We start from the raw sequence: 54,870 nt of genomic DNA on the forward strand, positions 1-54,870 counted from the left end.
AAAACGCTCGGCTGGGACACCCCAGCCGAGCGCCTCGCTAAGCTCCTAGCCGTCACCGACTAGCCAACGCGTTGCAACGACCCCTTGAAACCGCCGCGTTAGCAAGGGGCCCTTCCTTACACCTCAGCTGTAGGAGACGCCGATCTGGGCCCGGATGGTGTCGAGGAGCGCCATCACCTCCAGCGTGGCGGCGTGGGGGACCAGCGGGCTCTCCAGCAGTCCCTCGGCGAGGCAGCGCTGGACCTCGGCGGCCTCGTACTGGTAGCCGCCGCCGACCAGCTCACCGGTGATCGTCTCCGGGTCGGCGCCGGCCCGGTGCAGGGTCACCGAACCGGGGCGGAAGAACAGCTCGGGCAGGTCGATCCGCCCGGCGGTGCCGGTGACGGCGGCGGTCACCGGGGTCGCCCCGACCAGGCCGCAGGTCAGCGTGGCCACCGCGCCCGAGTCGTAGCCGAGGACGATCCCGGTGTTCTCGTCGACCCTCTCGGGGCTGAGCTTCGCCCAGGACCGGACGTGGTCGGGCACGCCGAGCAGCAGGTGGGCCAGGCTGACCGGATAGACGCCGAGGTCGAGCAGGGCGCCGCCGCCGAGCGTACGGGCCCGCAGCCGGTGCTCCGGAGGGAACGGCCCCGCCAACCCGAAGTCGGCCCGAACGTTCGTCACCGTGCCGATCGCCCCGGCCGCGACCAGCTCGCAGACCCGGCGGATCAGCGGATTCGTCCGCATCCACATGGCCTCCATGAGGAAGACCCCGGCCGCGCGGGCGGTGTCGACCAGCTCCACGCTGGTCGCCAGGTCGAGGGTGAACGGCTTCTCCAGCAGCACCGCGCGGCCGGCCGCGAGGCAGGTCGAGGCCGCCTGTTGGTGCGCGGCGTGCGGGGTGGCGACGTAGACGACGTCCAGGTCGTCGTCCGCGGCGAGTTCCGCCCAGGAGGCGTACGCGCGCGGCACGCCGTGCCGGGCCGCGAACCGTTGCGCGCTCTCGGCGGTACGTGAGCCGACCGCCACCAGCTCGGCGCCCGGCACCAGCCGGAGGTCCTCGGCGAAGCGGGCGGCGATCTGGCCGGTGGACAGGATGCCCCAACGAGTCATGGCGGCCACGCTAGCGAAGATCACCCGACGTCGGCGTGGTCATCCACCCGTCGGGAACTAGGCTCGGCGCATGACGACCGACGCCGACGGCTTCCCCGCACCCCCGGCGCTCGTGGCGCACGCCCGCCGGTTCCACGCCGAGGGCGGCACCCCGGCCCCGCCCCGGGTCGCGGCGACCGTCCTGCTGCTCCGGCCCGCCGGCGACGACTTCGAGGTCTACCTGATCCGACGGGTCGCCGCGATGGCCTTCGGCGGGATGTACGCCTTCCCCGGCGGCGGGGTCGACCCCTCGGACTCGCAGGCGCACCTGGACTGGGCCGGTCCGACGCCCGCCGGGTGGGGCGAGCGGCTGGGGCTGACCCCGGAGGCCGCCCAGGCGGTCGTCTGCGCCGCCGCCCGGGAGGTCTTCGAGGAGGCCGGGGTCCTGCTCGCGGGCCCCGACACGCAGACCGTGGTGGGCGACGTGAGCGGCGACGACTGGGAGGCCGACCGGGTGGCGCTGGAGCAGCGCCGCGGCGGCTTCGCGGACCTGCTCGCCCGGCGCGGGCTCACCCTCCGGTCGGACCTGCTGCTGCCGTGGAGCCGGTGGATCACGCCGGAGTTCGAGCCGCGCCGCTTCGACACGTACTTCTTCGTGGCGCTGCTGCCGGAGGGGCAGCGGACCCGGGACGTCTCCGGCGAGGCCGACCACACCCTGTGGGCCCGCCCGGCGGACGCCCTGGCCCGCGCGGAGGCCGGTGAGCTGACCATGCTTCCGCCCACCCTGGTGAATCTGGCCCAGGTGGCGGCCGGCGGCGACCTGGCCGGCGTGGCCCGCGCGGCGGCGACCCGGGACGCGTCGACCCCGGTCACCCCGCGCCTCGACGTGCCCGACGACGGCGAGCCCCGTTTCGTGCTGGCCTGACCCGTTACGGATCCTGGCAGGAAGCGGCCGGTCTCCTGCCAGGATCCTCAGCGGACCAGGGCCGGGGCGGGCGGCGACGCTAGGCCACGAAGATGCAGAACGGGTGACCGGAGGGGTCCGCGAAGACGTACAGCGGCTCGTCGGGGTCGTCGGTCCGGTCGAGCAGGAGTTTCGCGCCCAGGGCCTCCGCCCGCTCACGCTGCCTCTCCAGCTCGGCCACGTCCGGGACCGTGAAGTCGAGGTGCAACTGCATCGGCACGTCGTGCCGGGGCCAGGTGGTCCGAGGCAGGCGGTCGACGAGCTGGAAGGCGAGCTGGGCCGCCCCGTCGGAGTCTCTGAGCACCAGCCAGTCCCGGTCGTCGGCCGTCCCGTCCGTCGGCGGTTCGTCACCGGGCCGGTACCGCAGCCCGAGCAGTTGCCGGTAGAACTCGGCGAGCTCCCGTGCGTTCGTGGTGTCGAGCACGGTGTGCAGCAACCGGGGATATCCAGACATGCCCGTCCTCCGCAGCGACCGGTGGGCGTTTTCCGACCCGACCCTAGAACAGATCCTCCGGTGCTGCCGGGTCCGCCAGCGCGGGCGCGGAAAGGAAGGGTCCCCGCCGCACGGCTCAGCCGAAGCGGCCGGTGATGTAGTCCTCGGTCTTCTTCACGCCGGGGTTGCTGAAGATCTTCTGCGTGTTGTCGTACTCGATGAGGCGGCCCGGGTCGCCGGTCTTCTCGATGGAGAAGAAGGCGGTCCGGTCCGAGACACGCGCGGCCTGCTGCATGTTGTGCGTGACGATGATGATGGTGAACTTGTCCTTGAGCTGGAACATCAGGTCCTCGATGGCCAGCGTGGAGATCGGGTCGAGCGCCGAGCAGGGCTCGTCCATCAGCACCACCTGCGGCTCGACGGCGATGGTCCGGGCGATGCAGAGCCGCTGCTGCTGGCCGCCGGAGAGGCCGGCGCCGGGCTTGCCGAGCCGGTCCTTGACCTCGTCCCAGAGGTTGGCCGAGCGGAGCGCCTTCTCCGCCGCCTCCTCCAGGATCGACTTCCTGCGGACCCCGTTGAGCCGCAGCCCGGCCACCACGTTCTCGAAGATGCTCATGGTGGGGAACGGGTTCGGCCGCTGGAAGACCATGCCGATCATGCGCCGAACGGCGGTGACGTCCACGTCCCGGTCGTAGATGTCCTGGTCGTCGATGGTGAGGCTGCCCTCGACCCGGGCACCGGGCAGCACCTCGTGCATCCGGTTGATCGACCGCAGGAAGGTGGACTTGCCGCAGCCGGACGGGCCGATCAGGGCGGTCACCGTCTTCGGCTCGACCGTCAGGTTGATGTTCTCGATCGCCTTGAAGGCGCCGTAGTAGGCGGTGACGCCCGAGGCTTCGATGCGCTTGGCCATGGTGGTGGTACCTCCGGGGTTCATCGGCCGAGCCGGTTGCGACGGGCCAGCAGCTTCGCCGCGACGGTCAGGATCAGCACGAGGGCGACCAGGGTGAGTGCCGCGGTCCACGCCCGTGCCGGCGCGTACCGGGACGCGTCACCGGCCTGCTGGTAGACGAAGAGGGCCAGCGACGACTGGTTGTTCTCGAACGGGTTGAAGTTGATCGCCGCACCGCCGCCGGCGACGAGCAGCACCGGGGCGGTCTCGCCGGCCGCGCGGGCGATGGCGAGCATGACGCCGGTCACGATGCCCGGCAGGGCGGTCGGCAGGACGACCCGCAGGATGGTCTTCCACTTCGGCACGCCGAGGGCGTACGCCCCCTCGCGAAGCGGCGCCGGGACGAGACGCAGCATCTCCTCGGTGGAGCGGACCACGGTGGGCAGCATCAGCACGCTCAGCGCGAGCGCGGCGGCGAAGCCGGAGAAGCTGGGCCGCCCGTCGTTGAACCACGGCGAGACGATCAGCACCCAGAAGGCCAGCACGAACAGGCCGGCGACGATCGACGGGATGCCCGTCATCACGTCGACGAAGAACCGGATCGCGGCGGCGAACCGGCCCCGGCCGTACTCGACGATGTAGATCGCGCAGAGGATGCCGAGCGGGACGGTGATCAGGGCGGCGATGCCGACCTGCTGCAGCGTGCCGACGATCGCGTGGTAGGCGCCGCCGTTCGGGTCCCGCGCGCCGATGTTGTTCATCGAGGTGAGGAAGAAGTCGCCGTCCAGGCGCTCGGCGCCCTTGCTGACCAGCGTCCAGACCACCGAGGCGAGCGGGAGGACGGCCAGCACGAACGCGGAGTGGATCAGTGCGCTCCAGGTGCGGTTGCGGGCCGACCGCCGCCCCTCGACCCGGTTCGCGGCGGCGAACAGGCCGGCCAGGTAGAGCAGCGCGGCGACCACCACGACCAGCACCGGGCCGCCGGTGCCGGTGCCGTACACGAAGGCGGCGGCGACCAGCAGGGCGGCTGCGGCGATGGCCGGCGCGGCGTACCTCGGCAGCCGCCGGGCCTTCAGCGTGGGCGGCTGCGCGGGCGGGCGGGTGCGGTGCGACGTGAGAGTGGTCATGCGGCCACTCCGCTTCGCTCCGCGGCGCCCTGAGGCACCTGGGCACTGTGACGCTGACGCTCGCTCATGCGGCCGACTCCGTGAACTCCCGGCGGCGGTGGATGATCGCCCGCGCCGTGATGTTGACGATCAGCGTGATGGCGAAGAGCACCAGGCCGGAGGCGATCAGCGCGCCCCGCCCCGTGTCGTTCGCCTCGCCGAACGTGTTGGCGATGTTGGCGGCGATGGTGTTGCCGCCGCTCTCGATGAGGTTGAACGAGATGCCGAAGGTGATGCCGAGGGTCATCGCCAGGGCGATGGTCTCGCCGAGCGCCCGGCCCAGGCCGAGCATCACCGCGGCGACGATGCCGGGGCGGCCGTACGGCAGCACGGCGGTGCGGATCATCTCCCAGCGGGTGGCGCCGAGGGCGAGGGCCGCCTCCTCGTTGGCGGTCGGGGTCTGCAGGAACACCTCGCGGGAGAGCGAGGTGATGATCGGCAGCACCATGATCGCCAGGACCAGCGCGCCCAGCATGATGGACTTCCCGAACGGTCCGTCGCCGCCGAAGATGGGGATCCAGCCGAAGTACGTGTTCAGCCAGGCGGAGAAGTCCCGTACCGGGTTGATGAAGACGTCGCGGCCCCAGAGGCCGAAGACCACGCTCGGCACCGCGGCCAGCAGGTCGATCAGGAAGCCCAGCGTGGTGCCGAGCCGGCGCGGCGCGTAGTGGGACAGGTAGAGCGCGATGCCCAGGGCCACCGGCACCGCGATCAGCAGGGCCAGCGCGGAGCTGAACACGGTGCCGAAGGCGAGCGCCCCGATGCCGAACTTCGGCTCCGCGTCGTTCGGGAACCAGCCCTCGAAGGTCCAGAAGCTCTCGGTGTTGGCCCGTAGCGCCGGCACCGCCTTGGCGACGAGGAAGACCGCGATCGCGGCGATGACGACCAGGACGGTGGTGCCGGCGCCCAGGGTGAGGGCGCGGAAGGCCCGTTCGGCGCCGAACGCCCGGGCCCGGGGCAGCGCGCCGCCGCCGCCCAACCCGGCTCCGCCCGGCGTACGGGTGCTGACTGGTGCCTCGGCCGAACGCGCCGAGGCACCGGCGGGCCGGTCGTGACCTTCGGTCACGCTGGTCCCGCCGGTGCCGGCGTGGGCCGAGCGGTGAGGGGTTTCACCCATCTGCTCGCTCGCTTCGAGTTGAGGTGGTGGTGGCGGTGTCGGGCGGCCGGCTCAGGCGAGGTTCTTGACCGCGGCCTCGACCTTGGCGCGGACCGTCTCGGGCAGCGGGGCGTAGCCCAGCTCGGTCAGGTCGGCCTGGCCCGCCGTGCTCGCGGCGTGCCCGAGGAAGCCCTTGACCAGCGGGAGCTTGTCGGCGGCGAGGCCCTTGGAGCAGACGATCTCGTAGGTCACCAGGACGATCGGGTAGGCCCCGGCCTCCTTGGTGTTGTAGTCGATCTTCATCTTGAGATCGTCGCCCTGGCCGACCACCTCGGCGCCGGCGATGGTCTTGCCGGCCGACTCGGCGGTCAGCTCGGCGAACTCGCCCGCGCCGTTGCCGACCTTGGCGGTCTTCAGGCCGCCGTTCTCGGCGTACGACCACTCGACGTACCCGATGGTGCCGTCCTGGCCCTTGATGGCGCTGGCCATGCCGTCGGACTTCGCCGCGCCGGTGCCGCCGGGGGCCTTCCACTCCTTGGCCTTGCCGAACGTCCAGTCGGACGCGGCGGTCTTGGTCAGGAAGTCGGTGAAGTTGTCGGTGGTGCCGGAGGAGTCCGAGCGGTGCACCGCGTTGATGGCGGTCGACGGCAGCTTGGCGTCCGGGTTGTCGGCCTTGATCGCCGGGTCGTCCCACTTGGTCACCTTGCCGGCGAAGATCTTCGCCAGGGTGGCCGGCTTGAGCTGGAGGTTGTCCACGCCGCTGACGTTGTAGGCGATGGCGACCGGGCCGATGACCATCGGCAGGTTGATCGCGGCGCCGCCGACGCACTTGGCGTCGGCCTTCGGCTGCTCCTCCTCCTTGAGGGCGGAGTCCGAGCCGGCGAAGTCGGCGGTGCCGGCGATGAAGGCCTGGATGCCGGCGCCCGAGCCGGACGGCTCGTAGTTGATCTTGGCGCCGGAGCACTTCTGCTGGTAGGCCTTGATCCACTCGTCCATGGCGTTCTTCTGCGCCGACGAGCCCTGGGTGTTCAGCGTGCCGGTGGCGCAGTCGGCGGCGGCCGACCCGGAGGCGGAGGCGCTGCTCGCGGGCTCGTTGTTGTCCGAGCCGCATGCGCTGAGAGCGAGCGTCGCGGTAAGAGCGAGGCAGGCGAGGGTGCCGTGCCGCTGGAGCTTCACCTGAGGGGTTTCCCTTCACGTCTGACTTCGCCCCCGGATTTGGGGCCCGGGGTACCGGCGCTCACCGGCTGATCCAAAAGTTAGGAGCGCCAGGTAGCCGGTTCGCCGGTCGGAAGTGAACGGGGAGTGAACAGGTGCGACAGGGCAGATGACCGCTCGCTGAGGGCGGGTTGTCCGTTCTGTGAACTCGGCTGCCGTTGTCGGAAGTATGGGGATCTTCCGGGGCGGCGGCGCGCGCGGCAACGGGCCCGGGCCGTCGCGACCCGGGCCCGTGCCGGCGTCAGGCCGACTGGTAGTTGACGTGCGCCGACCAGCGGGCGAAGCCGAGCCGCTCGTAGAGCGCGACGGCGGCGGCGTTCGACTCGTCGACGTAGAGCATGACCCGGTCCAGGTCCCGCCGGTCCCGTAGGTACGCCAGGCCGGCCGCGGTCAGCGCCCGGCCGAGCCCGCCGCGGTGGGCCGACGGGTCCACGCCGAGGACGTAGACCTCGCCGATCCTGGCCGAGCCGGGTCGTTCGTGGACCTTCGTCCAGTGGAAGCCGAGCAGCCGGCCGGTGGACCCGTCGACGGCGAGCAGGAAGCCCTCCGGGTCGAACCACGGCTCGTCGAGACGTACCCGCAGGTCGGCGGGGGACCAGCGGCCCTGTTCCGGGTGCTCGGCGAAGGCCCGCGCGTTGAGCGCCAGCCACTCCTCGTCGTCGGCGCCGGGCCGGAACGCGCGCAGCGTCACCCCGTCCGGCAGCGGATGGTCGGGGATCGGGGCGGTCAGCGGCCGGCGCAACTGCCAGAGCACCCGGGCCCGGCGCAGGCCCAGGTCGACGCCGAGCGCGGCGGCGGAGGGGTGGTCGCCGTGCGCCCAGACCCGCAGCGGGCCGTCGGCCGCCGCCAGGACGCCCCGGGCCAGCGCGCGGCCCGTCCCGCGCCGCCGGTACGCCGGGTGCACCACCAGTTCCACCCCGACCCCCGCGCCCGGGTCGGTGGTGTCCAGGTGCGCGTACCCGGTCAGTGTGCCGTCGTCCGCCCGGGTGCTCAGGTGCACGGCGGGCGCGTCCGGGTCGCGCAGCCGGAGCAGGACGTGCTCGTCGAACGGGTCCGCCCCGTCCGCGTCGCCGGCGACCCGGGCGAGGGTCGTCACGTCGGCGATCTCCGTGGGGCTGAGGCGGTCGGCCCGGGTCACCCGGCCGCTGCTCGCTTCGGGGTTGCTCATGACGTCACCGTAGTCCGGTCGATGCCCGGCGCCGCCGCGCTCGGCCGGCCGCCGGGGCGGTGCGGCGGTGACCGGGCCGGACCGCCCGTGGGCGGGTCGGCTCACGTCCGCCCGTCGGGCAGCGCCGCCACCTCGAACCGGCTGGTCAGGTCGGGCAGGATGCGGTGCAGCGCGTCCACCGTGCCCTGCCGGTCGCCGCCGGCGTCGTGCAACAGCACGACCGAGCCCGGTACGACGCCCGCCAGGACCGTCGCCGCGATCCGGCCGGCTCCCGGCACCTCCCAGTCCGCCGGGTCCACGGTCCAGTGCAGCGGCGTCATGCCGAGTTCGTGGGACACCGACACCACCTGGCCCGTCCAGGCGCCACCAGGCTGCCGGTAGTACGCGATCGGCGCGTCGGGCACCGCCGCCCGGATCGCCTCGCTGGTGCGCAGCAGGTCCGCCCGGATGGCGGCCGGCGACCGGCGGCCGAGCTCGAAGTCGTGGTTCCAGCTGTGGTTGCACAGGGTGTGCCCGTCGGCCGCGATGGCCCGGATCAGGTCCGGGTGGCGCTGCGCGTTCTCGCCGACCACGCAGAAGGTGGCCCGCACCTGGTGCTCGCGGAGCAGGGCGAGCACCTGCGGCGTGTACCGCGGGTCCGGCCCGTCGTCGAAGGTCAGCGCGACCAGCGAGGTGCCGCTGGTGGTCTGCGCGCCGAACGGCCCGTCGGCCGGTCCCGGCGACGGCGTGCTGTCGGGGCTGGCGCCGCCGTCCTGCCCGGCCTCCGCCGGGCTGGTGCTCGGCTCGCCCTCGGGGGTGCGGCGCGGAGTGTCCTTCGTGGGCGGCTGGTCGGCGTAGTGCGGGCCGGTGGCGCTGGTGGTCACGCTGGACCGGGACGTCGGCGGGTCGGGGACCAGGCTGCGCCCGAGGGCGTACGCGGAACCGAGCAGCGCGGCGACCACCAGCGTGACGAGCCCGATGGTGCGCGCGGCCGAGGGGTCCCGGATCAGTGGGCCCCATCGTGTCGATCCGCCGCCGCCCCCGTGGTCGATGCGCACTCCGCCGCCCCCTTTTCGTCGCAAACCCGGCAGTCAGAATAGAACCGACTAGCTGCGCCAAAAGGGCATACGCGAAACCGGCCCTGAAAGGGGCGGGGAGGTCAGACCGGCAGGGGCGCGTGCTCGCTCTCCGGCAGGGACCGCGAGGGCGGTACGACGAACTTGTAGCCCACCTGCCGCACCGTGCCGATCATCGACTCGTACTCGGAGCCGAGCTTGGCGCGCAGCCGCCGGACGTGCACGTCGACGGTGCGCGTGCCGCCGAAGTAGTCGTAGCCCCACACCTCGCGCAGGAGCTGGTCCCGGGTGAACACCCGGCCCGGGTGCTGGGCCAGGAACTTCAGCAGCTCGAACTCCTTGTAGGTGAGGTCGAGCGGCCGGCCCTTGAGCTTCGCGGCGTAGGTGTCCGGGTCGATCGTCAGCTCGCCGGCGCGGATCGAGCCGCCGGCACCGGCGGTGGCGTTGCTCAGCCGCCCGACGGCGAGCCGCAGCCGGGCCTCCACCTCGGCCGGCCCGGCGGCGGCGAGGATGACGTCGTCGACGCCCCAGTCGGCGTTGAGCGCGATCAGGCCGGCCTCGGTGACCACCGCGACCAGGGGCACCCCGAGCCCGGTGGCGTGCAGCATCCGGCAGGTCGCCCGCGCCTCGCTCAGCTCGGAGCGGGCGTCGACCAGCACCGCGTCCGGACTGGGGCCGGCGACCAGGGTGCGGACGTCGCGTGGCGCGGTGCGGACCGAGTGCGGCAGCAGGTCGAGCGCCGGCAGCACTGCGGATGGTTCCCCTGCGCGCGCGGTCACCAGCAGCAGGATCTCCACGATCACCTCCGTCCCGGCGGCCGTCGGCCGCGCGCGACCAGCGCACTCCGCGGCGGGGCGTGACGCTGATGAACTTGCGTGGGTCCCGGCGTCGCTGACGGGCGGGTAACGGCTTGAGCGTAACCGAAGGCCCCGGTCGCGCCTCCGCGTCCTTTCCCGTTTGCCCGGCTTGCCCCTGATCGTGACCCCAGGTTTTAACGTTGCCGAAACCGTGGCCCCCGCGTCGGCCGGCGGGTCTGGCACGATCGGGGCGTGTTTCCCTCCAGTTCGCCCGAGACCGGCCGCGACCAGTGGCCCGACGGGCCCCACCCCGGGCCGTCCGGCCCGTCCCGTGGCCAGCCGCCGGCGCCGCGCACCGGGCCGGCCCCCGACGACGACGGCGAGCGCCGGGAGCGCAGCGGCCCGCGCCGCGCCCGGCGGGCCGGTGAGCCGGCCCGGCGACCCGACGACGAGCCGGACGACGAGCCGGACGAGGAGCTGGTGGAGCCGGTCGAGGTGCGCCGCCCGCTCGCGCTGACCGTCGCCGGCTTCGCCGCGCTGCTCGGGGTGGGTCTGGTCCTCGGGGCGCAGACCGCCGGTCCGGGGCACCGCCTGCCCTTCGCGTTCGTCGTCTTCGGCGTGCAGCTGCTCTTCGTGCTGGCCTGGACGATGGCCATGCGACCGCCCGCGCTGCTGCTGGTGGCCGCCGTCAGCGCCGCCGCCGCCGTGGCGGCCGACACCGCGGCCGTCCAGACGGACGTCGCCGGCCTGGCGCCGCTCGGCTACGTCGCGGCGGGCGGCTTCGCCCTCGGGGTGCTCGGCCAGCTCGTCCGGCGGGTCGACCGGGTGCGGGTGACCGACTCGCTCGGCAGCACCCTGCTGATCGTGGTCGGCGTCGTCGCCTTCGGCACCCTGATCGTGCTCAGCCGGATCCCGGCGGGCACCCAGGCCATCACGGTGTGCCTCACCGCCAGCGCGGTCGCGCTCACCGTCGCCCGGCTGACCGACGCGGTGGCGCCGTGGCCGCGGCTGGCCCCCCAGGTGCCCCGGGGCGCGGCCGGCGTGGTCGCCGGCGCGATGGTCGGCACGCTGGTCAGCGCCGTCCTCGGCAGCTACCTGGTGACGCCCTTCACCCCGACCCGGGCCGCGATCATCGGGCTGGTCGCGGCGGTCACCGCCGTGCTGGCCGACCTTGCCGTGGGCTACGCCGAGGCGGGCCGGCTGATGGCGGGGGAGCCGCCGACCATGTGGGTGGCCCGGCACATGCAGGGGCCCCTCGGTGGCTTCGCCCTGGCCGCGCCGGCCGCGTACGCCATGTGCAAGCTCGTTCTCTGACGCGGCGATTGAGCCTTTCCCCGATCGGGTACCACCGGTGGGCCGCTCCGCGGCACCCTCGGCACTGACGACAGGAGGCGGCGTGGCGCACGACGACACGTACGAGGAGCGGCCCCGGCGACGTGGGCGCAAGGTGCTCATCACCCTCGTCGTGCTGCTGCTGGTCCTGGGCGGACTGATCGTGGTGGCCGACCGGGTCGCCGTGGGGGTGGCCGAGCGCGCCATCGCCGACCAGGTCCGGCAGGAGATCGCCAAGCAGGGGGCGCAGTCCTCGCCGCCGGAGGTGGAGGTCGGCGGGGTCCCGTTCCTCACCCAGGTGCTCGACGGCCGGTACGAGCGCATCTCCATCGCGCTGCGCGACGTGCAGGGCTCGGTGCGCGGCGACGCGGTCGCGCTGCCGAAGCTCGACGTGGACGCCCGCAACGTGCGCGCCTCGCTCGACACCATCCGTTCGGGGCAGGGCGACGTGGTCGCCGAGACGGTCGACGGGACGGGCACCATCAGCTACGACAGCCTCGCCAAGCTGCTCGACCGGCCGGGGCTGACCCTCGGCGAGCAGAACGGCCGGCTGGCCGTCACCGCCCCGGTCGACATCCTCGGCCAGCGCCTCACCGTGACCGGCACCGCCGACATCACGGTCGGCAAGGAGGGGCAGGTGGCGCTGAAGTTCAACGACCTGAACGCCGACGGCCTGCCGAACCTGCCGCTGGCCCGGACGCTGCTCAGCAACTACGCCCGCAGCATCTCCATCGACGTGCCCCTGCCCGAGCTGCCGTTCCAGCTCGCCGTCCGGGAGGTCCGGCCGCTGCCCGAGGGGCTGGCCGTCACCGCGGACGCCAGGAACGTGCCGATCAACTCCGCCGCCGGCTGACCGACCCGACCGACCCACCGCCTCCGGCCCCTGCCCCGCCCGCCCCCGCGCCCGCCCCCGCGTCCGCCCGCGCCTGCCGGTTGGGAAGGGCCCCTTCCTCTACCGATTGCGATAGGAAGGTGCCCTTCCTTGCACCTCGGGCTACCAGTACGCGCGTCCCGGATGCTGGTCGGCCCCCTGGTGTGCCCGCGCCCGGCTGGTAGGCTCCCTGCTCATGGGGACGCTCCTCACCAAACGGCGCGCGGTCGACCTGTGCCGCGTGGCCACCTGCCTGTGTCGCCCCGTCATCTGACGGCGGGGCTGTCCTCGGCCGCCTAGCGGCCACCGGCACGCAGGGATTTTTTCTTCTCCCGTGCTCTCTTTCAACGCCCGGCAGCGGCGCCGTCGCACGAACCCGTGATCCGTCCATACGGTGGATCCCGCGCGTGGTGCGATCGTCACGACTTTCGATGCCCTCGTGCTGGTTCACCATCCATCCTCACCAGGGAGTGATCTGATGAGTCGCGACACCGCACTCGTCTCGGCCGAATGGGCCGAGAAGAACCTCGACGCCCCGGGCGTCGTCTTCGTCGAGGTCGACGAGGACACCTCGGCCTACGACACCGGCCACATCGCCGGCGCGATCAAGCTGGACTGGAAGACCGACCTCCAGGACCAGGTGCGCCGGGACTTCGTCAACAAGAGCCAGTTCGAGGCGCTGCTCTCCGAGCGGGGCATCAGCAACGACGACACCGTCATCCTCTACGGCGGCAACAACAACTGGTTCGCCGCGTACGCGTACTGGTACTTCAAGCTCTACGGCCACCGCGACGTGAAGCTGCTCGACGGCGGTCGCAAGAAGTGGGAGCTGGACGCCCGTCCGCTGGTCCGGGACGCGGTGACCCGCCCGGCGACGCAGTACGTGGCGCAGGAGCCGGACACCTCGATCCGGGCCTTCCGCGACGAGGTCGTGGCCGCCATCGGCACCAAGAACCTGGTCGACGTGCGCAGCCCCGACGAGTTCGCCGGCCGCCTGCTCGCCCCCGCCCACCTGCCGCAGGAGCAGGCGCAGCGGGCCGGGCACATCCCCACGGCGATCAGCGTGCCGTGGTCCAAGGCGGCCAACGAGGACGGCACCTTCAAGTCCGACGACGAGCTGCGCAAGATCTACGCCGACGCCGGGCTGGACGACAGCCGCGAGACCATCGCGTACTGCCGGATCGGCGAGCGCTCCTCGCACTCCTGGTTCGTGCTCCAGGAGCTGCTCGGCCACCGCAACGTGAAGAACTACGACGGATCCTGGACCGAGTACGGCTCGCTGGTCGGCGTGCCGGTCGCGCTCGGCGACGAGCCCGGGGAGGCCTGAGCCATGACCGCACCCACCGCTGCCGGCTGCGCCGCGCCCGACCAGGCCGCCCCACTGCCCGCGAGCCTGGACCTGGAGAAGGAAACCGTGATCACCGGCGTCGTCCGCTCCGACGCGGGCGAGGCCGTCCCGGGCGCGTACGTCCGGCTGCTCGACTCGACCGGTGAGTTCACCGCCGAGGTGGTGACCTCGCCGGCCGGCCAGTTCCGGTTCTTCGCCGCGCCGGGCGCCTGGACCCTGCGGGCGCTCTCCCGGCACGGCAACGGCGACACCGCCGTGACCGCCGCCCGGGGCATCAACGAGGTCGCCGTCACGGTCGCCTCCTGACCCTTCCACGCTCTGATCGGCCCGTGGCCCGTCGCCTTCGCAGGTGGCGGGCCGCGACCGTCTCCGGGCGCGGTCGACCGGCGTGACACGATTGCCCCCGTGAACGGCGTGGAAGCGGCGGGGCAGGCCCCGCCTACCGGTCCCGGTCGGCCGGCGGCCCCCCGACGGTGGCTGCCCTGGCTGCTCGCCGGCACGGTGGCGTGGGCGGTGCTGCTGGCGGCGCTGACCTGGCTCTCGGTGCGCAACGATCCGCCGACCGTCCGGGAGCAGCGCACCCTGACCGAGGCCGGTGGCGTCGTCGACCGCGCGGTCGGCGCACTGGTCGCGGCGGCCGGCGACACCGCCGTGCCGACCCCGCCCGTGGTCGATCGGGGCTGCCGGGTCACCCCGTTCGCCGCCGGCGCCGACCTGTCGCGCGGGGTGGACGTCTTCGTCGCGGCGGGCGGGGAGGCGACGCTGTTGGAGCAGGTCGCAGGCCGGCTGCCGGCGGACTGGCGGGCCGGGGTCCGAACCACCTCGGACGGTCCCCGGTTGCGCGGCGACGCGGGCGAGTTCGTCACCGTCTCCGGTGGGATCGCGGGGGACGGCCGGGTCCGGCTGACCGTCGACACCGGCTGTCGGCCGGTGGGCGACGGCTACGACGTACCCGCGACCGGTGCCATCGGCGCGGAGGCGGACGCCCTGGAGGAGGCCCTGCGGGCCCTCGGCGCCCCGGCCGGTCCGGCCGTCCAGGTGGTCACCGCGCCCTGCCCCGGCGGCGGCACCGCCCGCTCCGCGCGCTCCGCCGGTGTCCCGGCCCCCGCGTCCCCGGCCGCCGCACTGGCCCCCGTCACCCGCCTTCCGGTGCTGGACGACCCGCAGGCGTACGCCTACCGTCGTGGCCCGGTGACCGTCGTCGTCGACCTCTCGGGCGACCGGGCCGTCGTCTCGGCCAGCACCGGCTGCCCTGCCTGACCCTTGGGGTCAGCGGCCGCCCGGGTGGTCGTGCGGGGCGCGGCTGCGGCCCAGGGCGTCGACGTGGCCCCAGCGGCCGGGGATGTCGAGCAGCTCGATCCGCCCCATCCCCTCGGGCACGGCCGGGTTGATGATCAGGTGGTCGCCCTGCGGCTCCAGGCCCAGCATCACCCGGAGCAGCAGCAGCGGCGTGCCCGCCGACCATGCCTGCGGGCTGCACGCGGTGGGGTACTCCACCGGGTAGTCGGTGAGGTCCCGCTCGTAGCCGGCGAAGGCCTCCGGCAGCCGCCCGTCGAAGAACGGGGACGCGGCCAGCATGGCCTCGCAGATCTGCCCGGCCTCCCGGCGGAAGCCGTACCGCCACAGCCCCCAGGCGATGATCGAGTTGTCGAACGGCCACACCGTCCCGACGTGGTAGCCGACGGGGTTGTAGCGCCCCTGGTCGTCGGCGAGGGTCCGGACGCCCCAACCGGAGTAGAGCCGCGGCCCCATCAGGTGTTCGGCGATCCGGCCGGCCCGCGACTCGTCGACGATGCCGCTCCACAGCAGGTGTCCGATGTTGGAGGTGAGGGCGTCCACCTGCCGGCCGTCGGCGTCCAGGGCGAGCGCGTAGTACTCCCGTTCCGGGATCCAGAAGTCCCGGTTGAACCGGATCTTCAGCTCGGCCGCCTCCTGCTCCAGCCGGTCGGCGTACGCGGGGTCGCCCCAGAACTCCCGGGCCAGTCGGGCGCCGCGGATCTTCGCGTCGTACGCGTAGCCCTGGAGTTCGCAGGTGGCGCGGGGGAAGCCGGGGAACCGGCCGTCGCGGTACGAGATCGAGTCCCAGGAGTCCTTCCAGCACTGGTTCGCCAGCCCGGTGTCCGGGTTGCGGGTCTGGTACCAGAGGTAGCCCGTGCCGAGCAGGTCCCCGTACGTGTCGATCCAGGCGAGGGCGGCCCGGGTCTGGGCCTCCAGCCCCCGTACCAGCCTGTCGTCGCCGGTCCACCGCTCGTACTCGTCGAGCAGGATGACGAACAGCGGCGTCGAGTCCGCCGAGCCGTAGTACGGCGAGTGGGGCTGTTCCTCGAAGCCCGCCGTCTCGCCGTAGCGCAGCTCGTGCAGGATCTTGCCCGGCTCCTCGTCCCGGAAGTCGTCGATCCGGTGCCCCTGGAGGCCGGCCAGCATCATGAGGGTCGGCGGGATCAGCTCCGGCAGGAAGGGCACCACCTGGAGCGAGGTGATGATGCTGTCCCGGCCGAACAGCGTCATGAACCACGGCAGGCCGGCGGCCACCAGGCGTACGCCGAGGGTGATCGACTCGTAGCGCAGCGCCGCCAGGTCGTTGAGGCTCTGCCGGTACGCCCCGGCCAGCGGCTGGCAGTCGCAGCCGAGCTTCGGCGCCCGGGCGACGAGCTCGTCCTGCTCGGCCCGGATCGCGTCCGGGCCGCGGCTGCCCCCGTACTGCGGGAGGTTGGCCCGGATGTCCTCGCCGCGCGCGCCGTAGACGACGGTCGACACGTGCAGCCGCGTCGTCCACTCGCCGCGCGGGCCGACCCGGACCCGGTAGGTCATGCCGGAGACCTCGATGTGCGCGGGCATGCTGGTGCGGACGACCGTCTCGCGGTGGAACCTCTCCCGGCGGTAGGTCAGGCGCAGCTCGTTCTCGCCGACGGTGGCGGTGGAGTGGCCCTCCTTGCGCCGGACGTGCTTGATCTCGAACAGGTCCGCGAAGTCGGCGCCCATGTCGAGGTGGACGACGAACTCCATGTCCTCGCCGGAGTGGTTGAGCAGCGTCAGCTCCTCCTCGAAGCTGCCGCCGATGGCCCGGCTCCGGATCATCGAGACCTTCGCGTCCAGGTAGTGCGTCGGTTCGCCGGGCACGAGGAAGAAGCGGGTGCGGAAGGACTCCGCGGTGTCGACGGAGAGGGCGTGCAGCCGTTCGCCGTCGAGGGTCAGCAACCAGGTGGAGAGGTGCCGGGTGTCGAACGAGAAGAGCCCGGTCGGGAAGTCGAGGGACGGCTCGATGTCGCCGCGGCTGTCGCTGACCAGGAAGGTGTTGCCGTCCAGGATGCTGACCAGTTCCTTCACGGCAGCCGCCCGGCCTGTCTGCGGGCGACCGTGCGGGGGTCCCGGGTGCCGGGCGGGTCGGGGAAGAACCGGTGGAACAGCAGGAAGAGCACGACGTCGCCGCTGAAGCTGCTCTCGTTGCGCAGCACCGACGAGATCGCCTGGGCCCGGCCGGTGACGAGCCGGTCGAACAGGTCGGCGCTGGTGTACCAGATCGCGTCGGCAGGCCCCCGGTCGCGGCTCACCTCGATCTCGCCCGGACGAAGGCGGACCAGCCAGTGCACCGTCTGACCGCCCTGCGCGAGGTCGATCTGCATCGTCCCGCTGACCGGGCTGACCAGCACCTCGGGGGCGCGCGCCGGCAGTGATTCGAAGAATCGCTCCGTCGCCTCGGTCACACCCGAATCGTAGGCATCTGTCCGACCTGTCGGGCCGGTATCGGCGGGCGGCGGTCAGTAGACCAGGGCCTGGGCCCCCTCGGCCATCGTCTCCTCGACGAAGACCGCCGCGCCGGCGATGCGGACACCCGGCAGCACGTCGTCCGGCCCGATGTCCCGCCGGGCGGCGCACTGGGTGCAGGCGGTCACCGTGCCGGTGGTGAGGATCACGTGCAGCAGCTCGGCCAGCGGGGCCGAGTGCGGCAGCTCGAACTCCTGTGCCTTGCCCGGCAGCGCGAACCAGGTCGACTCCCCGGTCAGCCAGAGCGACACGTGCACCCCGGCGGCGGCCGCGGTGGCGGCGACGGTGAATGCCTGGGCGCACCGCTCCGGGGCGTCCGCGCCGGCGGTGGCCTTGACGACGAGAGTGCGGGCCATGGGGCCCAGCATAGGATGGTCACGATGGTTACCGAGATCGGGTTCGTCAGCCTGCTGGTCGCCGGCCTGGGCGCGCTCGCCGGTGGCCTGGTCTACCTGGCCGTACGTATATCGAGAGGTAACTGGTGAGCGACGAGAACCCCCTGCAGCCGCCGCCGTGGCTGAACGCGCCGCCGGTCGACCCGTACCCCTACGAGGAGAGCCACGACCTGCGCGTCGGCCCGAAGCTGCATCCCTCGCTGGATGGCCTGCTGCCGTACGTCGGGGTGTGGCGCGGCCGGGGGCGGGGTGGCTTCCCCACCATCGAGGACTTCGACTTCGCGCAGGAGATCCGGATCAGCCACGACGGCCGGCCGTTCCTGTTCTACGAGTCGCGCGCCTGGCTGCTCGACGAGCAGAGCCGTCCGGTCCGCCCGGCGGGTCGCGAGGTCGGCTGGTGGCGGCCGGTGATGGACGGCGACCGGGTCACCGACGAGCTGGAGGCGCTGATGACCGTGCCCACCGGCGTGATGGAACTGCACATCGGCAAGCGCAAGGGCACCCAGATCGAGTTCGTCACCGACGCGGTGGTCCGCACGGCGACCGCCAAGGATGTCACCGCCGGTCACCGCCTCTTCGGCATCGTCGAGGGCGCGCTGCTCTACGCCCAGGAGATGGCGGCCCTGGGTCATTCCCTCTCCCCGCACCTGTCCGCCCGCCTCACCCGGGTGGCCGGCTGACCCTCCCTGCGGGGGTCACGGGCGGGGAAAGCCCAGGAGCGCCTGGAGGGCGGGGGTGTGCGCGCAGCGGCGCAGCGGGACGGCGTCCAGGGTGCGGACCTCCGCGAGGCCACGGACGGACGAGCTGAGCCAGACGCCGTCGGCGGCACGCAGCTCGGCCGGGGTGACCAGGCGCTCCTCGGCGCGCAGGCCGAGCGTGTGGGCGTGCGCGAGGAGCCAGGCGGCGGTCACGCCCGGCAGGATGCCGGTCTCGGCGGCGGGCACCGTGCAGAGGGTGTCACCGGCCAGCCAGACCAGGTTGGCCGTGGGCCCCTCCAGCGCGTACCCGTCGGAGGAGACCCAGAGCGCGTCGTCCACGCCGGCGCGGGCGGCCCACCGGCGGGCGGCGGTGCTCACCGCGTACGAGATGGACTTGACCCCGGCCGGCAGCCAGTCGAGTTCGGCGCGGGCCCGCGCCGCGACGCCGAGCGGCAGGGTGGCCACGGTGACCCCGTCCCGGCGCGCCGCCCGGGTCGCCGCCGGCACCTCGCCCAGCGTGGCGTAGCCGGTGGGCGGGCCCCCGCCCTCCGGGCCCCGGGTGCAGACCAGGCGCAGCGACCCCTCCACCTCGGCGGGCCAGCCGGCGCGGACGGCGTCCAGCAGTCCGACCAGCACCTCGGCGGCGGGCAGCGTCAGGTCGACGGCCGCCGCCGCCCGGGCGAGCCGGGCCAGGTGCGCGTCGCGCAGCCACGGCCGCCCGTCCCGCAGGTGCATCGTCTCGAAGAGCCCGTCGCCGTGCAGCACGCCCCGGTCGTCGCCGCGCAGCACCGGCTCGCCGGGCGGCACCAGCCCGCGGCCCGGCACGGCGATCCTCGACGCCACCATGACCGCCGAGCCTAGCGGCGGGCCGGACGACACCGGCGGCGCGCGTGGCGGGGCGAACTATGATCGGACGGTGTCCGAATCCTCCCTCGCGGAAATGCTCCGCGCCCGTGGGCTCCGGCTGACGGCGCAACGGCAGTTGATCCTCCAGGCCGTGCTGGATCTGGGGCACGCCACCCCGGAGCAGGTGCACACCGCCGTCCGGGAGGTGGCCGCAGGGGTCAACATCACCACCATCTACCGCACGCTGGAGCTGCTGGAACGGCTCGGCCTGGTCACCCACACCCACCTCTCGCACGGCTCGCCGACCTATCACGCGGCCGGCGAGGACCAGCACGTCCACCTCGTCTGCCGGGGCTGCGGCGCGATCGACGAGATCGATCCGGAGCTGCTGCGCCCGCTGGCCGACCAGTTGGCGAGCCAGCGCGGGTTCCGGGTGGACATCGGCCACGTCTCGTTCTTCGGCCTCTGCGTCCGCTGTGAGAACGGGGACCGGAAATGATCGACATCGCGGGCGCGGTGAGCGTCGAGAGCATCGACGAGGCCAGCCGCGACCAGCCCGAGCCGGCGCACGCGGCGGCCGGCGTACGGGGCGTGGCGGCGCACTACGGCGACCCGATGCGCGAGCAGCGCACCCTCGACACGGCCGTCGGCCTGGTCGACCGGTCGCACCGGGGCGTCGTCGCGGTGCCGGGTGAGGAACGGATCGGCTGGCTGCACACCCTCACCAGCCAGCACCTGGCACAGCTCACCGCCGGCCAGGGCACCGAGCTGCTGGTGCTCTCGCCGCACGGGCACGTCGAGCAGCACGCCATGGTCGCCGAGGACGGCATCACCACCTGGCTCGACACCGAGCCGGGCGCCACCGCCGGCCTGCTGTCGTACCTGGAGCGGATGCGCTTCTTCAGCAAGGTCGAGCCGCGCGACGTGACGCCCGAGCACGCGCTGCTCTCCCTCGTCGGGCCGGAGGCCCCCGCCGCGGTGGAGACGCTCGGCGCGACCGGGCTGGCCGCGCCCGACGTGGTCGCGGTGCCGGGCCCGAAGTTCCGCTCCGGCGAGCTGCCGCCCCGGCCGACCGCGCTGTACGACGTGCGCCCGCTGCCCGTGGGCGGCTGGGCCCGCCGGGGCCCGCTCGGCGTGGACCTGCTGGTGCCCCGGGCCGCGATGGAGCAGGTGGTCACCCAGCTGCGGGGCAACGGGGTGCCGGTCGCCGGGCTGTGGGCGTACGAGGCGGTGCGGGTGGCCGCCCGGCGGGCCCGGGTCGGGGTGGACACCGACCACCGGACGATCCCGGCCGAGGTGGACCTGGTCGCCCCGGCCGTGCACCTGGACAAGGGCTGCTACCGGGGCCAGGAGACCGTCGCCCGGGTGCACAACATGGGCCGGCCGCCGCGTCGGCTCGTACTCCTGCACCTGGACGGGGTGACCACCGACCAGCCGCCGGTCGCCGGCACGCCGGTGACCCTCGACGGCCGGACGGTCGGCTTCGTCGGCACGGCCGTGCACCACCACGAGCTGGGTCAGGTCGCCCTGGCCGTGGTCAAGCGCAACGTCGCCGACGACGCCCGCCTACTCATCGGCGAGACCGCCGCAGCGATCGATCCGGCCTGATCGCCCCCCGGCGAAAGATTCTCTGTTCTCCGGCACTGAGGCCGGAAAAGTTCCGGTCGACTGGCTCGCCGGCCTCGGTCTAGGATCCGGGCATGACGACAGGGACGTTGATCACGGTTGCCCCCACCGGCGCGGAGTCGGCCAAGGCCGAGGTGCCGGCGCTGCCGGTGACGCTCGACGAGCTGCTGCTGACCGCCAAGGAGTGCGAGGCGCTCGGCGCCGCCGTGATCCACGTCCACATCCGCGACGACGAGGCCAGGCCCAGCCTGGACCAGGGACGGCTGCGGGAGACCGTGACGGCGCTGCGGGAGAGCACCGACCTCGTCGTGCAGCTCTCCTCGGGCGGCGCGGTGACCGACCCGGAGGCCGACCGGCTCGCCGTGCTCGACGCCGGGCCGGACATGGCCTCCTGCACGATGGGCACGCTCAACTTCGGCGACGACGTCTTCCTCAACCGCTGGGAGTTCATCGTCGACCTGCACACCCGGATGCAGGAGCGCGGCATCGTGCCCGAGTACGAGATCTTCGACCTCGGCCACCTGACGGCCCTGCAACGGCTGCTCGGCAAGTACGGCCTGCCGGCCGGCGGGCACGTGCACGTCGACTTCGTGATGGGCGTGCCGGGCGGCATGCCGGGCACCACCCCGGCCCTGGTCGCGGCCCACCAGGCACTGCGCGACCTGCCCGAGGGCACCACCTTCTCGGCCACCGGCATCGGCCGCAGCACCATCCCGGTCATGCTGGCCTCGCTCTCGGCCGGCGGGCACCTGCGGGTCGGCATGGAGGACACGGTGACCTACGCCAAGGGTCGCCCGGTCGAGTCCAACATGCAGCTCGTCGCCCGGGCGGTCGGCTTCGCCCAGCTCGCCCAGCGGCCGCCGCTGACCACCGCCGAGGCACGCGGGCTGCTCGGCGTGCCGACCGCCGGTAGGTAAGCGGCGACCCTGGCCGGCACTGCTGTACACCGGGTCGTCGTCGACCTGCTCACCCGCCCGCCGACCGCTGCCGGAGGTGCCGGTACCGTCCACCCTGTGGGAAAGACGTACGAGGGCGGCGCGCCGCTCGCCGAGGTGGTCCGGTCGGGGTTCGTCGAGGGCGTGCACCGGGGCTCGGTGGTGGTGCTCGACGCCTCGGGGCAGACGGTGGCCGGTGCCGGGGACGTGACCTCCCCGGTCTTCCCGCGCTCGTCCAACAAGCCGATGCAGACGGTCGGGATGCTCCGCGCCGGGCTGACGCTGGCCGACCCCGCCGACGTCGCGCTGGTCTCGGCCAGCCACGCCGGGGAGGAGTTCCACCTGGCCCGGGTCGGGGCGCTGCTCGCCCGCGCCGGGCTGGACGAGTCGGCCCTGCACTGCCCGCCGGACCTGCCCGTGGGCGACGAGGCGCGGACGGCCGTGCTGCGGGCCGGCGGCGGCCCCACCCGTACGCAGATGAACTGCTCCGGCAAGCACAGCGGGATGCTGCTGACCTGCCTGGCCGCCGGCTGGCCGCTCGACGGGTACTGGCGCCCGGAGCACCCGTTGCAGCAGCGGCTGCGGGACGCGGTGGAGGAGTTCACGGGCGAGCCGGCTGCGGCGGTCGGGGTGGACGGCTGCGGCGCCCCGGTGCTCGCCGTATCGCTGACCGGGCTCGCCGGGGCGTACCTCCGGCTCGTCTCGGCGGAGCCCGGCACCGTGGCGCGGACGGTGGCCGACGCGATGCGCGCCCACCCGGACCTGGTCGGCGGCACCCGGGCCGAGGACAGCCGGCTGATGCGGGGCGTGCCCGGGCTGCTCGCCAAGATCGGCGCCGAGGGGGTCGTCGCGGCGGCGGTGCCCGGGGTCGGCGCGGTCGCTCTCAAGATCGACGACGGGGCGGGCCGCGCCCGGATGCCGGTGCTGGTCTCCGCCCTGCGCCGCCTCGGGCTGGACGCGCCGGTGCTGACCGAGTACGCCGAACTGCCGCTCTTCGGCGGCGGCCTGCCGGTCGGCGCCGTCCGGCCCCTCTGGTAGCCGTTTCGTCCGTCGTCGGGGCGTTCAGCGGGCGGTCGAGGGGCGCGACGCGGCGTCGTCAGGGGTGGGGAGCCGGGCTCGTCACTCGTATCCCATGGCCGGAATGACCTCGCCGAGGGCTTCCTCGATGAACCTGCGGGTCTCGTCGTCGAACTGGTCGTTGCGCTGCGCCAGCTTGTGCGACTGGAACACCGAACGGGTTTCGAGGTCGTCGACGCCGAGCCGCCCGAACAGGGCGCGGCGCTGCCCGGGCCAGTCGGCTGCGAGATCCTCCGCCTTCACCTCGACGTATCGCCTGCCCGTCAGGTCGACCGTGTCCTTCCAGGTGAGCCACCGATCGTAGATCGGCTTGAGGTAGGCGAGCGCACCGTCGACCGTGGACGGCGCCCACGGCTGGGCCAGGTGGGATGCGAGCACCGACACCGGGTGACGCTTGATGTGCACGATGGTCGCCTCGGGGACCAGTTCCCAGAGGAACTCCATGCACAGCAGGTTGAACGGCGTCTTCTCGCACCAGGTCGGCTTGCCCGCGTCGGCGGCTGCTCCGCCGAAGATGGTGTCGACCAGGCCCCGCAGGATTCCGAGGAGTTCGCCCCGGTCGCTGAAGTACCTGGGAACCACCCGCCGGCGGCTCAGCGGCGCGAACGGCCCGGCCGGCCGGTCGGCGTTGCCGAAGCCTTCGGCGGGCGCAGGTTCGTCGAAGGTGTACGCGATCAACTGCGGCCAGAGCTGCTCCACCGCGTCCCGGTAGCGCCGCTCGCCGACCAGTTCGGGAACGGTCCTGCCGCGATCGTCGCGCCGGCCGGGCACTCGTACGGTGAGGAAGTCGCTGAGCCGGTGCAGGGCGTCCTCACCGACGGTGGGGTCGTATCGACCGGTGAGCGCGTCGGCCAGGTCCCGCAGGCCACCCGGGTCGACGAGGAACCTGGTCTCCATGGGGATCCGGTGGATCAGCGGATGTTCGCCGATGACGTCGGCGAGCCGTGACGTTCCCGAACGACCCGTACCCGCAACGAAGACGGGTGAGGGGGAGAGAGACATGGCGCGCAGTCAAACTCCCAGCCCGGCGCCCGGGCAATCCATTTATCCCCTGCACCCGTTGGGCGCGGGCCGAGAGGCTGGCCGGCCGATCGGCAAGGACCGCCTCCGCTCCGGGCCCGGCGGGCGTCCGGCCGGCGCGCCGCCCACCTCCGCACCTCGCGGAGGCGGACGACGGGGCGGGGGTCAGGGTAGGAAGTCGAGCAGGGCGGCGTTGACCGGGGCGGGTCGCTCCAGCGGCAGCAGGTGCCCGGCGTCGGGCACGTCGGGCAGGCGGACAGCGTCGGGCGCCTCGGCGGCGATCCGGTCGGCGAGGCGGCTGATGTCGGGCACGTCGGCCGCGCCGGCTCCGACCAGGACGGGCATCCGCAGCTCGTGGAGGCGGCCGATCGCGGGCGGGTCGAGTTCGGCGACGTCGACCGCGCTGAGCGCCAACTCGGCGGCGAGCGCCCGCTGGTCCATCTCGCGGGCGAAGGCGAGCAGCTCCGGGTCGACGTCGGCGGGCTCCCGGCCCGGGCCGACCACCCAGAAGCGCACCTCGCCGGCGGCGCTGGCGGCGAAGTCCTCCGGGTCGACCTCGCCCACCAGGCTCTCCCAGAGGTCGTTCGCCTCGTCCGACCATTCGTGGCCCGATGCGGCGGTGCCGAGGAGGGCGAGCGCGCTCACCCGCTCCGGGTGGGCCAGCGCGGTGTCGATGGCGACGGCGCCGCCGAACGAGCAGCCGACCAGGGCGGCCCGGGGGAGGTCGAGCGCGTCGAGCAGTCCGGCCACGTCGTCGTGGTGGGCGAACGGGGTCGGCGGCAGCTCGGAGTCCCCGTAGCCGCGCAGGTCGAGGGCGATCACCCGGTGCCGCGCGGCCAGCGGGCCGACCTGCTCCCGCCACATCCGCCGGTCCGCGATGCCGGCGTGCAGCAGGACGACGGGCGTGCCGCTGCCGGTGTCGTCGTACGCGAGCAGGGCGCCGTTCACCTCGATCTTGGTCACTGCGGCAAGGTACGCACCGGGGGACCGGGGCGCAACCGCCTTGTGCCGGCGCCATCCTCCGCCGAGCGGTCCCGGGCGCGACCGCCGGGTGGTGCGGGGATCCCGGTCAGCGGCCGAACATCGGCAGGCAGGCCGCCACGCCGTGGACCGTCGCCGCCGGCCGCTCCTGCCGGCGCCACTTCGCGCGGGTGAGCCGTAGGCGGTCGGACACGAGGGCCTCGTCACCGCGGGCGTCGACGGAGATGCCGTCGTGCTCGTAGCCGAGCTTGCGGGAGACCCCCTGGGACGAGTGGTTGTCCTGGAAGACCTCGGTGAGTGCGGTATCGGCGCCGAGGTGGTCGAAGGCCAGCGTGAGCAGGCCGGCGCGGGCCTCGGTCCCGTAGCCCCTGCCCTGGTGTTCGATCCCGAGCCACGACGACGTCGTGACCTGCCGGACGACCCGGAAGTCGCGTGCGCCGAGCGTGACCACGCCGAGCGGATCCCCGTGCCGGAAGACGCCGAGCCCGAGCCGCCACGCCGAGTCACTCCAGTCGCCGAGCCGGCCCCAGTGCCCCTGCAACACGGCGCGCGCCCGCTCCTCCGGCCCGCCGTCGGTCCACGGCGTCAGGAAGGGGCGTTCGTCCGGGCGGTGCACGCCCCGGCCCGCGAGATGCGCGAGTGCCGCCAGTTCCTCCTCGCGGGGCAGGTGAAGCTCAAGTCGTGGCGTGGAGATGGTGAGGCCGTACAGGGGCCACAGGTCGGCGAGCACGGGCTCGATCGTGACGATCGGGACCGCCGTGACGCCACCGGTTTACCGACGGCGACCGACCCGCCGCACCCTGCGCGGGCGTGGCCGGGGCGGCGGGATGAGACGTCGCTAACTCTGGTTAGCGTTCTGCTTGCAAGAGCTAGCAGGGCGCGTTAGCGTCGGGTCCATGGCCACTGGTAAGGACCTTCCCGACGTCGGCGGGTTCATTCGCGACCTGCGCCGCAACGCGAAGATCTCGCTGCGGCAGCTCGCCGAGCAGGCGGGGGTCAGCAACCCGTACCTCAGTCAGATCGAGCGCGGTCTGCGCAAGCCGAGCGCGGAGGTGCTCCAGCAGCTCGCCAGCGCGCTGCGCGTCTCCACCCCCGCGATGTACCTGCGGGCCGGGCTGCTCGACGACAAGGAGGGCCAGGGCGTGCTCGCGGCCATCTCCGTCGACCCCGACCTGACCATGGCGCAGAAGCAGTCGCTCACCCAGATCTACGAGACGTTCCGCCGGGAGAACGCGCGGCTCGCCGAGGCGACCGCGGCGGCCACCGGCGCGACGCCCACCGCCGGGGCCGACGCCGCCGCCGGCACGGGCACGCCGGATCCCGTCGAGGCCGCGCCCGACCTGGCCAACCTCGCCGCCACGGGCCCCACCACACCGGAGGGCACCCCGACCGAGGCCGTGCTGGAGTCGGTCGCCGTCACCGAGGCCGGCCCCGCCCCCGCACCGATCGACACCCCCGAGAAGAAGGCCGCCCGCGACGCGGCCCGGAAGGCCGCCGACGCGGCCGAAGAGGAGAAGTGATGACCCAGCCGAAGACCAGCCGCATCCCGGCCCCGATCTACGCCGCCGCGGGCGCGGGCGAGCTCGCCCTCCAGCAGCTGCGCAAGCTCCCCGCCGTGGTGACCGACCTCGGCACCAAGGTCGTCGCCGACCTGGGTGGCAAGGCCGTCGTCACCGGCGTCGAGCTGCGCCAGAAGGCCAACGACACGCTGCGCACGGCGAACCTGACCGCCGAGGGCCTGCGCGAGAAGGCCGTCCCGACCGAGCTGGACCTGAAGCGCCTGCGCGAGGCGGCAGACCTGAACAAGCTGCGCGAGGTCGCCGACCTGGAGCGGCTGCGCGAGGTCGCCGACCTCGACCGGCTCCGTGCGCTGGCCACCCGCAACGCCGCCGTGGTGGTCGCCGGCGCCCAGGCTGCGCAGGAGCGGGCGCAGGCCGCGTACGTCGCGCTGGTCGCCCGGGGTGAGCGGGTCGTCGGCGCCGGCGTGCTGGAGGCCGCCGAGACCGTGAACGCCGACATCGAGACGACCGAGGCCGTGACCGAGCCGGCCGAGGCCGTCGCGAAGCCGGCCAACGTGCGGTCCGTCGTCGCCGACGTGCCGACCCGGGCCGTGACCGACGAGGTGCCGACCCGGGCCGTGACCGACGAGGTGCCGACCCGGGCCGCGACCGACGTGGTGCCGACCCCGGCCGAGGTGGCCGAGGTGCTGGAGGCCAAGCCGGCCGCGGCGAAGAAGGCGACGACCCGGGCCACCAAGGCCGCCAAGCCGGCCGCCACCCCGTCGGCGAAGCTGCCCCGGGCCACCAAGCGGACCCGCCCGGCCGCCGAGTAGTTCGTTCCGCCGGTGACCCCGGATGCGTCCTGTCGGACGTATCCGGGGTCACCGGCATAAGCTTGCCGACATGGCCTACGCCGCGCCGCTCTTCGCCTTCGATGTTCGCTACGTGGTCGAGCTGATCCTGCTCGTCTTCGCGTTGGTCGTGCAGGGCATCGCCCTGGTGCACGCCATCACCCAGCGTTCCGACGCCTTCTCCGCCATCGGCACCCTGCCCAAGGGCGGCTGGATCGCGATCCTAGCCGTCTGCCTGGTGCTGACCCTGCTCGGCTTCGGCCCGATCAGTCTCTTCGGGCTCGTCGGCATCGCCGCCGGCCTGATCTACCTGCTCGACGTCCGGGTGGGGCTGCGCGACCTGAGCGACGGCAAAGGCTTCTGGTGAGGGGTTTCCGCTGGCCGCCCCCGCCGGACGGCGGGCCCCGCACCTGGGGGCCGGGCCCGGGCGCCCCGCGTACCGGCCGACCGGCCCTGCCGGAGCCGGACACCGAGCTGGTCGCCACGCCGCACGGCGTACACCTGGAGCAGCTCGTCACCGGCGCGGGTGACCCGGTCACGGTGTTCGCCCACGGGCTGGGCAACGGCATCGCCACCACCCGGCCGTTCGGCAGCGGGGTGACGGGCCGCAAGCTGTTCTTCCAGTTCCGTGGGCACGGCCGCTCCGACGCGCCGCCCGGCCCGTGGAGCTACCTGGACCTCGCCCGCGACCTGCGCGCGGTCGCCGACCTCGGCGGCGCCACCCGGGCCTTCGGCGCCAGCCTCGGCGCGGGCGCGCTCTGCCAGCTGCTCGCCGAGAGCCCCGAACGCTTCGAGCGGCTCGTCGTCTTCCTGCCCGCGGCGCTCGACCGGCCGCGCGGCGAGGTCGCCCGGGCCCGGCTGACCGCGCTGTTCGAGGCCGTGGAGAGCGGCGACGCCGCCGCCGTGGCGGACGTGGTCCAGGCCGAGCTGCCGCCCGCCGTACGCAACACGCCGGCCGGCTGGGCCTACCTGCGCCAGCGCCTCGACCAGCTCCTGCGCGACGGGCTCGCCCCGGGGCTGGCGAGCCTGCCCGAGCAGGCACCTCTGCGCGACGCCGGTTCGTTGGCCGCCGTCACCGCGCCGGCCCTGGTGATCGGCTGTGCCGGCGACGACCTGCACCCGGTCGAGGTCGCCGAGCAGCTCGCCGCCGCGCTGCCCCGGGCCACCCTGCACGTGTACGACCGGCCCGGCGTCCTCTGGACGGAACGCGCCGACCTGCGAAGCCGGATATCGGCCTTCCTGAACGAGTAACGTGCCCTGACATGGGCGTCACACACCACGGTCGTACGCACCGGCTGGACCTCGCCGATCCGACACTGCGGGAGTGGGAGTGCACGGTGCTGCACGCCGATCCCGAGCAGGGCATCGTGCTGGACCGGTCGGCGTTCTATCCGGGCGGCGGCGGGCAGCCGCCGGACCACGGCGTACTGCTCTGGCAGGGGGTGCAGACCCGCATCGCCGGCACCCGCAAGGGCGACGACCTCTGGCTGATCCCGGTCGAGGGCGACCCGTTGCCGCCGGCCGGCACGGCGGTCACCGGCGCGGTCGAGGACGACCGGCGCACCCGGCTGATGCGGACCCACTCCGGGCTGCACGTGCTCTGCGGGGTGGTGTTCCGCGACTTCGGCGCGCTCGTCACGGGCGGCAACATGGAACCGGGCGAGGCCAGGATGGACTTCAACCTGCCCGAGGTGCCGTCCGACTTCAAGAGCCGCATCGAGGAGCTGGTCAACGCCGAGGTCGCCGCCGACCGGGCGGTGGCCGTACGGGTGCTGCCCCGCGACGAGGCGCTCGCCCTGCCCGACATCATCCGTACCCAGTCGAACCTGATCCCGCCGGAGGAGCAGGAGGTGCGGATCGTCGACATCGTCGGGCTGGACGTCCAGGCCGACGGCGGCACGCACGTGGCCTCCACCGCGCAGATCGGCAAGGTGCAGGTGGTCAAGGTGGAGAGCAAGGGGCGGGCCAACCGCCGCGTCCGCGTACGCCTGGCGGACTGAGCCCCCGCGCGGTCGCCCGCCGCCAGCCGGTCGAGGGCAACGAGTCCGACGTGCGGTGACCCGGACCGGTGGGTCAGGGCGTGGCGGGACCTGGCGGCAGGTGGGCGGCGCGCACGTCGAGCAGCCAGCGTTCCACGGCGGCCTCGTCCGGGTGGTCCGGCAGCGGGGTACGGATCTGGTCGAAGTCGCGTTCCGCCCCGGCGATCAGGGCCCGTGCCTCGGCCAACGCGCCGCCGGCCACCCGCTCGCCGAAGCTGCGGAACCACTGCGGGTCGGCGAGCCGGATCTCCAGCACGCCGGTGGCGTAGAGCAGCCGGCCCTGGTGCACCAGCCGGGCCAGGTGCCGGGCGTGCTTGGCGGTACGCCGCCGGGTGTCGGCGGAGAACGTGCCGTCGCCCCGGGACTCCAGCTTGCGGAACTGCTGGCCGGCGTAGCCCAGGTAGGCGTCGCGGACGCGGGGCGCGCTGAGGAACGCCGAGCGGATGGCGACCAGCCGGTCGCCGAACTCCGTACGGGTCTCGTAGCAGTCCTCCGGCAACCAGGCCAGCTCGGTGGCGGTCGGGTTGCCGCTCAGCGCCAGGCGGCACCACTTCGCCGCCTCGTGCAGCGTGATGTCGGGATCGGTGGTCACCACCGACTCGCGGGGCGGGCGCAGCCCGTGGAAGGCGACGGTGGGCGCGGCGAAGACGCCGATCCGGTCGACGTCGGAGCCCGGCCCGGCCAGCCCGTACGCGACCGAGCCGACGATCCCGGAGAGCAGCAGGTGCATGCCGGCGAGCATGCCGGACGACACAGCTTCGCGAAACCGGACTTCGGCTGTCAGGTATCGCTGACAGGCTCGCCGCATGACGAAACCGCTGAGAGGAAAGATCGCGCTCGTCGCCGGGGCGACGCGGGGCGCCGGCCGGCAGATCGCGGTGCAGCTCGGCGCCGCCGGCGCCACGGTCTACGCCACCGGCCGCAGCAGCCGGGCCGGCCGCTCCGAGATGGACCGCCCGGAGACCATCGAGGAGACCGCCGAGCTGGTCACCGCAGCCGGCGGCACCGGCATCGCGGTCCGCGTCGACCACCTCGTCCCCGAGCAGGTCCGCGACCTGGTCGCCAGGATCGACGCCGAGCAGGGCCGCCTCGACGTGCTGGTCAACGACATCTGGGGCGGCGACCCCCTGACCACCTGGGAGAAGCCGGTCTGGGAGCAGCCGCTGGACGCCGGCTTCCGCAGCCTGCGCCTGGCGATCGACACGCACGTCGTCACCGCCCACTTCGCGCTGCCGCTGCTGATCCGTCGCCCCGGCGGCCTGGTCGTCGAGGTCGGCGACGGCACGAAGGCGTACAACGACGACCACTACCGGCTGTCGGTCTTCTACGACCTCGCGAAGACGTCGGTCAACCGGCTCGCGTACGTCTGGGGGCACGAGCTGAAGCCGCACGGCGGCACCGCCGTGGCGCTGACGCCGGGCTGGATCCGGTCCGAGGCGATGCTGGAGCACTTCGGGGTCACCGAGGAGAACTGGCGCGACGGCGCCGCCAAGGATCCGCACTTCCTCATCTCGGAGACCCCGGCCTTCGTCGGGCGTGCGGTCGCCGCGCTCGCCGCCGACGAGGACCGGGCCCGCTGGAACCAGGCGTCCGTCTCGGCCGGCGAGCTGTCCCAGGTGTACGGGTTCACCGACGTCGACGGCAGCCGGCCGGACGGGTTCCGCTACATCACCGAGGTGGTGGAGGCGGACAGACCGGCCGACGTGACCGGCTACCGCTGACCGGGCGCCACCCGGTAGACCACGGCGGACCGCCTGGCGGCGTCGACCATCAGCTCCCGCAGGTCCGGCGGGTCGAGCACCTCCACCTCCGGCCCCAGCGACAGCAACTGGGGGTACGCGACGTCGACGGACTCGACGGGCAGGCGGGTCACCACCCACCCCTGCCCGTCGGGCTCGCCGGCCGCGGCGAGCGCCTCGTCGTACGCGAAGGGGGCGTCGGCGACGAAGCGGAGCCGGCGCAGGCCGACGGGGCTCAGCCGCACCGTGACCTCGGCCCGGAGCATGCCGCGCAGGAACTCCTCGGCCTGCTCCCGCCAGTAGCCGGCCAGGTCGAAGCCGGCGTCCCGGTCGAAGGTGGCGGTCCGGACCCCGACGTGGGTGACCCGGTCCACCCGGTACGTGCGGTACGCGCCGCCGACCCGGCCGACCAGGTACCAGACCCCGCTCTTGAGGACCAGCCCGTACGGGTGCGCCTCGCGTTCGACCTCGCGGTCGCCGCGCCGGTAGCGCAGCTCGACGATCCGGTCCCGCCAGACCGCGCCGGCCAGCTCGGTCAGCCACGGCGGTGGCCCGGACTCCCGGAACCAGCCCGGCACGTCCAGGTGGAAGCGCTGCCCGGTGCGCGCCGGCGCGTCCCGCAGGCTCGGTGGGAGCGCGGCGAGCACCTTCAGCTCGGCCGAGGCCACCGCGTCGGCGAGCCCCATGTCGCCCGCCGGTCCCGGCAGCCCGGCCAGGAAGAGCGCCTCCGCCTCGTCCCGGGTCAGCCCGGTCAGCCGGGTCCGGTAGCCGCCGAGCAGCCGGTAGCCGCCGGCGCGGCCCCGGTCGGCGTAGACCGGCACCCCGGCGGCGGAGAGCGCCAGCACGTCCCGGTAGACGGTCCGCTCGGAGACCTCCAGCTCCCGCGCCAGCTCCGCGGCGGTCATCGTCTCCCGCGCCTGGAGCAGCAGGACCAACGAGATCAACCGGGCCGCCCGCACGTGTCCATCCTGCCGTGCCCGCTCGACCGTCCCCAGCCGGCGGTCCGCCTACCGGTGTACCCCGGCCACGACGTTGGTCGCGGCCAGCGGTAGGACCGGCACCGACGCGGCTTGACCCTCACGCTGCGTAAGGCCCCAGGGTGGGGTGCATGAGTGCCTACTACGACGCTTTCGAGATCAGTCCCGTGCCCGATCCCGGCCCGGACGCGGTCGCGCCGGAGCCGTTCCGGGGGATCTACGGGATGCCCGCGTTCGTGACGATCCCCACGAGCGACCTGGCGGCGTCGGTGGACTTCTGGACTCGTGGGCTCGGCTTCTTCGAGCTGTTCAGCATCCCCGGCACGCTCGTGCACCTGCGCCGGTGGGCGTTCCAGGACGTGCTACTGCGCTCGGCGGAGAGCGTTCCGGCGCAGCCACCCGCGATGAGCTTCAGCTTCTCGGGCGTGCTCAGCCAGATCGATCCCCTCGTCGAGGCGTGTCGTGCGTTGCGCCCGGACTCGGTCGACGGCCCCCGGGACACCCCCTGGAACACCCGCGACGTGGAGGTGATCACCCCCGAGAACGCCCGGATCGTCTTCACCGCGGCGAAGCCCTACGATCCGGCCAGCCAGGAGGCGCGCAACCTTGAAGCCATCGGGATCACCCCACCGGGCGGCGGTCGCGGCGACAATGCGGAGCATGCCTGATGCCACCGATGCCGACGGCCTGACCGTCGGCCAGGTCTCGACGCGGCTGGGCGTGACGGTGCGCGCGCTGCACCACTGGGACGACATCGGTCTGGCGCGACCGTCGCTGCGCACGGCCGCCGGATACCGGCTCTACACCGCCGGCGACCTGGAACGCCTGCACCGCATCCTCGTCTACCGGGAGATCGGGTTCGGCCTGGACGGCATCCGGGCCATCCTGGACGACTCGACCGCGGACGTGCCCGGCGCACTGCGCGCGCAGCGCGCCCAGGTCGTCCAGCGGATCGACCGTCTCCAGCAGCTCAGCGCCGGCCTGGATCGCATGATCGACGCCCACGAGCGCGGCCTGCTGCTGACCGTCGAGCAGCAGGCCGCGATCTTCGGCCCCCAGTGGGACCCGGACCGGCACGCCCAGGCCCGTCACCGCTACGGAGACACGACGCAATGGCAGCAGTACGCCGAACGCGCAGCCTCTCGCAGCCCGGAGGAATGGCAGGCCGTCGCCGACACTGTTGCCGCCCTCGACCGTGCCCTCGGCGACGCGATGGACGCCGGGGTCACCCCTGGCAGCCCGGAGGCGAATCGACTCGTCGAGCGGCACCGCGAGGTCTTTTCCTCGTACTTTCCCCTCACCAGGCAGATGCAGGTCTGTCTCGGCCGCAGGTACGAGGCCGATCCGGCATTCGCCGCCCACTACGACGGCATCCGTGCCGGCCTCACCAGGTGGTTCCGGCAGAGCATCGACGCCAGCGCACGCGCCCACGACATCGACCCCGACACCGCCACCTGGCAGTAGAGCGCGGCTCCGAGAACCCGCCAGGCGGCCGGCTGCGATCCGTCCCATGACCGGGTACAACTAGGCTCTGCGGTCGTGAACGCACCCCGCATCGCCGCGCCCGTGACCGGCGCCGCCAGTCGGTTCTTCACCGGCGTGGGCCTGCTCCTGCGTGGCCTCGGCCTCTACGTCCGCAGCCCCGGGCTGATGCTGCTCGGCGTCATCCCGGCGTTGATCTCGGGCGTGCTCTTCGTGGCCGCGTTCGCCACCCTGGCGTACTTCGTCGAGGACCTGGCCGCGCTGGTCACGCCATTCGCCGACGACTGGTCGACCACTTGGCGCAGCCTCATGCGGGTGGTCGCCGGGCTGGCCTTCCTCGGCATCGGCGGCCTGCTCGCGGTGGTCACCTTCACCGCTGTCACCCTGGTCATCGGCGACCCGTTCTACGAGAAGATCTCCGAACGGGTCGAGGAGCGCCTCGGCGGCACGCCGAACGCCGTCGACGTGCCGTTCTGGCCGTCGCTGCGGCGCAGCGTCGCCGACTCCGTACGGCTGGTGGGCCTGTCGATCCTCTTCGGCATCCCGCTCTTCGCCGCCGGTTTCATCCCGGTGGTCGGCCAGACCGTGGTGCCGGTCATCGGCGCGGCGGTCGGTGGCTGGCTGCTCGCCGTGGAGCTGGTCGGAGCCCCCTTCTACCGGCGCGGGATGCGGCTGCCGGAGCGGCGGGCGCACCTCAAGGCGGACCGGCCGACCACGCTCGGCTTCGGCGTGGCGGTCTTCGTCTGCTTCCTGATCCCGCTCGGCGCGGTGCTCGTCATGCCGGCCGCCGTCGCCGGGGCGACCCTGCTGGCCCGCCGCTCGCTCGGCCAGTCCGTCACGGAGGGCTGACGTGGAGATCACCCTGGTCGGGGGCGACATCACGACGCAGCGGGTGGACGTGATCGTCAACGCCGCCAACTCGTCGCTGCTCGGCGGCGGGGGCGTGGACGGCGCCATCCACCGGCGGGGCGGCCCGGCCATCCTCGACGAGTGCCGGGCGTTGCGTGCCTCCCGGTACGGCCGGGGCCTGCCGACCGGCCAGGCGGTGGCCACCACCGCGGGCGACCTGCCGGCGCGCTGGGTGGTGCACACGGTCGGGCCGGTCTGGTCGGCCGGCGAGGACCGCTCGGCGCTGCTGCGCGACTGCTACGCGAACAGCCTGCAGGTCGCCGACGAGCTGGGCGCGACGAGCGTGGCGTTCCCGCTGGTCTCGGCCGGCGTCTACGGCTGGCCGGTCGAGGACGCCGTCCGGCAGGCCCTGTCGGTGCTCGGCTCGGCCACCCCGGCGCACGTCACCGAGGCCCGGCTGGTGCTCTTCGGCGCCGAGACCCTGGCGGTCGCCCAGCGGGTGCGGGCCGCCGGCTGACCCCGGCCCTTTGGCGGGCCGCCGGCGGACCCCGGGCCTCGGGCGGGCCGCCGGCGGACTGTCGGTCGACCCGGACCGTCAGACGAGTTCGCGCAGGCAGGACCAGCTCGAACCGACCGGGCGGTAGCCGAGCCCGACGTTGACCGCCAGCATCGGAGCGTTCGCCTCGTCGTTCGAGGTGTAGGCGACGCGTACCCCGCCGGCTGCGGCGCGGTGCAGCGCCGCCGTCTTGACCAGGCGGGCCAGCCCGCGCCCCCGGTGCGCCGGCAGCGTGCCGGTGTAGTCCGACCACATCCGGTCGCCGTCGCGCTTGACGAGGCTGAACGACACGATCTCGCCGCCGACCTCGGCCACCGTACTGGCCGCCCGGTCCAGGCCCGGGTTGTCCCAGACCTCGGAGCGCCAGGTCTCGTAGCTGATCGAGTCGCCGGGCACGTCCTCCGGCTCGTCGGCCGCCGCCGCCACCTCGGCCAGGTGGACCCGGCGCGGGTCGAGGTCGGCAAGCGGGAGCAGCCGTACGCCCGGCGGCGGTTGCGGCATCGGCGGGGCCGGCCGCAGGTCCAGCGCCGAGTAGCGCAGCTCCCGGCTCGGCGTGAAGCCGTGCCGGCGGGCGAACGGCAGCGACTCCGGCAACGCCCAGGTACGCACCCGGCGCGCCCCGATGTCGCGCAGATGCCCCAGCGCGGCGGTCAGCAGCGCGGTGCCGGCGCCACGCCCCCGGTGCTCCGGGTGCACGTGCAGGGTGGAGACCTCCCCGACGTCGGGCTCGGAGGTCCGGTCGTTGCGGTACGCCGACACCCAGCCGACCACCGTGTCGTCCACCTCGACGACGTATGCGGTCCACTGCTCGCCGGGCGGGGGCTGGGCGATCATCTGCCGGGTCGACTCGACGCCGCGCACCAGGTAGGGGTGCACGAGTGCGCGTAGCGCCACCACGGCGGGCGCGTCGTCGGGGCGGGCGGTCCGGATCCGCATGTCAGCCCTCCCCGCGTACGGCGGCGACGGCCTCGACCTCGACGAGCTGGTCGGAGTAGCCCAGCACGGCCACCCCGAGCAGGGTGCTGGGCGGCTCGTGCTCGCCGAACGCGTCCCGGACCACCTCCCACACGGCCACCAGGTCCTCCTGGCGGGACGATGCCACGTACACGGTGGTCTTGACGACGTCGGTGAGCCGGGCGCCGGCCGCCGCGAGGGCGGTCCCCAGGTTGGCCATCACCTGCCGGGCCTGGCCCACGGGGTCGCCGGGCGCGACGGTCCGGCCCTCGGCGTCGAGCGGGCAGGCGCCGGCGGTGAACACCAGCCGGGCCGGCGGCTCGACGGTGGCCGCGTACGCGTACTCGGCGACGTCGGAGAGGGCAGGTACGCGGATCAGGTTCACGGTCACGCGCGCGACGCTACCGGCGCCCGCACCACGCCTCCACGGATTAACTCCGGCACCTGACGGGAGGCGTTAGGAAGGGGCCCTTCCTATACAGAAAACGTCAACAAGGTGCCCTTCCTTACACCTCAGGCCGATTCGCGGAGGATCAGCTCGGTGGGGAGGACCACGGATTCGATCGCCTCGCCGGCGGCCAGCCGCAGCAGCAGCCGGGTCATCTGCCGGCCCAGCTGCACGATGGGCTGCCGGACGGTGGTCAGCGGGGGCTCGGTGTACGCCGCCGTCTCGATGTCGTCGAAGCCGATCACCGCCACGTCGTCCGGCACCCGCCTTCCCGCCTCGCGCAGCGCCCGCAGGGCGGCGTGCGCCATCAGGTCGGAGGCGGCGAAGACGGCGTCGAGGTCGGGGTGCTCGGCGAGGAGCTGCCGCATCGCCGTCGCCCCGGACTCGCGGGTGAAGTCGCCGGTCGCCACCAGCTCCGGCAGGCCGGCCTCGGCGACCGTGTTCCGGTAGCCGGCGAGGCGTTCGATGCCGGCCACCATGTCCTGCGGGCCGGCGATGGTGGCGATGCGGCGACGTCCGCTGTCGAGCAGGTGCCGCACCGCCGTGGCCACCCCGCCGACGTGGTCGACGTCGACGTAGGGCACGTCGGCGCCGTCGAGGGGGCGACCGCTGCACACGACCGGGATGCCCAGCCGGGCGAGCCGGCCGGGCAGCGGGTCCTCGCCGTGCAGCGAGGCGAAGAGCACCCCGTCGACGTGTCGCCCGGTCGTGTAGCGCTCGACCCGGTCGTGCCCGGCGGGCGAGCCGGCCAGCATCAGCACGAGCTGCTTGTCGGCCGCCTCCAGCTCCTGCGCCGCGCCCCGGATGATCCCGGGGAAGACCTGGTCGTCGGAGAAGACCCGGGTGGCGGCCTCCGGCAGCACCAGGGCGATCGAGTCGGTCCGCTGGGTGACCAGGCTGCGGGCGGCCAGATTCGGCACGTACCCCAGCTCGGCCACCGCCCGGCGGACCGCGTCCCGGATGGGCTCGGCGACCGTCGTGGAGCCGTTCACCACCCGGGACACGGTGGCCCGCGAGACGCCCGCCCGCCGGGCCACCGCCTCCAGTGTCGGCCGCTGCGCCGTCGTCATCCCCGTTACCACCCTCGTCACAGCCCGTTCCGGGAGATCACCTCCTGGTACCACCGGGCGCTGGACTTCGGTGTGCGTCGCTGCGTCAGGTAGTCGACGTGGATGATGCCGAACCGTCGACGGTAGCCCTCGGCCCACTCGAAGTTGTCGAGTAACGACCATACGAGATAGCCCCGGAGGTCCACTCCCCGGGAGATCGCCTCGTGCACGGCGCGCAGGTGCCCGTCGAGGTAGGCGATGCGGTCCGCGTCCAGCACCTGCCCGGCACCGTCGGCGTCGACCTTGTCGGGGAACGCCGCGCCGTTCTCGGTGACCATCAGCGGCACGCCGGGGTAGTCCGTGGCGAGGCGTTCCAGCAGCCGGGTCAGCCCGGCCGGTTCGATCATCCACCCCATGTCGGTCAGCGGCCCGGTCGGCGGGAGGAACTCCACCGCGCCGGCGGTGCCCGGGTAGGCGCTGCCGCCCCCGCCGTCCGGCCGGCCGGCGACGTAGGTGGGGGCGTAGTAGTTGACGCCGAGCAGGTCGATCGGGGCGGCGATCAGCTTCTCGTCGCCGTCGCGGATGAACGTCGGCTCGACGATGCGGGCCACGTGCTCCAGCACGTCGTCGGGGTAGGCCGCGCGCAGCAGCGGGTCGAGGAAGATCCGGTTGTGCAGGCCGTCGACCAGGCGGACCGCCGCCGCGTCCGCGGCGCTGTCCGGGTCGGCCGCGCGTACGTCGGCCGGGTTGACCGTGATCCCGACGGTCTGCGCGCCGGCCGCGCGCAGCGCGCGGGCCGCCAGGCCGTGCCCGAGCAGCAGATGGTGTACGGCGGTGAAGGCCGCGCCCGGGTCCTGCTCGCCGGGGGCGTGGACCCCGTTGCCGTAGCCGAGGTAGGCCGAGCACCACGGCTCGTTGAGGGTCGTCCAGGTGCGGATCCGGTCGCCGAGCCGGGTGTGCACCGCCGTGGCGTACGTGGCGAAGTGCTCGGCGGTCTCGCGGTTGGTCCAACCGCCCCGGTCTTCAAGGGCCTGCGGCAGGTCCCAGTGGTAGAGGGTGACGATCGGGTCGATGCCCCGGGCGAGCAGCGTGTCGGTCAGCCGGTCGTAGAAGTCCAGGCCGCGCGGGTTGACCGGGCCGGTGCCGTCCGGCTGGATGCGGGGCCAGGCCACCGAGAAGCGGTACGCCTTCAGCCCCAGCTCGGCCATCAGCGCCACGTCGTCGGCGTACCGGTGGTAGTGGTCGCAGGCGACGTCGCCGGTGTGGCCGTGGTGGACCTTGCCCGGCGTACGGCTGAAGGTGTCCCAGATCGACGGGCCGCGACCGTCGTCGGTGGCCGCCCCCTCGATCTGGTACGCGGCGGTGGCCGCCCCCCAGACGAAGTTGTCGGGGAATCGCAGAGTGCTCACGCCTTGACCGCACCTTCCATGATGCCGCCGATGATCTGGCGGCCGAACAGGACGAAGACCAGCAACAGCGGGAGGGTGGCGATGGCCGTTCCCGTGAACACCTGGGACATGTCCGTGTAGTACCCGTCGGACAGCGTGCGCAGGGCGAGCTGCACGGTCGGGTTCTCCGGGTCGTTGAGGACAGCGTACGGCCACAGGAAGTCGTTCCAGGTGGTCATGAACGTGAGCAGCCCCAGCACGGCGGCGGCCGGGCGCAGTGCCGGCAGCACGACGTTCCAGTAGATCCGCGCGGTGTTGCAGCCGTCCACCCGGGCCGCCTCGATCAGCTCGTTGCTGACCGCCTGGCCCGCGTACTGCCGCATCATGAACACCCCGAAGCCGGTGACCAGGGCCGGTACGATCACCGCCGGCAGCCGGTCGTTCCAGTTCAGCTTCGTCATCAGCAGGTAGAGCGGGATGACGCCGAGCTGGGTGGGCACCATCATCGTCGCGATGATCACCATGAGCAGCGCGTTGCGCCCCCGGAACCGCAGCTTGGCGAAGGCGAACCCGGCCAGCGTGGAGAAGAAGACCACCGAGACGGTGACCGTGACCGCCACGATCGCCGAGTTGACCAGGCCGGCGACGAAGTACGCGTCGGTGTTGTTCAGCAGCCGGGACACGTTCGCGCCGAAGTTGCCGCCGGGGGTGACCGGTGGCGGCAGCTGGCCCATCGCGTCGTTGGAGCGGCTCGCGACCACGAACATCCAGTAGATCGGGAAGATCGACAGGACCCCGGCGGCGATCAGCGCGGCGTAGGTGAGCCGGCTGGCGGCCCAGAGGCGGGTCATCGCGCTCCCTCCTTCGACTTCGCGTCCTCCTTGGGCGGCTTCGTGCCGCCGAGCCGGCGCAGGAGCAGCACGTTGATCGCCGCGACGACCGCGATCAGGGCGAAGAGCAGCCACGCCACCGCCGAGCCGTAGCCGAAGTTGTAGTGGGGGGCGAAGGCGTTCTCGAACATGTACATGGTCACGGTCTGCGACTCCCGTAGCGTTCCGCCCCGGATCGGGTTGGTTCCGGAGTGGAACAGCCGGGGCTCGGTGAAGAGCTGGAGTCCGCCGATGGTGGAGATGATGACGGTGAAGATGATCGTCGGCTTGAGCAGCGGCACGGTGATCGACCAGAACTGGCGGGCCCGGCCGGCCCCGTCGATGGCGGCGGACTCGTACAGGTCACGCGGGATGGCCTGCATCGCGGCCAGGAAGATCAGCGCGTTGTAGCCGGTCCACCGCCAGTCGACCATGGTGGAGATGGCCACCCAGGACGCGAACCGGTTCGACTTCCACTCGATCGCGTCGATCCCGACCAGGTCGAGCAGCCAGTTGACCATGCCGAACTCGCGGCCGAAGAGCACTCCGAAGACGATCGCGACCGCCGCCGTCGACGTGATGTTCGGGATCAGCACCGCCATCCGGAACGTCGTCCGGGCCCGCAGTTGCCGGTTGAGCAGGTTGGCCAGCCAGAGCGCGGCCAGCAGCTGCGGGACGGTGGAGATGACGAAGATGCCGAGGGTGTTGACGACGGAGTGCCAGAAGTCGGGGTCCTCCAGCAGCCGGCTGTAGTTCTCCAGCCCGACGAACGGGTGGTTGCTGCCGAGCAGGTCCCAGTCGTGCAGGGAGACCCAGAACGTGTAGATCAGCGGGTACGCCCCGAACACCCCGAAGAGCACGAAGAACGGGGCGATGAACAGGTAGGGCGAGTACTTCGTGTCGAGGCGGCTGAACCGCATCGCCGGTGTGCGTCGACCGGTGCGGGGCGCCGGTGCGACCGGCGGGCGCGGGTCGAGCTGGACGGTCATGCCCGGACCACTCCTTTCCCGGGTGCGGGCGGGACCGGCGCCCCCGGCGCCCTCCCGCCCGCACTCCGGCTCGGGCTACTTGGCGGCGGCCTTCTTCGCGTTGTTGACCGCGTCCGTCCAGCCCTGTTCGGGCTTGCGCTGACCCAGTTCCACCGTCCGGACGGCGTTCTCGACCTCGGTGCGGACGGCCTGGTTCTTCGGCCCCATGTAGACGGGCTTCAGCGTCTTGGCGCCCTCGCCGAAGATCTGCCCGACGGGGGCGTCGGAGAAGTACGCGTTCTTGGCGTCGACGATCGCGGGGTCGGCCAGCGCCTGCGGCGAGGAGGGCAGCGGGCCCTTGGCCTTGAACGCCCCGATCTGGCCCTTGGCGCTGGTCAGGAACTTCGCCAGCTCGATCGCCTCGGCGCGGTGCTTGCTCTGGGTCGGCACGGCGAGCCACGACCCGCCCCAGTTGCCGCCGTTGCCGGGCACCCGGGCGATGTCCCACTTGCCCTTGGCCTCGGCGCCAGCGTTGCCCTCGATGACGCCCGTCATCCAGGCCGGGCAGGCGATGGTGGCGAACTTGGCCTGCTTGAAGGCAGACACCCACTCCTCGGACCAGGAGCCGTACTTGCCGGAGAGGCCGGAGTCGATGATGTCCATGGTGGTGTCCCAGGCCTGCCGGACCGCCGGGTTGCTGTCCACCACCAGGTTTCCGCTGGTGTCGTAGTAGTGGTAGCCCTGCGCGTTGCCGGCCGTCTGGAGCACGATCGTGTTGAAGATGTTGGTCGCGGCGTCCAGGAACGAGGCGCCCGTGTTCTTCGCCTTGAACTGCTCACCGACCTTGACGTAGTCCTGCCAGGTCGGCCAGAGCTTCGACACGGACTCGCGGTCGGTGGGCAGGCCGGCCTTGGCGAACAGGTCCGTGCGGTAGCACATGGCCATGCCACCGACGTCGGTGCCCAGGCCGATCAGCTTGCCGTCCTGGGTCATCCCGCCCTTCCACTTCCACTCCAGGAAGTTGCCCTGGAGCTCTGCCCCGCCGTGGTCGAGCAGGTTGACGAAGTTGTCGGGGTTGGCCTTGTACTCGACCATCAACCCCTCTTCGATGGCGACGACGTCGCCCGCGCCCTTGCCGGCGGCGAGCCACTGGGTCAGCTTCGGCGAGTAGTCGTCGAGGTTGGTGCCGGTGCCACGCTCGACGATCTTCACGTTCGGGTGGCTGGCCATGTACTCCTTGTAGAGCTCTTCATAGCCGAACTGGCTGAACACGTCCACGGTCAACGTGATCTTGCCGTCCTCGGCGGGTTCGTCGCCGGCGCAGCCGGCGGTGGCGAACAGCGCGGTGGCGGCGACGAGGGCCACCGCCGCCAGGCGGCGGCGCGGAAAGACACCCATATCGGTCGGACCCCTCTCAGGTCGTCTGAGGTGGTGAGGCAGGTGGTGGAGCAGAGCTGAGAGAGCGCTCTCACGACAGGGTGGTGGTTGGTCTGGTCCGGTGTCAAGAGAGCGCTCTCCGCTGGTTGCGGATCGAGACCGGACGCAAAGAGAGTGGCCGCCTGTGCCGGGCGGCCACTCTCGTCGTACGTGCGGTGGGACTGCGCGGAGCCCTCGGGGCCCGGCTCCGCGCGGCGGTGGATCAGCCGACGCGGAGGCCCTCCAGCAGGGCCCGGTCGCCGGCCACGTCCAGCGTGTCGAGGCCGACCCGGCCCCAGAGCGCCAGCAGCAGGTCGCTCGCGGTGCCGCTGACCTGCGCCCGCGCGTGGTGGTCGTCGTGGTCGAAGATGGTGGCCGTGTCGAGCAGCGCCACGCCCTCGCCGCGCAGCCGCAGGAACCACTCCTGACCGGCGTCGACCGCGGAGATCTGCACCACCCCGCGCCACTGGCCGGCCGTGCGGCGCCGGCCGGCCGGCAGCCAGGTGTCCAGGATCTCGCTCACCCCGTCGGCGGCGAGCTTCGCCTCGACCGGCTCGCCCGCCGCGATGGCGAGCTGGGCGTCCCACCGGTGCACCGCGGTCTCGTGCGCCATCCGGCGCGGCCAGAAGCCCGCCTTCTTCGGCTGCGGCGCCCAGTTCCACGCCGGGGCCTCCGGGTCGAGGCCGTCGAAGAGGGTCATCAGCCGGTCGTACGCCTGCTGCCAGAGCTGGAGCGGGGCGACGCCCGGATCCGGCTCGACCGGCTCGGACCTCCCGGGCGACGGGGTGGCCGCGCCGGAGCCGGCGAACGAGTGCACCCAGCGGTAGATGGAGGTGAGGTGCAGGGTCAGGTCGGCGACCGTCCAGCCGGGACAGGACAGCACCGGTGTCTCCGGCGGGGCTTCCGCCACGGCGGCGGCGAACGCCGGGCCCTCCGCCCGGAGCGCTCCCAACCAGAAGTCCTTCGTTGCGTGCAATCTGCTCATCGCCATCCTCCCGGGGGTGACCGGGCCACCAGTGGGCGCCGCGGCTACCCCTCAGCCTAGGGTGAAAGGCGTGTCAGACGTCTACGCCCAGCCGACAACCGGAACCGAACCCGCCACGACGTGCGACCTGGCGCGATACACCACCCTGCGCCTGGGCGGTCCCGCCGGCCGTGTCGTCGCCGGCACCGACGCCGACGCGATCGTGCGGGCCGTGCGGGAGGCGGCCGGGCGCGACGAGCAGGTTTTGCTCCTCGCCGGCGGCAGCAACGTCGTGATCGGGGACGCCGGCTTCCCCGGCACCGTGGTCCTGGTGCGCTCCCGGGGCGTGCGGGTGGTCGCCGAGGACGCCGACACCGTCACCGTACGCGTCGAGGCCGGCGAGCCCTGGGACGAGCTGGTCGCCACCACCGTCGCCAACGGCTGGTCCGGCCTGGAGTGCCTCTCCGGCATCCCCGGCTCGACCGGCGCCACCCCCATCCAGAACGTCGGCGCGTACGGCCAGGAGGTCGCCGAGACCATCGTCGGCGTCGAAGTCCACGACCGGGTCGAGGCGACCGTCGGGCGGATCGACGCCGCCGACTGCGGGTTCGCGTACCGGTCCAGCATCTTCAAGTACAGCGACCGCTGGGTGGTGCTCTCCGTCGACTTCCGGCTCGCCCGCTCGCCGCTGTCCGGCCCCGTGCGCTACGCGGAACTGGCCCGGGCGCTCGGCGTACAGGTGGGGGACCGGGTACCGCTGGCCGACGCCCGGGCCACGGTCCTGCGGCTGCGCGCCGGCAAGGGCATGGTGCTCGACGCGACCGACCCGGACACCCGCTCGGTCGGCTCGTTCTTCACCAACCCGGTGCTGGACGCCGCCGCGTACGAGCTGCTGCGCGAGCGCGCCGCCGACCTCGGCGAGCCGCCGTCCTGGCCCTGCCCCGGGGACATGGTCAAGGTCAGCGCCGCCTGGCTGATCGACCGGGCCGGCTTCGGCAAGGGCCACCCGGGGCCGGAGGGCGTCGCCATCTCCAGCAAGCACACCCTCGCCCTGACCAACCGCAGCGGCACCGCCAGCACCGCGTCCCTGGTCGAGCTGGCCCGGGAGATCCGCGACGGCGTCCACGCCCGCTTCGGCGTGACCCTCCACCCCGAACCGATCCTCATCAACTGCACCATCTGACCCACCCACCCACCCACTCATCCCACCTCGCCCCCGCCTCCTCGCTCGCGCCGCGCCGCGGGGCGGGGTGGGGCAGGGCAGCGCGGGGCGTGGCGCGGGCGGCCGGGGCAGGGCAGGGGTGGGTGGTCAGGGTGGGGTGGTGGGGGCGATCTCGGGCCAGGGGAGGGTGAGTTCGCCGTGGCGCCAGCGACGGGGGCCGCCCAGGACCGGCCAGCCCGCCGTACTGACTGCGGCGACCGCGCGCAGCCAGCGTTGGCGCGGGCCGAACGGGGCGTAGCCGGCGGCGGCGTGCCAGGCGTCGTCGAGCGCCCGGATCAGGTCGTGGATCCGCTCGCCGGGCACGTTGCGGTGGATCAGCGCCTTGGGCAGCCGCTCGGCCAGCTCCGCCGGAGTCTCCAGGGTGGTGAGCTTCGCGGCGAGGGTGAGCGTACGGGGGCCGTCGGCGTCGATCAGCAGCCAGCCGCCGAGCCGCCCCAACTCGTCGCAGGTGCCCTCGACCAGCAGCCCGCCCGGGGCCAGGCCGGCGGTCATGGTGCGCCAGGCGTCGGCGACCTCGCGCTCGTCGTACTGGCGCAGGACGTTGAACGCGCGGACCAGGGCGGGGCGCAGCCCGGCCAGTTCGAACCCGCCCCGGGCGAAGGTGAGCCGGGGCGGGTCGGCGGACGGCTGGGCGGCGGCGACGCGTACCGGATCGATCTCCAGCCCGACGACCCGCACGTCGGGGCGGACCGTGGTGGCGAGCCGGGCGCGCAGTTCGACGGCGGTCACCGGGCTGGCGCCGTAGCCGAGGTCCACCACCAGCGGGTCGGCCGCCTCGCGCAGCGACTCCCCGCAGGTCTCGACGATCCAGTTGTCCACCCGGCGGAGCCGGTTCGGGTTCGTCGTCCCCCGGGTCACCACGCCGAGCGGCCGGTGTCGCGCCGTGCCCGCCATCGTCCGCGACCGTCCGGGCCGGCTCAGCCGACCCGGTGCACCTTGTGCTGGGCGGCCTGGGCCAGCGGCCGTACGACGAGGCGGTCCACGTTGACGTGCTGCGGGCGCGTCGCGCACCAGGCGACGCAGTCGGCGACATCCTCGGCGACCAGCGGCTCGGCGACCCCGGCGTAGACCGCCGCCGCCCGTTCGGCGTCCCCCGCGAAGCGGACCAGCCCGAACTCGTCGGTGCGGACCATGCCCGGGTCGATCTCGATCACGCGCACCGGTCGGCCGCAGAGTTCCAGCCGCAGCGTGCCGGCGATCGCCGTCTGCGCGTGCTTCGCGGCGGCGTAGCCGCCCCCGCCCTCGTACACGGTGAAGCCGGCGGTCGAGGAGACGACCACGATGGTGCCGGCCCCGGACGCCTCCAGGGCGGGCAGCAGCGCCTGGGTGACGCGCAGCGTGCCGAGCACGTTGACGTCGTACATCCACTGCCAGTCGCCGACCGACCCGGACTCGACCGGGTCCAGGCCGCGCGCGCCGCCGGCGTTGTTGACCAGGAGGGTGACCGGGCCCAGGGCCGCCGCCGCCCCGGCCAGGCCGGCCACCGACTCGTCGGAGGTGACGTCGCAGGCCACGGCGGTGGCCGCGCCCCCCGCGGCCTCGATCTCGGCCACCAGGGCGGCCAACCGGTCGGTACGCCGCGCGGCGGCGAGGACGTGGAACCCCTCGGCGGCGAGCCGGCGGGCGGTGGCCGCCCCGATTCCGCTGGAAGCTCCGGTGACGACGGCGACAGAGGTCATCCGGTCATTCTCCCCCGCGCCACCGGGGCGGGTGCCGGCGGCGTGGTGATGAGGTCCGTCACGCCCGGGCGCCGCCCCGGCGCATTAGGGGTGCCCGATGGGGAAGATGACATCGGCCGGGGACGTTGTCCGAAGGGCGCCGGGCGTGCGGACGGCATAAACCGTGACAAAGGGGAGCGGACGTGGCGGAGTTGCACACCGGTGTGGGTCGTCAGCGCGGTGCGCGCCCGTGGCCCCGCCCCCGGCGGATCGCGACGCTCTCGGTGCACACCTCACCCCTGCACCAGCCGGGCACCGGCGATGCCGGCGGCATGAACGTCTACATCCTGGAGGTCGCCCGGCGGCTGGCCGAGGCGGGCGTCGAGGTGGAGATCTTCACCCGGGCCACCTCCGGCGACCTGCCCCCGGTGGTCGAGACGGCGCCCGGCGTGCACGTCCGGCACGTCACCTCCGGCCCCCTCGAAGGGCTCACCAAGGAGGAGCTGCCGGGGCAGCTCTGCGCCTTCACCGCCGGCGTGCTCCGCGCCGAGGCGTCCCGGCCCCCGGGCCACTACGACCTGATCCACTCCCACTACTGGCTCTCCGGGCAGGTCGGCTGGCTGGCCAAGGAGCGCTGGGGGGTGCCGCTGGTGCACACCGCGCACACGCTGGCGAAGGTCAAGAACGCCCAGCTCGCGGCCGGGGACCGGCCCGAACCGAAGGCCCGCGTCATCGGCGAGGAACAGGTGGTCACCGAGGCCGACCGGCTGGTCGCGAACACGACGGTCGAGGCCCGCGACCTCATCGACCGGTACGACGCCGATCCGGCCCGCGTCGCCGTGGTCGAGCCCGGGGTGGACCTGGACCGGTTCCGCCCGGCCCCGGGCAACCGCGACCGCGCCGCCGTCGAGGCCCGCCGCCGGCTCGGGCTGCCCGCCACCGGCTACGTGGTGGCCTTCGTCGGCCGCATCCAGCCGCTGAAGGCCCCGGACGTGCTCATCCGCGCGGTGGCCGCGCTGCGCGAGCGCGACCCGGTCCTCGCCGACCAGGTGACCGTGGTGATCTGCGGGGGCCCCAGCGGCAGCGGGCTGGACCGGCCGACCGCCCTGATGGAGCTGGCCGGCACGCTCGGCGTCGCCGACCGGGTGTGTTTCCTGCCCCCGCAGACCGGTGACGACCTGCCCGCCCTGTACCGGGCCGCCGACCTGGTCGCGGTGCCGTCGTACAACGAGTCCTTCGGCCTGGTCGCGCTGGAGGCACAGGCCTGCGGTACGCCCGTGGTGGCCGCCGCCGTCGGCGGCCTCGTGACCGCCGTGCGGGACCAGGTCAGCGGCGTGCTGATCGACGGCCACGACCCGGCCGACTGGGCCCGTACGCTCGGCCGCCTGCTGCCGGACCGGCCCCACCGCGCCGAGCTGGCCCGGGGCGCGGCGCGGCACGCCCGCAACTTCTCCTGGCACCGCACCGCCTCCGGGCTGCTCACCGTCTACGGCGAGGCGATCGCCGCGCACCGGGCCCGGCTCGCCTCCGAGCTGGCCTGCGGCCCGGCGATGTCCTGCTCCTGGTGACCGCTGGCGCGCCGGCCTGCCGGCCTGCGGTCGCGCGCCGACCATCGTTGCCTGGTGCCGACCGTCGTTGCCTGGGCCGGCCGCTCTCGTGCCGGCCGTCGTTTCCTGGTGCCGGCTGCTGTCGTGCCGGCCGTCGTCGTCCGGTGCCGGGGCGGTGCCGGCCGTAGAGTGGATCCGATGAGCGGGAAGAGTGATCTTGCGGCCCTGATCGAGTCGGTCTGCGACGAGCGGGAGCTGGCCTGGGAGTCGACCGGCCCGGGCTCGTACGCGGTCACGCTGCCGGGCACCCACAAGCTGAAGACGGTCTGCAACCTCATCCTCGGCGAGCACGCGCTGCGGATCGAGGCGTTCGTGATGCGCCAGCCGGACGAGCGGCGCGAGGAGCTGTGGGCCTGGCTGTTGCAGCGCAACGCCCGCATGTACGGCGTGTCGTTCTCCGTCGACGCGGTCGGCGACGTCTACCTGACCGGTCGCGTCAACCCGGCCGGGATCGACGCCGACGAGCTGGACCGGCTCCTGGGCGCGGTGCTGACGTACGCCGACGAGTCCTTCGACACGATGCTGGAGATCGGCTTCGGCAGCTCGATCCGGCGGGAGTGGGAGTGGCGGGTCAAGCGGGGCGAGTCCACCGCCAACCTCGCGGCGTTCGCCCACCTCTTCGAGCCGTCCCCGGGCACGGCCGGGCAGCCGGGAGCGGCCGGGTAGTCGGGCAGTCGGGCGTGGCCGGGTAGTCAGGCGTGGCCGGGCATCCGGATGCCGTCGGCATTCGTCGCCGTCGGGCAGCCTGGTGCCGTCGGCAGTCGGATGCCGTCGGGCCGTAGCGGTGCCGCCGGGCCGACCGGGTGTGTCGCCGGCGACCGTCTCGGGTCGTGCTCGCAGGGATGGTCCTGGCCGCGCTCGTCGACCGGCCTGGACCACGGGTGCCCCGTTCGGAGGTTCGGACCGGTCCTGACGGGTATGCCGCACCGCGCGGTGCGGCACTGGGACCCGCCGCGCGCCGAGGACCAACTGTCGAGGAGCGTGAGCGTCCCATGGCTCAGCGGAACAGCTCAGGTCGCGGCGGGACTGCGACCAGGACGAAACGGCAGCCGGGCAACCAGACCCCGAACACCCCGTCGATCTCCGAATCCGAGATCTCCGGGATGAAGGTGGACGAGATCCGGGGGCAACTGCGCAAGCGCGGGGTCTCCGGCATCTCCGCCCTGCGTAAGCCGGAACTGGTGAAGACGCTGGCGAAGACCCTGCGGGCGGAGCGTCCCTCGGGCGGTGCCGCGCGTCGCAGCACCGGGCCCGCCGGTCGGGCGACGGGGACGCGGGCGTCCGCCGGACGGGCCGCCGCCACGAAGAAAGCGGCGTCGGGCCGGGCAGCGAACAAGGCCGCCTCGGGCCGGGCACAGGCGGCGAACAAGGCCGCTCCAGCGAAGAAGGCGGCGGCGAAGAAGGCTGCGGCGAAGAAGACGGCGGCAGCGAAGAGGGCACCCGCGGCGAAGAAGACGGCGGCAGCGAAGAGGGCTCCGGCGGCGAAGAAGACGGCGGCGAGGAAGACGGCTCCGCCGGCGAAGGCGGCGGCGAAGAGGGCTCCGGCCAGGAAGGCCGCCGCGAAGGCGGCCCCGGCGAAGAAGACCACGCCGGCGGCCCGGAAGTCCACGGCGGCCCGCGCGTCGGCGTCGTCGCGGGCGGGCACGACGCGCGGCGGTACGGCAACCGGTGTCCGGACCGGGCGGAGCACCTCGCGGTCGGTGCGCTCCTCGCAGCTCATCTCGTCCACCGCCGACCGGCCGGAGCGTCCCGGCCGAAGCCTGGTGACCACCAACCACGACGTGATCCGCAACTGGGCGCGGGAGCGCGGCGCCGCACCGGCCACGATCGCGGGGACCGAGCGGGAGGGGCGGGCCGGCGTGCTCACCTTCAACATGCCCGGTTACCGAGAGAGCAGCCGGGTACGTGAGATCACCTGGGACGAGTGGTTCCGGACCTTCGACGAGCGGAAGCTGAACCTGATCTACCAGGAGCAGCTCCGTGACGGCCGGCCGAGCAACTTCTTCCGTACGGAATCGCCCGATCGTGAGGACGCCTGACGTGTTTGGGGGAATGGTCGACGGGTAAGCGCTGTTGGCCACCACCGAGGCCCGAAGTGACGGTACTCCCGGTGGGCACCGGAGCTGTGACCGGCGAGACAGCCCATCCAGGTTGTCTTCGTAATCCCGGGCGAACTAACTTTATTGCACCGCGCCACGCTTGGAACCGTTCGGGGGAGCGGTGGATCGATCAGATCCGTGCACCGAGTGAGGCGCAGGGGACGGGTGGAACAACACCGTTGGGGGACGGTGGCCACCTGTTTGGACCGGCGGCGCGAGCGGGCGACGCCTACGGGGGTGGGCTTCGCCCGCCGCCGCCGGTCATACGGTGCGAACGCCCATCGCGATCACGAGTCGCGATGGGCGTTCTGCTGTCCCTACCCCCTGTCCCTCCCCGCCCGCCGCCTGTGGTGATCATGAGTTGATCCCCCAAGGGCGCCGACCTGATGATCACCGCACCGAGGACGGGGTGGGGGTCGCGGAGTGGGGAAGCGGGGTGGAGAGCTGGCGGAGGGCGGCTACGCGGCGTTCGCGGGGTGGGCCGGCGAGCAGGTGGCAGCCGGCGGCCAGCAGCCCGAGCCCGCCGACGATGAGCCAGTGCCGGTCCCCGAGGTACTGGAGGCTGACCCCGCCCAGCGTGGGCGCCACGAACGACGCCGCCGGGAAGGCCAGGTAGAACACCGACTGGTAGCGGGCCCGCAGCTCGAGCGGGGCGAGGTCGGCGTTGATCTGCGCGTTGGGCGGCGCGGCGAGCATCTGGCCGACCGTCCAGACCACCGCCGCGGCCAGGTAGACCGCCACGTCGTCGGCGAACGCGAGGGTGGCGAAGCCCAGCGCCAGCAGCGCGGTGGAGACGGCCAGGACGCGGTCCTTGCGGTGCCGTTCGATCAGTCGCGGCACGAAGAGCTGCCCGAGCACGATCAGCACTCCGCCGAGCGCCACCACCGCCCCGTACGCCGACGGGCGCAGGCCGTCCGACCGCATCGCCAGGGGCATGATCGTCGACGTCTGCATGGTCAGCACGGCCAACACGAAGGTCAGGCCCACGAAGGTGAGGAAGGTGCGGTCGGTCAGCGCCGTGTGCAGCCCCGGCTGCCGCTCCCGCCCCGCCCGCCGCCACCCCGCCCGCCGCTCCCGCCGCCCCACCCACCGCCACCCCGCCCGCCGCCCGCGCCCCGCCCGCCGCGTCACCGCTCCGCTGCCGCGGCTCGGTGCCAGCCGAAGATCTTGGACACTTTCTGTCCGGTCGGAGCGGGAAGTGTCCAAGATCGGGGCAGCCTTGGCGGCACGGCGGGGGAGCGTCTCCGGGACCTTCCAGGCGATGACCACCGCCGCGAGCGCGGTGGCGGCGGCGTCGACCAGGAAGAGCGCGACGAAGCTCGCCTCGGCGAGGAGACCGGCCAGCAGCGAGGCCACGGCCATGCCCAGGTTGAACGCCCAGAACTGGAGGTTGAAGGCCCGGGAGCGTCGCCGTTCGGGCACCACGTCGACGATCGCCGCCACGAAGGCTGGACTGGGCATCGAGTGCGCCACCCCGACCAGGGCGGCGAGCGCCGCGATCATCACCAGGTGCCGGCTGAAGGCCAGCCCGACCATCAGTCCGGCGGTGGCCAGGTGGGCGGCGAGCAGGGTGGACCGCCGCCCCCACCGGTCGGCCAGCACTCCGCCGAGCAGCACGCCGCCCGCCCCGCCCAGCCCGTACGCCCCGACGACCGTGCCGGTGAGCGCCTCGCTCGCTCCCCGCGCCTCGGTCAGGTAGAGCGACAGGAAGAGCATCGCGAAGGCGCCGGCCCGGTTGATCAGCAGGCCGGCCCAGAGGTACCAGAAGGTGGCGGGGAGCCCGCCCGCGGTGTCGTCCAGCCAGCGGCGCAGGGCCCGCACCCGTCCTCCCGACAGTTCTGTTTCCTAACTGAAGCGTCCTCGACCGTAGGAAGCCGAGGGCCGCCGCGCCAGGGTGTCGCTGGTCACCGCGCTCCCGTTGGCTCCGGCGCCAGCCCCGGGCCCTTGCCCGTCAGGCCGTCGCTCCCTGCCGGGCCGACCGGCCGCCCCGGGCCCTCGCCCGTCAGGCCGTCGCCCCCTGCCGGGCCGACCGGCCGTCCCAGGCCCTTGTCCGGCAGGCCGTCCCCCCGTGCCGGGCCGCTTGGCCGTTCCGGGCCCTTGTCCGGCAGATCGTCGTCCCCTGCCGGACCAACCGGCTCGGCGGGGGCCGTCGCCGCCGCCTCGGCGGCCTGCGGGGCGGGCGGGCGGATCGCCACCACCGGCACGACGGGACCGGTGGTGGCCCGCAGCAGTGCGGCCCGCCGCTCCCGGGCCGGGCCGGAGATCAGGTGGGCGAGCGCCATCAGCCCGCCGATGGCGGCGCAGCCGAACCAGAGCTGGGCGTTGCCGGCCTGCTCCCGGACCAGGCCGCCGAGGACCGGCGCGACCGCGGCGGCCCCCTGCCAGGAGAGCGAGAAGACGCCCTGGTAGCGGCCGCGCAGCTCGGCGGGGGAGAGTTCGGCGATCAGGGTGGCGTTGGAGGGCGAGTTGAGCATCTCGCCGACCGTCCAGACCAGCACGGTCAGGCCGTAGAACCAGGCGGTGTCGGCGAAGGCGGTGAGCCCGAACCCGACGCCCATCACCACCGACGCCAGGGCGAGCACGTGCGAGCGGCTCCGGCCCCTGATCAGCCGGGGTACGAAGAGTTGGCCGACCACGATCAGCACCCCGTTGAGCGCGATGACCGAGCCGTAGGTGGTGGGGCTGAGCCCGGAGTCGCCCATGGCGATCGGCAGCATCGAGATGTGCTGGAGGAAGACCAGCGCGGCGAACAGGTTGAGCGCCACGAAGCCGAGGAAGACCCGGTCGCGCAGGATGGTGCGCAGCGCCCCGACCGGGGCGCCGGCGCCCCGCTGGCCGCCCCCACCGGCGGGGGCCCGCCGGGTCTCGCCGACCTTGAGGAAGATGACGAGTGCGGTGATCACGGTGGTGGTCGCGTCGACCACGAAGAGCAGCAGGAAGCCGGCCTCGGCGGCGAGGCCGGCGAGGATCGCCGCGCTGGCGAAGCCGAGGTTGATCGCCCAGTAGTTCAGCGAGAAGGCGCGCAGCCGGTCCTTCTCCGGCACCACGTCGATCACCATCGCGCCGAACGCGGGCCGGGCCGCCTCGGCGAACATGCCGAGCAACAGGGCGCCGAGCGCCACGGCCCACAGTTCCCGGGCGAAGCCGAGGGCGAGCATCATGATGGCCGCGCCGAGATGCGCGGTGAGCAGGGTGGGCCGGCGGCCCCAGCGGTCGCTGAGCGTGCCGCCAGCGGTGGTGCCGAGCGCGCCGCCGACGCCCCACAGGCCGAGCACCAGCCCCGCCTGCGACGCGGAGAAGCCGCGCTCCTGCGTCAGGTAGATGGCCAGGAAGACCAGGACGAACGAGCCGAGCCGGTTGATCAGGGTGCCGGCCCACAGGTACCAGAAGGTGACCGGTAGCCCGCCGGTGGTGTCCCGGAACCAGCCCTGCATCGTCCGCACGTCGGCGCCCCCGCCCGTAATGACCGTCTTGATTGTTGCGCCTTACAACCTAGTGTCAGGCCGGATCTCCGGGCAGCGCATTTTCCACGTGGTGGTCGTCACGACCACCGCCCGCGCGTCGCCCGGCGACGTGCGGCAGGATGATCGGCATGACTGCTAGCGAGGGGCCCACCGTCGGGACGCTGGTCCTGCTGCGGCACGGCGAGAGCGACTGGAACGCCAAGAACCTCTTCACCGGCTGGGTCGACGTCGACCTGACCGAGAAGGGCGAGACCGAGGCGCGCCGCGGCGGCGAGCTGCTGCGCGAGCACGACCTGCTGCCGGACGTGGTGCACACCAGCGTGATGCGCCGCGCGATCCGCACCGCCGAGCTGGCGCTCAACGCCGCCGACCGGCACTGGATCGCCGTGCGCCGGTCGTGGCGGCTCAACGAGCGGCACTACGGCGCCCTCCAGGGCAAGAACAAGAAGCAGACCCTGGAGGAGTACGGCGAGGAGCAGTTCATGCTCTGGCGCCGTTCGTACGACACCCCGCCGCCGCCGATCGCGGACGACGACGAGTTCTCGCAGGTCGGCGACCCGCGTTACGCGCTGCTGCCGAGCGAGCTCATGCCGCGTACCGAGTGTCTCAAGGACGTCGTCGAGCGGATGCTGCCGTACTGGTACGACTCGATCGTGCCGGACATCCTGGCCGGCCGCACGGTGCTGGTGGCCGCGCACGGCAACTCGTTGCGCGCCCTGGTGAAGCACTTGGACCAGATCTCCGACGAGGCGATCGCCAAGCTCAACATCCCCACCGGCATCCCGCTGCGCTACGACCTGGACCCGCACCTTCGCCCGCTCACCCTGGGCGGCACGTACCTGGACCCGACCGCCGCCAAGGCGGCCGCCGCCGCGGTGGCCAACCAGGGCCGCTGACGCACGTTTCAGGTGTAAGGAAGGGCCCCTTCCTAACGCAATGCGTTAGGAAGGGGCCCTTCCTTACACCTCAGCCGGCCGTGGGGGTGGTCTGGCCGGTGATCAGGTAGACCACGTGTTCGCCGGCGTTGACGGCGTGGTCGGCGAAGCGCTCGTAGAAGCGGCCGAGCAGGGTGGCGTCGATGGCGGTCTCCACCCCGTACGGCCAGTCCTCGCCGAGCAGCAGCCCGAACAGGCTGCGGTGCAGGTCGTCCATGGCGTCGTCGTCGCCGTCGAGTTCGGCGGCGAGGTCGGCGTCGGGCTTGGCGAGCACCGAGCCGATCTTGATGGCCATCCGGTCGGCGATGGCGGCCATGTCGGTGAAGGTCGGCCGCAGCTCCGCCGGAACGGCCGGCGAGGGGTGCCGGCGCAGGGCGGTCTTGGCGACGTGGTCGGCCAGGTCGCCCATCCGCTCCAGGTCGGCCGCGACGTGCAGCGCGGTGATCATCGCGCGCAGGTCGGAGGCGACGGGGGCCTGCCGGGCGAGCAGGTCGCAGACCCGCTCCTCGACGTGCCGGTAGAGCTCGTCGATCTCGGCGTCCCGTTCGATCACCGTCTCGGCCGCCCGGCGGTCCGCGGTGAGCAGGGCGTGGGTGGCCTGCCGCATCGCGGCCCGGACCCCTTCCGCCATGTCCACCAGCAGTTGGCTGACGATCTGGAGGTCAGCCCGGAACTCGTCGCGCATTGTCACGTCCTGTGGTCGCTGGTTGTCGGTCGCCCAGCCCGGGACCGGCGCAACGGTCGCCGGCTCCGTGGTGCGGGCGAGGGTCGCCGGCCCCGGACCGGCCGGGAGCAGGTGCGCCGCCAACGGTAGGTCGGGCGGGGAGACCCGAGGTGAACCTCGGTGAACGACGCCGGACGCGGGAGTGAACTTTGCCGGAAGCGAAGGTGATTCATCCTATTTGTGGTGGTTGCCAGGTTAACAATGACCCTACGATCGCCGGGTGGAATGGGCGGTGACGGTCGGGGTGGCCGTGGGGCTGGCGGTCGGACTGGTCGCCGGGGTGCTGCTGCCCCGGCTCGTTCCGGCGCTGCGCGAACGCGCCACGCGGGCGGGGAGCCGGTCCGGCTTCCCCCACACCTCCG

At 73.3% G+C, this 54,870-nt stretch carries 58 protein-coding genes and 2 pseudogenes (1 of these 60 only partly in view); 29 read left to right on the top strand and 31 right to left on the bottom strand.

Annotated features, from left to right (window positions below; all coding sequences use genetic code 11):
* Positions 1–123 precede the first annotated feature (123 nt).
* Entirely contained in the window at positions 124–1,092 is a 969-nt protein-coding gene (locus tag EV374_RS00005) for a Gfo/Idh/MocA family protein (RefSeq protein ID WP_132230735.1), read from the bottom strand.
* A gap of 70 nt (positions 1,093–1,162) precedes the next feature.
* On the opposite strand from EV374_RS00005, the gene EV374_RS00010 reads away from it, so the two are divergent.
* Positions 1,163–1,996, top strand: coding sequence for an NUDIX hydrolase (locus EV374_RS00010; protein WP_132230736.1), 834 nt, complete (start codon positions 1,163–1,165; stop codon positions 1,994–1,996).
* 79 nt (positions 1,997–2,075) lie between these two features.
* Here EV374_RS00010 and EV374_RS00015 read toward each other — a convergent pair whose 3' ends face one another.
* The 8 genes from EV374_RS00015 to EV374_RS00050 form a co-directional block, all read right to left on the bottom strand.
* The gene (locus EV374_RS00015; RefSeq protein ID WP_132230737.1) at positions 2,076–2,489 is read right to left on the bottom strand and encodes a VOC family protein; all 414 of its coding nucleotides are present in this window, start codon (positions 2,487–2,489) and stop codon (positions 2,076–2,078) included.
* 115 nt (positions 2,490–2,604) lie between these two features.
* Positions 2,605–3,381: a phosphate ABC transporter ATP-binding protein PstB gene (gene pstB / locus EV374_RS00020; protein WP_132230738.1), complete on the bottom strand. Its 777-nt coding sequence runs from the start codon at positions 3,379–3,381 to the stop codon at positions 2,605–2,607.
* A gap of 20 nt (positions 3,382–3,401) precedes the next feature.
* Entirely contained in the window at positions 3,402–4,487 is a 1,086-nt protein-coding gene (gene pstA / locus EV374_RS00025) for a phosphate ABC transporter permease PstA (protein WP_132230739.1), read from the bottom strand.
* A gap of 64 nt (positions 4,488–4,551) precedes the next feature.
* The gene (gene pstC / locus EV374_RS00030) at positions 4,552–5,643 is read right to left on the bottom strand and encodes a phosphate ABC transporter permease subunit PstC (RefSeq protein ID WP_132230740.1); all 1,092 of its coding nucleotides are present in this window, start codon (positions 5,641–5,643) and stop codon (positions 4,552–4,554) included.
* Between the two features lie 51 nt (positions 5,644–5,694).
* Positions 5,695–6,798, bottom strand: a complete 1,104-nt coding sequence (gene pstS / locus EV374_RS00035; RefSeq protein ID WP_132230741.1) for a phosphate ABC transporter substrate-binding protein PstS — start codon at positions 6,796–6,798, stop codon at positions 5,695–5,697.
* A 280-nt stretch (positions 6,799–7,078) separates the two neighbouring features.
* Positions 7,079–8,005, bottom strand: a complete 927-nt coding sequence (gene mshD, locus EV374_RS00040) for a mycothiol synthase (protein ID WP_132230742.1) — start codon at positions 8,003–8,005, stop codon at positions 7,079–7,081.
* A gap of 101 nt (positions 8,006–8,106) precedes the next feature.
* Positions 8,107–9,036, bottom strand: a complete 930-nt coding sequence (locus EV374_RS00045) for a polysaccharide deacetylase family protein (RefSeq protein ID WP_486485541.1) — start codon at positions 9,034–9,036, stop codon at positions 8,107–8,109.
* 107 nt (positions 9,037–9,143) lie between these two features.
* Complete coding sequence (locus tag EV374_RS00050; protein WP_196255832.1) at positions 9,144–9,863, bottom strand: winged helix-turn-helix transcriptional regulator; 720 nt, start codon at positions 9,861–9,863, stop codon at positions 9,144–9,146.
* 246 nt (positions 9,864–10,109) lie between these two features.
* On the opposite strand from EV374_RS00050, the gene EV374_RS00055 reads away from it, so the two are divergent.
* From EV374_RS00055 to EV374_RS00075, 6 genes are all read left to right on the top strand, one after another.
* Positions 10,110–11,171 (top strand): hypothetical protein, encoded by a 1,062-nt coding sequence (locus EV374_RS00055; RefSeq protein ID WP_132230744.1) that lies wholly within the window; start codon positions 10,110–10,112, stop codon positions 11,169–11,171.
* A gap of 82 nt (positions 11,172–11,253) precedes the next feature.
* Positions 11,254–12,042 carry an LmeA family phospholipid-binding protein gene (locus EV374_RS00060; RefSeq protein WP_132230745.1) on the top strand — a complete coding sequence of 263 codons (789 nt, stop codon included), beginning with the start codon at positions 11,254–11,256 and terminating at the stop codon, positions 12,040–12,042.
* 214 nt (positions 12,043–12,256) lie between these two features.
* On the top strand, positions 12,257–12,334 hold the full coding sequence (locus tag EV374_RS33135) for an Ms5788A family Cys-rich leader peptide (protein WP_311202345.1): 78 nt from the start codon (positions 12,257–12,259) through the stop codon (positions 12,332–12,334).
* A gap of 204 nt (positions 12,335–12,538) precedes the next feature.
* Positions 12,539–13,387 (top strand): sulfurtransferase, encoded by an 849-nt coding sequence (locus EV374_RS00065; protein WP_132230746.1) that lies wholly within the window; start codon positions 12,539–12,541, stop codon positions 13,385–13,387.
* Between the two features lie 3 nt (positions 13,388–13,390).
* Positions 13,391–13,714, top strand: a complete 324-nt coding sequence (locus tag EV374_RS00070; protein ID WP_132230747.1) for a DUF1416 domain-containing protein — start codon at positions 13,391–13,393, stop codon at positions 13,712–13,714.
* A gap of 99 nt (positions 13,715–13,813) precedes the next feature.
* The gene (locus EV374_RS00075) at positions 13,814–14,668 is read left to right on the top strand and encodes a hypothetical protein (RefSeq protein ID WP_132230748.1); all 855 of its coding nucleotides are present in this window, start codon (positions 13,814–13,816) and stop codon (positions 14,666–14,668) included.
* 9 nt (positions 14,669–14,677) lie between these two features.
* On the opposite strand, the gene EV374_RS00080 is transcribed toward EV374_RS00075, so the two are convergent.
* The 3 genes from EV374_RS00080 to EV374_RS00090 are packed head-to-tail and all read right to left on the bottom strand — an operon-like array spanning position 14,678 to position 17,541.
* Positions 14,678–16,735, bottom strand: a complete 2,058-nt coding sequence (locus EV374_RS00080; protein ID WP_132230749.1) for a glycogen debranching N-terminal domain-containing protein — start codon at positions 16,733–16,735, stop codon at positions 14,678–14,680.
* Positions 16,732–17,112, bottom strand: coding sequence for an SCP2 sterol-binding domain-containing protein (locus EV374_RS00085; RefSeq protein ID WP_132230750.1), 381 nt, complete (start codon positions 17,110–17,112; stop codon positions 16,732–16,734). The genes EV374_RS00080 and EV374_RS00085 overlap by 4 nt, the downstream gene beginning before the upstream one ends.
* A gap of 54 nt (positions 17,113–17,166) precedes the next feature.
* Entirely contained in the window at positions 17,167–17,541 is a 375-nt protein-coding gene (locus EV374_RS00090) for a DsrE family protein (RefSeq protein WP_132230751.1), read from the bottom strand.
* Between the two features lie 12 nt (positions 17,542–17,553).
* On the opposite strand from EV374_RS00090, the gene mtfM reads away from it, so the two are divergent.
* Entirely contained in the window at positions 17,554–17,658 is a 105-nt protein-coding gene (gene mtfM, locus EV374_RS33140; RefSeq protein WP_266320062.1) for a small membrane protein MtfM, read from the top strand.
* Entirely contained in the window at positions 17,655–18,248 is a 594-nt protein-coding gene (locus EV374_RS00095; RefSeq protein ID WP_132230752.1) for a heme-binding beta-barrel domain-containing protein, read from the top strand. Before mtfM ends, EV374_RS00095 begins: the two co-directional genes overlap by 4 nt.
* Positions 18,249–18,263: 15 nt before the next feature.
* Here the strand turns inward: EV374_RS00095 and EV374_RS00100 are convergent, their stop codons facing one another.
* A complete protein-coding gene (locus EV374_RS00100; protein ID WP_132230753.1) occupies positions 18,264–19,112 on the bottom strand; it encodes an aminotransferase class IV in 849 nt (282 codons plus the stop codon).
* Between the two features lie 70 nt (positions 19,113–19,182).
* On the opposite strand from EV374_RS00100, the gene EV374_RS00105 reads away from it, so the two are divergent.
* From EV374_RS00105 to EV374_RS00120, 4 genes are all read left to right on the top strand, one after another.
* The gene (locus EV374_RS00105; protein WP_132230754.1) at positions 19,183–19,611 is read left to right on the top strand and encodes a Fur family transcriptional regulator; all 429 of its coding nucleotides are present in this window, start codon (positions 19,183–19,185) and stop codon (positions 19,609–19,611) included.
* Positions 19,608–20,720 carry a CAF17-like 4Fe-4S cluster assembly/insertion protein YgfZ gene (ygfZ, locus tag EV374_RS00110; protein ID WP_132230755.1) on the top strand — a complete coding sequence of 371 codons (1,113 nt, stop codon included), beginning with the start codon at positions 19,608–19,610 and terminating at the stop codon, positions 20,718–20,720. Before EV374_RS00105 ends, ygfZ begins: the two co-directional genes overlap by 4 nt.
* Before the next feature lie 92 nt (positions 20,721–20,812).
* Positions 20,813–21,655 (top strand): beta-keto acid cleavage family enzyme, encoded by an 843-nt coding sequence (locus EV374_RS00115; RefSeq protein WP_132230756.1) that lies wholly within the window; start codon positions 20,813–20,815, stop codon positions 21,653–21,655.
* 96 nt (positions 21,656–21,751) lie between these two features.
* Positions 21,752–22,711: an asparaginase gene (locus EV374_RS00120; RefSeq protein ID WP_132230757.1), complete on the top strand. Its 960-nt coding sequence runs from the start codon at positions 21,752–21,754 to the stop codon at positions 22,709–22,711.
* Positions 22,712–22,792: 81 nt separating this feature from the next.
* On the opposite strand, the gene EV374_RS00125 is transcribed toward EV374_RS00120, so the two are convergent.
* The 3 genes from EV374_RS00125 to EV374_RS00135 all read right to left on the bottom strand — a co-directional run bounded on the left by EV374_RS00125 (position 22,793) and on the right by EV374_RS00135 (position 25,481).
* On the bottom strand, positions 22,793–23,647 hold the full coding sequence (locus EV374_RS00125; RefSeq protein WP_132230758.1) for a sulfotransferase: 855 nt from the start codon (positions 23,645–23,647) through the stop codon (positions 22,793–22,795).
* 288 nt (positions 23,648–23,935) lie between these two features.
* Positions 23,936–24,733: an alpha/beta fold hydrolase gene (locus EV374_RS00130; RefSeq protein ID WP_132230759.1), complete on the bottom strand. Its 798-nt coding sequence runs from the start codon at positions 24,731–24,733 to the stop codon at positions 23,936–23,938.
* Between the two features lie 106 nt (positions 24,734–24,839).
* The gene (locus tag EV374_RS00135; RefSeq protein WP_132230760.1) at positions 24,840–25,481 is read right to left on the bottom strand and encodes a GNAT family N-acetyltransferase; all 642 of its coding nucleotides are present in this window, start codon (positions 25,479–25,481) and stop codon (positions 24,840–24,842) included.
* Positions 25,482–25,647: 166 nt separating this feature from the next.
* Here EV374_RS00135 and EV374_RS00140 point away from each other — a divergent pair.
* The 5 genes and pseudogenes from EV374_RS00140 to EV374_RS00160 form a co-directional block, all read left to right on the top strand.
* A pseudogene (locus tag EV374_RS00140) lies at positions 25,648–26,142 on the top strand (helix-turn-helix domain-containing protein); the annotation flags it as partial.
* Positions 26,143–26,267: 125 nt separating this feature from the next.
* Positions 26,268–27,083 (top strand): hypothetical protein, encoded by an 816-nt coding sequence (locus EV374_RS00145; RefSeq protein WP_132230762.1) that lies wholly within the window; start codon positions 26,268–26,270, stop codon positions 27,081–27,083.
* Positions 27,084–27,153: 70 nt separating this feature from the next.
* Positions 27,154–27,468, top strand: coding sequence for a DUF2516 family protein (locus tag EV374_RS00150; protein ID WP_132230763.1), 315 nt, complete (start codon positions 27,154–27,156; stop codon positions 27,466–27,468).
* Positions 27,465–28,352 (top strand): alpha/beta fold hydrolase, encoded by an 888-nt coding sequence (locus EV374_RS00155; protein WP_132230764.1) that lies wholly within the window; start codon positions 27,465–27,467, stop codon positions 28,350–28,352. Before EV374_RS00150 ends, EV374_RS00155 begins: the two co-directional genes overlap by 4 nt.
* An 11-nt stretch (positions 28,353–28,363) precedes the next feature.
* Positions 28,364–29,101 (top strand): alanyl-tRNA editing protein, encoded by a 738-nt coding sequence (locus EV374_RS00160; protein WP_132230765.1) that lies wholly within the window; start codon positions 28,364–28,366, stop codon positions 29,099–29,101.
* Positions 29,102–29,174: 73 nt separating this feature from the next.
* Here EV374_RS00160 and EV374_RS00165 read toward each other — a convergent pair whose 3' ends face one another.
* Positions 29,175–29,870, bottom strand: a complete 696-nt coding sequence (locus tag EV374_RS00165) for a DNA polymerase beta superfamily protein (RefSeq protein ID WP_132231292.1) — start codon at positions 29,868–29,870, stop codon at positions 29,175–29,177.
* A gap of 76 nt (positions 29,871–29,946) precedes the next feature.
* Between EV374_RS00165 and EV374_RS00170 the strand changes: the two genes are divergently transcribed.
* The gene (locus EV374_RS00170) at positions 29,947–30,861 is read left to right on the top strand and encodes an SDR family oxidoreductase (RefSeq protein WP_132230766.1); all 915 of its coding nucleotides are present in this window, start codon (positions 29,947–29,949) and stop codon (positions 30,859–30,861) included.
* Here EV374_RS00170 and EV374_RS00175 read toward each other — a convergent pair.
* Positions 30,852–31,838 carry a helix-turn-helix transcriptional regulator gene (locus tag EV374_RS00175; protein WP_132230767.1) on the bottom strand — a complete coding sequence of 329 codons (987 nt, stop codon included), beginning with the start codon at positions 31,836–31,838 and terminating at the stop codon, positions 30,852–30,854. The two genes, EV374_RS00170 and EV374_RS00175, sit on opposite strands and share 10 nt — an antisense overlap.
* A gap of 149 nt (positions 31,839–31,987) precedes the next feature.
* Here EV374_RS00175 and EV374_RS00180 point away from each other — a divergent pair, with 149 nt between their 5' ends.
* From EV374_RS00180 to EV374_RS00195, 4 genes are all read left to right on the top strand, one after another.
* On the top strand, positions 31,988–32,524 hold the full coding sequence (locus EV374_RS00180) for a VOC family protein (protein WP_132230768.1): 537 nt from the start codon (positions 31,988–31,990) through the stop codon (positions 32,522–32,524).
* The gene (locus EV374_RS00185; protein WP_132230769.1) at positions 32,517–33,320 is read left to right on the top strand and encodes a MerR family transcriptional regulator; all 804 of its coding nucleotides are present in this window, start codon (positions 32,517–32,519) and stop codon (positions 33,318–33,320) included. Before EV374_RS00180 ends, EV374_RS00185 begins: the two co-directional genes overlap by 8 nt.
* A 75-nt stretch (positions 33,321–33,395) precedes the next feature.
* Complete coding sequence (locus tag EV374_RS00190) at positions 33,396–34,187, top strand: EI24 domain-containing protein (protein ID WP_132230770.1); 792 nt, start codon at positions 33,396–33,398, stop codon at positions 34,185–34,187.
* Between the two features lies 1 nt (position 34,188).
* Positions 34,189–34,704, top strand: coding sequence for an O-acetyl-ADP-ribose deacetylase (locus EV374_RS00195; RefSeq protein ID WP_132230771.1), 516 nt, complete (start codon positions 34,189–34,191; stop codon positions 34,702–34,704).
* A 78-nt stretch (positions 34,705–34,782) separates the two neighbouring features.
* On the opposite strand, the gene EV374_RS00200 is transcribed toward EV374_RS00195, so the two are convergent.
* The 8 genes from EV374_RS00200 to EV374_RS00235 all read right to left on the bottom strand — a co-directional run bounded on the left by EV374_RS00200 (position 34,783) and on the right by EV374_RS00235 (position 42,820).
* Positions 34,783–35,679, bottom strand: coding sequence for a GNAT family N-acetyltransferase (locus EV374_RS00200; protein ID WP_132230772.1), 897 nt, complete (start codon positions 35,677–35,679; stop codon positions 34,783–34,785).
* Between the two features lies 1 nt (position 35,680).
* Positions 35,681–36,082 (bottom strand): RidA family protein, encoded by a 402-nt coding sequence (locus EV374_RS00205; RefSeq protein ID WP_132231293.1) that lies wholly within the window; start codon positions 36,080–36,082, stop codon positions 35,681–35,683.
* A gap of 128 nt (positions 36,083–36,210) precedes the next feature.
* Positions 36,211–37,215, bottom strand: a complete 1,005-nt coding sequence (locus tag EV374_RS00210; RefSeq protein ID WP_132230773.1) for a LacI family DNA-binding transcriptional regulator — start codon at positions 37,213–37,215, stop codon at positions 36,211–36,213.
* A gap of 17 nt (positions 37,216–37,232) precedes the next feature.
* Complete coding sequence (locus EV374_RS00215) at positions 37,233–38,603, bottom strand: GH1 family beta-glucosidase (protein ID WP_132230774.1); 1,371 nt, start codon at positions 38,601–38,603, stop codon at positions 37,233–37,235.
* Positions 38,600–39,433 carry a carbohydrate ABC transporter permease gene (locus EV374_RS00220; RefSeq protein WP_132230775.1) on the bottom strand — a complete coding sequence of 278 codons (834 nt, stop codon included), beginning with the start codon at positions 39,431–39,433 and terminating at the stop codon, positions 38,600–38,602. The genes EV374_RS00215 and EV374_RS00220 overlap by 4 nt, the downstream gene beginning before the upstream one ends.
* The gene (locus EV374_RS00225; RefSeq protein ID WP_132230776.1) at positions 39,430–40,440 is read right to left on the bottom strand and encodes a carbohydrate ABC transporter permease; all 1,011 of its coding nucleotides are present in this window, start codon (positions 40,438–40,440) and stop codon (positions 39,430–39,432) included. Before EV374_RS00225 ends, EV374_RS00220 begins: the two co-directional genes overlap by 4 nt.
* 75 nt (positions 40,441–40,515) lie before the next feature.
* The gene (locus EV374_RS00230; RefSeq protein WP_132230777.1) at positions 40,516–41,817 is read right to left on the bottom strand and encodes an extracellular solute-binding protein; all 1,302 of its coding nucleotides are present in this window, start codon (positions 41,815–41,817) and stop codon (positions 40,516–40,518) included.
* A gap of 241 nt (positions 41,818–42,058) precedes the next feature.
* On the bottom strand, positions 42,059–42,820 hold the full coding sequence (locus tag EV374_RS00235) for a maleylpyruvate isomerase family mycothiol-dependent enzyme (RefSeq protein WP_132230778.1): 762 nt from the start codon (positions 42,818–42,820) through the stop codon (positions 42,059–42,061).
* A gap of 70 nt (positions 42,821–42,890) precedes the next feature.
* Between EV374_RS00235 and EV374_RS00240 the strand changes: the two genes are divergently transcribed.
* Positions 42,891–43,982 (top strand): UDP-N-acetylmuramate dehydrogenase, encoded by a 1,092-nt coding sequence (locus EV374_RS00240; protein ID WP_132230779.1) that lies wholly within the window; start codon positions 42,891–42,893, stop codon positions 43,980–43,982.
* A gap of 126 nt (positions 43,983–44,108) precedes the next feature.
* On the opposite strand, the gene EV374_RS00245 is transcribed toward EV374_RS00240, so the two are convergent.
* Positions 44,109–44,915, bottom strand: a complete 807-nt coding sequence (locus tag EV374_RS00245) for a class I SAM-dependent methyltransferase (protein ID WP_132230780.1) — start codon at positions 44,913–44,915, stop codon at positions 44,109–44,111.
* A 23-nt stretch (positions 44,916–44,938) separates the two neighbouring features.
* Positions 44,939–45,700 (bottom strand): SDR family NAD(P)-dependent oxidoreductase, encoded by a 762-nt coding sequence (locus EV374_RS00250; RefSeq protein WP_132230781.1) that lies wholly within the window; start codon positions 45,698–45,700, stop codon positions 44,939–44,941.
* Positions 45,701–45,882: 182 nt separating this feature from the next.
* Here EV374_RS00250 and mshA point away from each other — a divergent pair, with 182 nt between their 5' ends.
* The 3 genes from mshA (at position 45,883) to EV374_RS00265 (ending at position 49,325) form a co-directional block, all read left to right on the top strand.
* The gene (gene mshA / locus EV374_RS00255) at positions 45,883–47,247 is read left to right on the top strand and encodes a D-inositol-3-phosphate glycosyltransferase (protein WP_132230782.1); all 1,365 of its coding nucleotides are present in this window, start codon (positions 45,883–45,885) and stop codon (positions 47,245–47,247) included.
* Positions 47,248–47,424: 177 nt separating this feature from the next.
* Positions 47,425–47,952: a type III secretion system chaperone family protein gene (locus EV374_RS00260; protein ID WP_132230783.1), complete on the top strand. Its 528-nt coding sequence runs from the start codon at positions 47,425–47,427 to the stop codon at positions 47,950–47,952.
* 437 nt (positions 47,953–48,389) lie between these two features.
* Positions 48,390–49,325 carry a hypothetical protein gene (locus EV374_RS00265; RefSeq protein ID WP_486485542.1) on the top strand — a complete coding sequence of 312 codons (936 nt, stop codon included), beginning with the start codon at positions 48,390–48,392 and terminating at the stop codon, positions 49,323–49,325.
* Between the two features lie 450 nt (positions 49,326–49,775).
* Here EV374_RS00265 and EV374_RS00270 read toward each other — a convergent pair whose 3' ends face one another.
* Entirely contained in the window at positions 49,776–51,206 is a 1,431-nt protein-coding gene (locus EV374_RS00270) for an MFS transporter (protein WP_132230785.1), read from the bottom strand.
* A 299-nt stretch (positions 51,207–51,505) separates the two neighbouring features.
* Positions 51,506–52,828, bottom strand: a pseudogene (locus EV374_RS00275) (MDR family MFS transporter); the annotation flags it as partial.
* Between the two features lie 149 nt (positions 52,829–52,977).
* Between EV374_RS00275 and EV374_RS00280 the strand changes: the two are divergent.
* On the top strand, positions 52,978–53,745 hold the full coding sequence (locus tag EV374_RS00280) for a phosphoglyceromutase (RefSeq protein ID WP_132230786.1): 768 nt from the start codon (positions 52,978–52,980) through the stop codon (positions 53,743–53,745).
* Between the two features lie 70 nt (positions 53,746–53,815).
* Here EV374_RS00280 and phoU read toward each other — a convergent pair whose 3' ends face one another.
* Positions 53,816–54,469, bottom strand: coding sequence for a phosphate signaling complex protein PhoU (gene phoU / locus EV374_RS00285; RefSeq protein WP_132230787.1), 654 nt, complete (start codon positions 54,467–54,469; stop codon positions 53,816–53,818).
* A gap of 259 nt (positions 54,470–54,728) precedes the next feature.
* Here phoU and EV374_RS00290 point away from each other — a divergent pair, with 259 nt between their 5' ends.
* Positions 54,729–54,870, top strand: the 5' portion of a protein-coding gene (locus EV374_RS00290) for an ATP-binding protein (RefSeq protein WP_132230788.1). It continues 1,145 nt past the right edge of the window; the window shows 142 of its 1,287 coding nt (coding positions 1–142); it begins with the start codon at positions 54,729–54,731; the stop codon falls past the right edge of the window.

This window comes from Micromonospora sp. CNZ303, assembly GCF_004345505.1.

What these genes read in the sequence shown, in the direction of transcription:
- EV374_RS00005 (WP_132230735.1), bottom strand. Translation starts at nt 1,092, where the DNA reads ATGACTCGTTGGGGCATCCTGTCCACCGGCCAGATCGCCGCCCGCTTC.
- EV374_RS00010 (WP_132230736.1), top strand. Translation starts at nt 1,163, where the DNA reads ATGACGACCGACGCCGACGGCTTCCCCGCACCCCCGGCGCTCGTGGCG.
- EV374_RS00015 (WP_132230737.1), bottom strand. Translation starts at nt 2,489, where the DNA reads ATGTCTGGATATCCCCGGTTGCTGCACACCGTGCTCGACACCACGAAC.
- pstB (WP_132230738.1), bottom strand. Translation starts at nt 3,381, where the DNA reads ATGGCCAAGCGCATCGAAGCCTCGGGCGTCACCGCCTACTACGGCGCC.
- pstA (WP_132230739.1), bottom strand. Translation starts at nt 4,487, where the DNA reads ATGACCACTCTCACGTCGCACCGCACCCGCCCGCCCGCGCAGCCGCCC.
- pstC (WP_132230740.1), bottom strand. Translation starts at nt 5,643, where the DNA reads ATGGGTGAAACCCCTCACCGCTCGGCCCACGCCGGCACCGGCGGGACC.
- mshD (WP_132230742.1), bottom strand. Translation starts at nt 8,005, where the DNA reads ATGAGCAACCCCGAAGCGAGCAGCGGCCGGGTGACCCGGGCCGACCGC.
- EV374_RS33135 (WP_311202345.1), top strand. Translation starts at nt 12,257, where the DNA reads ATGGGGACGCTCCTCACCAAACGGCGCGCGGTCGACCTGTGCCGCGTG.
- EV374_RS00065 (WP_132230746.1), top strand. Translation starts at nt 12,539, where the DNA reads ATGAGTCGCGACACCGCACTCGTCTCGGCCGAATGGGCCGAGAAGAAC.
- EV374_RS00070 (WP_132230747.1), top strand. Translation starts at nt 13,391, where the DNA reads ATGACCGCACCCACCGCTGCCGGCTGCGCCGCGCCCGACCAGGCCGCC.
- EV374_RS00090 (WP_132230751.1), bottom strand. Translation starts at nt 17,541, where the DNA reads ATGCTGGGCCCCATGGCCCGCACTCTCGTCGTCAAGGCCACCGCCGGC.
- mtfM (WP_266320062.1), top strand. Translation starts at nt 17,554, where the DNA reads ATGGTTACCGAGATCGGGTTCGTCAGCCTGCTGGTCGCCGGCCTGGGC.
- EV374_RS00100 (WP_132230753.1), bottom strand. Translation starts at nt 19,112, where the DNA reads ATGGTGGCGTCGAGGATCGCCGTGCCGGGCCGCGGGCTGGTGCCGCCC.
- ygfZ (WP_132230755.1), top strand. Translation starts at nt 19,608, where the DNA reads ATGATCGACATCGCGGGCGCGGTGAGCGTCGAGAGCATCGACGAGGCC.
- EV374_RS00115 (WP_132230756.1), top strand. Translation starts at nt 20,813, where the DNA reads ATGACGACAGGGACGTTGATCACGGTTGCCCCCACCGGCGCGGAGTCG.
- EV374_RS00125 (WP_132230758.1), bottom strand. Translation starts at nt 23,647, where the DNA reads ATGGAGACCAGGTTCCTCGTCGACCCGGGTGGCCTGCGGGACCTGGCC.
- EV374_RS00150 (WP_132230763.1), top strand. Translation starts at nt 27,154, where the DNA reads ATGGCCTACGCCGCGCCGCTCTTCGCCTTCGATGTTCGCTACGTGGTC.
- EV374_RS00160 (WP_132230765.1), top strand. Translation starts at nt 28,364, where the DNA reads ATGGGCGTCACACACCACGGTCGTACGCACCGGCTGGACCTCGCCGAT.
- EV374_RS00165 (WP_132231292.1), bottom strand. Translation starts at nt 29,870, where the DNA reads ATGCACCTGCTGCTCTCCGGGATCGTCGGCTCGGTCGCGTACGGGCTG.
- EV374_RS00170 (WP_132230766.1), top strand. Translation starts at nt 29,947, where the DNA reads ATGACGAAACCGCTGAGAGGAAAGATCGCGCTCGTCGCCGGGGCGACG.
- EV374_RS00180 (WP_132230768.1), top strand. Translation starts at nt 31,988, where the DNA reads ATGAGTGCCTACTACGACGCTTTCGAGATCAGTCCCGTGCCCGATCCC.
- EV374_RS00185 (WP_132230769.1), top strand. Translation starts at nt 32,517, where the DNA reads ATGCCTGATGCCACCGATGCCGACGGCCTGACCGTCGGCCAGGTCTCG.
- EV374_RS00200 (WP_132230772.1), bottom strand. Translation starts at nt 35,679, where the DNA reads ATGCGGATCCGGACCGCCCGCCCCGACGACGCGCCCGCCGTGGTGGCG.
- EV374_RS00210 (WP_132230773.1), bottom strand. Translation starts at nt 37,215, where the DNA reads ATGACGACGGCGCAGCGGCCGACACTGGAGGCGGTGGCCCGGCGGGCG.
- EV374_RS00220 (WP_132230775.1), bottom strand. Translation starts at nt 39,433, where the DNA reads ATGACCCGCCTCTGGGCCGCCAGCCGGCTCACCTACGCCGCGCTGATC.
- EV374_RS00225 (WP_132230776.1), bottom strand. Translation starts at nt 40,440, where the DNA reads ATGACCGTCCAGCTCGACCCGCGCCCGCCGGTCGCACCGGCGCCCCGC.
- EV374_RS00230 (WP_132230777.1), bottom strand. Translation starts at nt 41,817, where the DNA reads ATGGGTGTCTTTCCGCGCCGCCGCCTGGCGGCGGTGGCCCTCGTCGCC.
- EV374_RS00235 (WP_132230778.1), bottom strand. Translation starts at nt 42,820, where the DNA reads ATGAGCAGATTGCACGCAACGAAGGACTTCTGGTTGGGAGCGCTCCGG.
- EV374_RS00245 (WP_132230780.1), bottom strand. Translation starts at nt 44,915, where the DNA reads ATGGCGGGCACGGCGCGACACCGGCCGCTCGGCGTGGTGACCCGGGGG.
- EV374_RS00250 (WP_132230781.1), bottom strand. Translation starts at nt 45,700, where the DNA reads ATGACCTCTGTCGCCGTCGTCACCGGAGCTTCCAGCGGAATCGGGGCG.
- EV374_RS00260 (WP_132230783.1), top strand. Translation starts at nt 47,425, where the DNA reads ATGAGCGGGAAGAGTGATCTTGCGGCCCTGATCGAGTCGGTCTGCGAC.
- EV374_RS00265 (WP_486485542.1), top strand. Translation starts at nt 48,390, where the DNA reads ATGAAGGTGGACGAGATCCGGGGGCAACTGCGCAAGCGCGGGGTCTCC.
- EV374_RS00280 (WP_132230786.1), top strand. Translation starts at nt 52,978, where the DNA reads ATGACTGCTAGCGAGGGGCCCACCGTCGGGACGCTGGTCCTGCTGCGG.
- phoU (WP_132230787.1), bottom strand. Translation starts at nt 54,469, where the DNA reads ATGCGCGACGAGTTCCGGGCTGACCTCCAGATCGTCAGCCAACTGCTG.